40 protein-coding genes, 3 tRNA genes and 1 rRNA gene are annotated in these 45,810 nt (G+C 35.2%); 22 read left to right on the top strand and 22 right to left on the bottom strand.

Annotated elements, in window-relative coordinates; all coding sequences use genetic code 11:
- The 17 genes from PCY08_RS09115 to PCY08_RS09195 form a co-directional block, all read right to left on the bottom strand.
- Nucleotides 1-79 (bottom strand): 16S ribosomal RNA (locus PCY08_RS09115); the annotation flags it as partial.
- Nucleotides 80-321: 242 nt separating this feature from the next.
- A tRNA-Glu gene (locus PCY08_RS09120) sits at nt 322-393 on the bottom strand.
- A gap of 412 nt (nt 394-805) precedes the next feature.
- Nucleotides 806-2,764 carry an ATP-dependent zinc metalloprotease FtsH gene (ftsH, locus tag PCY08_RS09125; RefSeq protein ID WP_223339379.1) on the bottom strand — a complete coding sequence of 653 codons (1,959 nt, stop codon included), beginning with the start codon at nt 2,762-2,764 and terminating at the stop codon, nt 806-808.
- A 16-nt stretch (nt 2,765-2,780) separates the two neighbouring features.
- Nucleotides 2,781-3,323 carry a hypoxanthine phosphoribosyltransferase gene (gene hpt, locus PCY08_RS09130; protein ID WP_049530402.1) on the bottom strand — a complete coding sequence of 181 codons (543 nt, stop codon included), beginning with the start codon at nt 3,321-3,323 and terminating at the stop codon, nt 2,781-2,783.
- Between the two features lie 4 nt (nt 3,324-3,327).
- Entirely contained in the window at nt 3,328-4,605 is a 1,278-nt protein-coding gene (gene tilS / locus PCY08_RS09135) for a tRNA lysidine(34) synthetase TilS (RefSeq protein ID WP_301560141.1), read from the bottom strand.
- Nucleotides 4,602-5,870 carry a serine hydrolase gene (locus tag PCY08_RS09140; RefSeq protein ID WP_301560142.1) on the bottom strand — a complete coding sequence of 423 codons (1,269 nt, stop codon included), beginning with the start codon at nt 5,868-5,870 and terminating at the stop codon, nt 4,602-4,604. Before PCY08_RS09140 ends, tilS begins: the two co-directional genes overlap by 4 nt.
- Entirely contained in the window at nt 5,863-5,985 is a 123-nt protein-coding gene (locus tag PCY08_RS09145; RefSeq protein ID WP_045762396.1) for an SP_0009 family protein, read from the bottom strand. The genes PCY08_RS09140 and PCY08_RS09145 overlap by 8 nt, the downstream gene beginning before the upstream one ends.
- 6 nt (nt 5,986-5,991) lie before the next feature.
- Nucleotides 5,992-6,360: a septum formation initiator family protein gene (locus PCY08_RS09150; protein ID WP_000277028.1), complete on the bottom strand. Its 369-nt coding sequence runs from the start codon at nt 6,358-6,360 to the stop codon at nt 5,992-5,994.
- Nucleotides 6,353-6,619 carry an RNA-binding S4 domain-containing protein gene (locus tag PCY08_RS09155; RefSeq protein ID WP_001234970.1) on the bottom strand — a complete coding sequence of 89 codons (267 nt, stop codon included), beginning with the start codon at nt 6,617-6,619 and terminating at the stop codon, nt 6,353-6,355. The genes PCY08_RS09150 and PCY08_RS09155 overlap by 8 nt, the downstream gene beginning before the upstream one ends.
- 64 nt (nt 6,620-6,683) lie before the next feature.
- Nucleotides 6,684-10,187: a transcription-repair coupling factor gene (gene mfd, locus PCY08_RS09160; RefSeq protein ID WP_198921484.1), complete on the bottom strand. Its 3,504-nt coding sequence runs from the start codon at nt 10,185-10,187 to the stop codon at nt 6,684-6,686.
- Nucleotides 10,180-10,749: an aminoacyl-tRNA hydrolase gene (pth, locus tag PCY08_RS09165; protein ID WP_045762397.1), complete on the bottom strand. Its 570-nt coding sequence runs from the start codon at nt 10,747-10,749 to the stop codon at nt 10,180-10,182. The genes mfd and pth overlap by 8 nt, the downstream gene beginning before the upstream one ends.
- Nucleotides 10,750-10,821: 72 nt before the next feature.
- Nucleotides 10,822-11,937, bottom strand: a complete 1,116-nt coding sequence (gene ychF / locus PCY08_RS09170; protein ID WP_045762398.1) for a redox-regulated ATPase YchF — start codon at nt 11,935-11,937, stop codon at nt 10,822-10,824.
- An 85-nt stretch (nt 11,938-12,022) separates the two neighbouring features.
- Entirely contained in the window at nt 12,023-12,217 is a 195-nt protein-coding gene (locus PCY08_RS09175; protein WP_000285188.1) for a DUF951 domain-containing protein, read from the bottom strand.
- Between the two features lie 66 nt (nt 12,218-12,283).
- Nucleotides 12,284-13,420 carry a DNA polymerase III subunit beta gene (dnaN, locus tag PCY08_RS09180; RefSeq protein WP_000581166.1) on the bottom strand — a complete coding sequence of 379 codons (1,137 nt, stop codon included), beginning with the start codon at nt 13,418-13,420 and terminating at the stop codon, nt 12,284-12,286.
- Between the two features lie 157 nt (nt 13,421-13,577).
- Nucleotides 13,578-14,933, bottom strand: a complete 1,356-nt coding sequence (dnaA, locus tag PCY08_RS09185) for a chromosomal replication initiator protein DnaA (protein ID WP_301560143.1) — start codon at nt 14,931-14,933, stop codon at nt 13,578-13,580.
- 221 nt (nt 14,934-15,154) lie between these two features.
- Entirely contained in the window at nt 15,155-15,913 is a 759-nt protein-coding gene (locus tag PCY08_RS09190; RefSeq protein WP_301560144.1) for a ParB/RepB/Spo0J family partition protein, read from the bottom strand.
- 56 nt (nt 15,914-15,969) lie between these two features.
- A complete protein-coding gene (locus PCY08_RS09195; RefSeq protein ID WP_301560145.1) occupies nt 15,970-17,154 on the bottom strand; it encodes a trypsin-like peptidase domain-containing protein in 1,185 nt (394 codons plus the stop codon).
- Between the two features lie 183 nt (nt 17,155-17,337).
- Between PCY08_RS09195 and rlmH the strand changes: the two genes are divergently transcribed.
- The 6 genes from rlmH to PCY08_RS09225 all read left to right on the top strand — a co-directional run bounded on the left by rlmH (nt 17,338) and on the right by PCY08_RS09225 (nt 20,519).
- A complete protein-coding gene (gene rlmH / locus PCY08_RS09200) occupies nt 17,338-17,817 on the top strand; it encodes a 23S rRNA (pseudouridine(1915)-N(3))-methyltransferase RlmH (RefSeq protein WP_000695942.1) in 480 nt (159 codons plus the stop codon).
- A 43-nt stretch (nt 17,818-17,860) separates the two neighbouring features.
- Nucleotides 17,861-17,934 (top strand) — tRNA-Arg (locus PCY08_RS09205).
- Nucleotides 17,935-18,099: 165 nt separating this feature from the next.
- Nucleotides 18,100-18,234 carry a competence-stimulating peptide ComC gene (gene comC / locus PCY08_RS09210; protein WP_301560146.1) on the top strand — a complete coding sequence of 45 codons (135 nt, stop codon included), beginning with the start codon at nt 18,100-18,102 and terminating at the stop codon, nt 18,232-18,234.
- 22 nt (nt 18,235-18,256) lie between these two features.
- Nucleotides 18,257-19,576, top strand: coding sequence for a competence system sensor histidine kinase ComD (comD, locus tag PCY08_RS09215; protein ID WP_045762404.1), 1,320 nt, complete (start codon nt 18,257-18,259; stop codon nt 19,574-19,576).
- Entirely contained in the window at nt 19,573-20,325 is a 753-nt protein-coding gene (comE, locus tag PCY08_RS09220; protein WP_049530388.1) for a competence system response regulator transcription factor ComE, read from the top strand. The genes comD and comE overlap by 4 nt, the downstream gene beginning before the upstream one ends.
- 120 nt (nt 20,326-20,445) lie before the next feature.
- Nucleotides 20,446-20,519 (top strand) — tRNA-Asn (locus PCY08_RS09225).
- A 208-nt stretch (nt 20,520-20,727) separates the two neighbouring features.
- Here the strand turns inward: PCY08_RS09225 and PCY08_RS09230 are convergent.
- Nucleotides 20,728-21,270, bottom strand: coding sequence for a TetR/AcrR family transcriptional regulator C-terminal domain-containing protein (locus PCY08_RS09230; protein ID WP_301560147.1), 543 nt, complete (start codon nt 21,268-21,270; stop codon nt 20,728-20,730).
- Nucleotides 21,271-21,398: 128 nt separating this feature from the next.
- On the opposite strand from PCY08_RS09230, the gene PCY08_RS09235 reads away from it, so the two are divergent.
- Complete coding sequence (locus PCY08_RS09235; RefSeq protein WP_301560148.1) at nt 21,399-24,062, top strand: YhgE/Pip domain-containing protein; 2,664 nt, start codon at nt 21,399-21,401, stop codon at nt 24,060-24,062.
- A gap of 32 nt (nt 24,063-24,094) precedes the next feature.
- On the opposite strand, the gene PCY08_RS09240 is transcribed toward PCY08_RS09235, so the two are convergent.
- Together PCY08_RS09240 and PCY08_RS09245 are read right to left on the bottom strand one after the other, a co-directional pair.
- Nucleotides 24,095-26,644, bottom strand: coding sequence for a YfhO family protein (locus PCY08_RS09240; RefSeq protein WP_301560149.1), 2,550 nt, complete (start codon nt 26,642-26,644; stop codon nt 24,095-24,097).
- A gap of 61 nt (nt 26,645-26,705) precedes the next feature.
- The gene (locus PCY08_RS09245) at nt 26,706-28,328 is read right to left on the bottom strand and encodes an ATP-binding cassette domain-containing protein (protein ID WP_000958799.1); all 1,623 of its coding nucleotides are present in this window, start codon (nt 28,326-28,328) and stop codon (nt 26,706-26,708) included.
- A 206-nt stretch (nt 28,329-28,534) separates the two neighbouring features.
- Between PCY08_RS09245 and trpS the strand changes: the two genes are divergently transcribed.
- Nucleotides 28,535-29,560 carry a tryptophan--tRNA ligase gene (gene trpS, locus PCY08_RS09250; RefSeq protein WP_001039667.1) on the top strand — a complete coding sequence of 342 codons (1,026 nt, stop codon included), beginning with the start codon at nt 28,535-28,537 and terminating at the stop codon, nt 29,558-29,560.
- 161 nt (nt 29,561-29,721) lie between these two features.
- Nucleotides 29,722-31,200, top strand: coding sequence for an IMP dehydrogenase (gene guaB, locus PCY08_RS09255; protein ID WP_301560150.1), 1,479 nt, complete (start codon nt 29,722-29,724; stop codon nt 31,198-31,200).
- Nucleotides 31,201-31,254: 54 nt separating this feature from the next.
- Here the strand turns inward: guaB and recF are convergent, their stop codons facing one another.
- Nucleotides 31,255-32,346 (bottom strand): DNA replication/repair protein RecF, encoded by a 1,092-nt coding sequence (gene recF, locus PCY08_RS09260; RefSeq protein WP_301560151.1) that lies wholly within the window; start codon nt 32,344-32,346, stop codon nt 31,255-31,257.
- Between the two features lie 2 nt (nt 32,347-32,348).
- A complete protein-coding gene (gene yaaA, locus PCY08_RS09265) occupies nt 32,349-32,717 on the bottom strand; it encodes a S4 domain-containing protein YaaA (protein ID WP_301560152.1) in 369 nt (122 codons plus the stop codon).
- 161 nt (nt 32,718-32,878) lie between these two features.
- Between yaaA and PCY08_RS09270 the strand changes: the two genes are divergently transcribed.
- The 13 genes from PCY08_RS09270 to tsf all read left to right on the top strand — a co-directional run bounded on the left by PCY08_RS09270 (nt 32,879) and on the right by tsf (nt 45,658).
- Nucleotides 32,879-34,129 carry a pitrilysin family protein gene (locus PCY08_RS09270; protein WP_301560153.1) on the top strand — a complete coding sequence of 417 codons (1,251 nt, stop codon included), beginning with the start codon at nt 32,879-32,881 and terminating at the stop codon, nt 34,127-34,129.
- Entirely contained in the window at nt 34,126-35,409 is a 1,284-nt protein-coding gene (locus PCY08_RS09275; protein WP_301560154.1) for a pitrilysin family protein, read from the top strand. The genes PCY08_RS09270 and PCY08_RS09275 overlap by 4 nt, the downstream gene beginning before the upstream one ends.
- Before the next feature lie 37 nt (nt 35,410-35,446).
- Nucleotides 35,447-36,271, top strand: a complete 825-nt coding sequence (rodZ, locus tag PCY08_RS09280) for a cytoskeleton protein RodZ (protein WP_080936287.1) — start codon at nt 35,447-35,449, stop codon at nt 36,269-36,271.
- A gap of 12 nt (nt 36,272-36,283) precedes the next feature.
- Entirely contained in the window at nt 36,284-36,823 is a 540-nt protein-coding gene (gene pgsA / locus PCY08_RS09285) for a CDP-diacylglycerol--glycerol-3-phosphate 3-phosphatidyltransferase (RefSeq protein WP_049530373.1), read from the top strand.
- Nucleotides 36,824-36,825: 2 nt separating this feature from the next.
- Complete coding sequence (locus tag PCY08_RS09290) at nt 36,826-37,653, top strand: energy-coupling factor ABC transporter ATP-binding protein (protein WP_301560155.1); 828 nt, start codon at nt 36,826-36,828, stop codon at nt 37,651-37,653.
- A complete protein-coding gene (locus tag PCY08_RS09295) occupies nt 37,638-38,477 on the top strand; it encodes an energy-coupling factor transporter ATPase (protein WP_301560156.1) in 840 nt (279 codons plus the stop codon). The genes PCY08_RS09290 and PCY08_RS09295 overlap by 16 nt, the downstream gene beginning before the upstream one ends.
- Entirely contained in the window at nt 38,470-39,264 is a 795-nt protein-coding gene (locus tag PCY08_RS09300) for an energy-coupling factor transporter transmembrane protein EcfT (RefSeq protein ID WP_000369587.1), read from the top strand. The genes PCY08_RS09295 and PCY08_RS09300 overlap by 8 nt, the downstream gene beginning before the upstream one ends.
- A gap of 21 nt (nt 39,265-39,285) precedes the next feature.
- Nucleotides 39,286-40,107, top strand: a complete 822-nt coding sequence (gene mreC, locus PCY08_RS09305) for a rod shape-determining protein MreC (protein ID WP_049509967.1) — start codon at nt 39,286-39,288, stop codon at nt 40,105-40,107.
- The gene (gene mreD / locus PCY08_RS09310; RefSeq protein ID WP_223140375.1) at nt 40,104-40,598 is read left to right on the top strand and encodes a rod shape-determining protein MreD; all 495 of its coding nucleotides are present in this window, start codon (nt 40,104-40,106) and stop codon (nt 40,596-40,598) included. Before mreC ends, mreD begins: the two co-directional genes overlap by 4 nt.
- A gap of 91 nt (nt 40,599-40,689) precedes the next feature.
- Entirely contained in the window at nt 40,690-41,907 is a 1,218-nt protein-coding gene (gene pcsB / locus PCY08_RS09315) for a peptidoglycan hydrolase PcsB (protein WP_301560157.1), read from the top strand.
- Between the two features lie 198 nt (nt 41,908-42,105).
- Nucleotides 42,106-43,320, top strand: a complete 1,215-nt coding sequence (locus PCY08_RS09320; protein WP_223140377.1) for an aminoacyltransferase — start codon at nt 42,106-42,108, stop codon at nt 43,318-43,320.
- A 436-nt stretch (nt 43,321-43,756) separates the two neighbouring features.
- The gene (rpsB, locus tag PCY08_RS09325; RefSeq protein WP_000268462.1) at nt 43,757-44,539 is read left to right on the top strand and encodes a 30S ribosomal protein S2; all 783 of its coding nucleotides are present in this window, start codon (nt 43,757-43,759) and stop codon (nt 44,537-44,539) included.
- A 78-nt stretch (nt 44,540-44,617) separates the two neighbouring features.
- Nucleotides 44,618-45,658 carry a translation elongation factor Ts gene (gene tsf, locus PCY08_RS09330; RefSeq protein ID WP_000808094.1) on the top strand — a complete coding sequence of 347 codons (1,041 nt, stop codon included), beginning with the start codon at nt 44,618-44,620 and terminating at the stop codon, nt 45,656-45,658.
- Nucleotides 45,659-45,810: the final 152 nt, after the last annotated feature.

The following is a 45,810-nucleotide window of genomic DNA, read 5'->3' on the forward strand; positions in this document are numbered from 1 at the left end:
TCCTCCTTCAGCGTTCTACTTGCATGTATTAGGCACGCCGCCAGCGTTCGTCCTGAGCCAGGATCAAACTCTCATTAAAAGTTTGAGTTCTCACTCATTTCTGTCACTGACAGATTTATTGTTTTTTTCATTGTTCAGTACTACAACCTTAGTTGTAGTGCCCTGCACATTGGTTCGTCTTGTTCAGTTTTCAAAGGTCTTTGTCACTCACTTCTCTCAAGTGACAACTATATTAGTATATCACAGCCGCTTTCGCTTGTCAACACTTTTTTGAAACTTTTTTTAATTTTTTTCATCTAGTGTTTCATCTGTAACATACTATAGTCCGTACGGGATTCGAACCCGTGTTACCGCCGTGAAAAGGCAGTGTCTTAACCCCTTGACCAACGGACCGGAGTTGTTATTTTCAACTCTTACTATTATACCGACTTTTCTTACTTTGTCAACACCTTTTTTTAATTTTTTTTTAGAAGTCTTGTAATGTTCCCTTCAGCTCTCTGAGAAGGGCTTTGCGGCCTTTAAATCGTTCGTCTGCCCAGAGTTTCGGTTAATTTTTTTCTTACAATAATTATTTTTTATGAGACACATATCATTTTTTGAAAACATTTCTTCATATTATTCAAGTAACTGTTGCATTCTTATTTTCAGAAAATTTGAATCATTTCCTCTAAGAGAGCATTGACATAGGTGAACTTGTATTTTGTTTTCTATATATCGAAATCTTTGATTTAAATTCGAGTTTTCTCTGTTTTTTTAAAAAAACAGAGAAAACTTGCGCTTCCTCTGTTTACAGTATTTAAGATAATTAATTTTCTTCACTCATTTTTGATTTTACTTCATCATAAGATAGTGCATGTGATTCCTCTTCTATTGTTTCAGGCATCTTTCCTGTTTCGTATAAAGATTTAATTTGTGTACTATCCAATGTTTCGTATTTCAATAATGCTTCTGCAATCAGCTTGTGAGTTTCACGATTTGACTGGATAATTTCAGCAGCTTTGTTTCGTGCTTCATTCAATAATGAACGAACTTCTTCATCAATTTCATAAGCTGTTTGTTCTGAAATTGATTTTTGAGGGGTTTGTGCACCAAACATGGCATGACTTCCTTCATATTGTACTGGACCAAGTTTTTCACTCATACCATACTCTGTAACCATTGCACGCGCCATCTGAGTAGCTTGTTCGAAGTCATTAGATGCTCCAGTTGTTTGGACGTTAAAGATAATCTCTTCAGCTACACGTCCACCCATTAAGCCAGCTAATTGTTCTTTCATATCTTCTTTAGATAGAAGCATTTGGTCTTCCTTAGGAAGTGCAATCATATATCCGCCTGCACGTCCACGTGGTACTATGGTAACTTTATGAACAACACGGGCATTTGACAATACTAGACCGACAATGGTATGTCCTGCCTCATGGTAGGCAACCAATTCACGTTCTTTTTGTGAAACTGTCTTGTCTTTCTTAGATGGTCCAGCGATAACACGATCTTCAGCTTCATCAATATCAGAAGCATCAATCACTGATTTATTACGACGAGCTGCAACTAAGGCTGCTTCATTCAATACATTTTCCAAATCGGCGCCAACAAAACCTGGAGTTTGTTGTGCTACCAATTTCAAATCTACATCTTCAGCTAAAGGTTTATTTCTAGCATGGACTTTCAAAATTGCTTCGCGTCCCTTAACATCTGGACGACCAACTAATACTTTTCTATCAAAACGGCCTGGACGAAGTAGAGCCGGATCAAGAACATCTGAACGGTTTGTTGCCGCAATAACAATAATTCCTTCATTTCCTTCAAAACCATCCATTTCAATCAAGAGTTGGTTTAAGGTTTGTTCTCGTTCATCATTACCTCCACCTAAACCGACACCACGTTGGCGACCAACGGCATCAATTTCATCAATGAAGATAATAGCTGGTGCTGCTTTTTTTGCATCCTCAAAGAGAGAACGTACACGGCTCGCACCGACACCGACGAACATTTCTACAAAGTCAGAACCTGAAATACTAAAGAATGGTACACCAGCTTCTCCTGCGACTGCTTTGGCAAGTAATGTTTTACCAGTTCCCGGAGGCCCCTCTAAGAGAACACCAGCTGGAATCCGGGCACCCAATTTTGTAAATCGTTTTGGATCTTTTAAGAATTCAACAACTTCAACAAGTTCTTGTTTCTCTTCTTCTGCGCCTGCGACATCTGAAAAGCGAACTTTAATATCCTCTTTGTTAGCAGCCTTAGCTTTACTACGTCCAAAGCTCATTGGATTACGTCCGCTATTTCCGCCCATATTTCCCATCATAGAGAAGAGGAAGAAGAATAAGATAGCAAATGGTACTACTGAAACCAGGATGTTAATCCACATACCACTTGAGCTTTCGTGTTTCACTTCAATTTCTGTTTGATGTTCACTTGCTAACTTTTGCAAATCCGCTACAGTTGTATCTGATGGGAGGACAATACTTGTAAATTTCTCTACTTTTGTAGCAGATGGTGTAAAAAATTGAATTCCCGTTTCCTGTTTCTCTGTCTTAGCAGTTTTGTAGACACCATACACTTCAATAACACTACCACTTGGTTGGTAGGTCATTTCTTTTACATTGTCGTTAGTGATTTCCTGAACCAATTCTGAGTACTTAATTTGTTGACTATGACCAGCAGATCTGCCAGCAAAAAAGTACTGGAATCCTGTCACTAGCAAGAAAATCATCAACAAATAAAGAAATGGATTTTTTATGAAACCATTATTTTGTTTTTGCATTCAAACACTTACCCTTCTATTTTGAGTAAACTTCCTCTTTCAATACACCTACATAAGGAAGGTTACGATAGTTTTCATTATAGTCTAAACCGTAGCCTACAACAAATTCATTTGGAATTGTAAAACATGTATAATCTGCTTCGATTTCTACTGTACGACCTTCTGGTTTATCAAGCATTGTGACAATCTTAACAGAAGCTGCTTCTCTTGCAGTAAACATATCTCTCAAACTCTTCAAGGTTTGACCAGTATCAATGATATCTTCTACAAAGACAACATGTCGACCTTTAATATCTTGAGTTACGTCTTGTTTAATATTAATGACACCACTACTTACAGTCCCACCATGATAACTAGAGACCATCATAAAGTCCATTTCAAGATGTGTATCAATATATTTCACCAATTCTGCCATAAAAGGAATAGAACCTTTTAGAATTCCAACTAAAATCGGATTTTTTCCCTCATAATCTTTTGTCAACTGAGCACCCAATTTTTTAGCTGCTGCTGTAATTTCATCTTGTGAAATCAAAATTTTCTTGATATCTTTTTCTAACATGATTTTACCTATCTATTTTTTCTATATAAAGTACAGTGTTCATTATATCATTTTTCATTTTTTTACTCAAATCACTGATTTCAATTCCTAAAACTGAACAAATTTTTCCAAATTGCTCAATGATAATAGCTTTTTCTCGTTTTTCTTTAGGAATTTTTAAATCAATAAAAAGTCGTCTTAGTTTTTTACGATGACCATCTATTATCAAATAATCACCTGGCTGTCGATGCCGTAAAATCAACGATGTTTCACGAGAAACATTTATCTTTTGAACATTTTCCCCTTTTAGAGGGATTCCAAATGAAAATAGAAAACCTTCATAATAAACTTGATTTTGATAGTTTAACACACACTCACTACTTTTTTCATCAGACTTTGGTCTGATTTTACCAATTCGAAAGTGCTGGTATTCTTTTACAAGTTCATAACCATTTTTTATACAATGGCGATATTGACTCTTAGTTTTTAAAATATGATGAATTTCTTGAAATTGTTCTCTTGTTACATTTAAATCAGCAAAACAACTAAGGTATTGTTGTAGTAAAACTCGCTGTGTTGCTTCACTAAAAGATAAAAACTGAGTTAAATCTTCCACATTGACTGTTTGAGATAATTCAGTCAGAGCAATTTGATAGTCAGATACTTCTTTTCCAAACTCTAAAAACGCTCTCTTTAGCTGAATATTTTCTTTTTCCAGTTGTGGTAAGTAAATATTACGAACTCGATTGCGAAAATAATGATTTTCTTTATTCGTCCTATCTTCAAAATGCTCAACATCAGGAAAATCCCTCTTATAAAAAGACAGCAAAGGACGAATTAATTCTCCCTTATCAAACTCTTGTCTTTCTTTAATAGCTGATAAATGTTGTAATCTAACACCCCTAATCATTCGCATAAAAATCGTCTCAGCCTGATCATCTGCATGATGAGCTGTTACAAGGGCTGTAGAGGAAGTTTTCCCCATCACTTCTCTAAAAAAATCATAGCGAAATTGACGAGCATTTGCTTCTGAAAAATCTCCAGTAAAATGAGCTACGTAAATTGGAACCCCAACTTGTTCAGCTAGTTTTCTTAATTCATATTCTTCATTATTCGATTCTAATCGTTGTTTATGGTTTACATGAGCTAAAAATAATTCAATTCCGAGTTCTTTTTGATAGTTTGAAAGAAGGTGAAAGAGAAACATCGAATCCAATCCACCAGATAAGGCTAGTACAACTCGTGAATGATCTTTAAAATAACCTTTTTCTAGAAAATGATTTAAAAAATCTTGGTCTCTCATTTTAGGACCTCATAGACATCCTTAGCAATTTTAGAAATGGTATCATAATCAGAATTTTTGGTAAAGATTGAAATGATGAAAGGAGAATCTGTATAGACTATTCCTACATCGTGTTTAAATTCATCTGCATCCCCAATTTTATGGGCTACCTTAGCAGAAATATTCTTAGCAATCCGCTGATTATCAAAAGCTGTTTGCGATAGCGATTCTAAAACAAAACCATTTTGATTGTAAATAGATTCCATAACTTGACCAGCCATTCTAGCTGAAGCCAACTTATCTGTCACATCCCACTCTTCACCTGCGATAGTAGCCATTTCTTTTTTAAAGGTTTCATCTGATTTATTCGTAATATAATAAGCAAGAATATTATGAGCTACATTGTCAGATTCTTTCGCTGTCTTTGTAATTAAATCTTTGAGAGTGTACTCTTTATTGTCCGCGGTTTTAGGGAGACTTCCACTTCCTTCCGGTTTATAAGAACCAGAGAAATCATTTACTTCAGAAACGTACTTCAATTTCGTGTCAAGTTGGTAATCACCTTGATTGATTTTTTCTTGAACATAATAAAGATAAGGCAATTTCATAACACTAGCAGCGTACATTTTTTGATCTTCATTAATTCCAGCTTCATTACCCGTGCTCAATTGTTTAACATAAATAGAAAACTGTTCATTTTGATAATTCGCAGATAACAACTCTTGTACTTTCTGGATACGATTGTCATCGTTGGAAATGTAATCCGTCGAAACCCAACCAATTTGTTTGATATGTAAAAATTCATGACCACCAGCAAAAATAGACATATCTACTTCAACCTCTTGATAAGCTGCTAAAGTAGACTTTAATTCTTGTTGATCATAAGGACTATTATAAACGACAAATCCTGGTTTTAACCATACTCGTTTAGAAAAATCGTTTACGATGGAACTATCGTATAAAAGTCGTTTATCAGCCATCACAAATTGATTATTTGACAATTTAAAGACAGGCTGTCCTTGTTTATTTAATCTCCATTCTAAAACAGATAATTTTGTATCTGCATTGACTTTTCCTGATTCTTTAATCAAATCTTCTGTAGAATAAACAGACGTTTCACCATAAAATTTTGGAGATTCTATAACATCTTGATAGTAAAAATGATACGAAGCGTGGGTTAAGGAATAAACTTCTTGGTTTGGAATGATAACTGGATTCTCAGTGCTTACTACTTGGACACTTTTTAAAAAAATAGGAAGTAGTAATATCACTAAAAATTTACGCATTCTTTTTTTCCTCTTCTTCTTGTAGCCGTAACAGATGATTTTTTTGAGCTAACTCTTCTAATTTTTCATCTGATTGACTTAAAAACTTTTCTACAATATCTAATAAATTTTCCATTTTACATTACCTAGGAAGTAAGTCCGGAATAGTATAAACTTCCTCCCATGATTTTGAATAGTAATATTTTGCACGCAAATACTTGGCTGCGTATGTTTCGTCCTTTAATTTGGTTGCAAGATTTGATTCTTTATCTTTTTCATCGCTCAATTCTTGATACTGTTTTTTCAGATCGGCTAACTGTTGGCGACGTTCGAGTAGTTGCTGATAACTTTGAGTCAAATTATAGGTTGGTAGGATGAACAACAACATAATCAAAATCAAAACCCAGCCCATAAAACGATTTCGTCTTTGTCGTTCTTCCATCAAGTATTTACGACGTTGGTGTTCATTTTGAATAAAAGAATTATTCATTTGTACAATTTTTTTATACATCGTTTTCTACCCTTGTTTCGCTGATAATTTCATACATACCTGCAGCATCTTCTTTTTTAGTGCTATCTTTCATTTCTAACACTTTTACGAGCAACAATTTATTTCCAAAACGAATTTCAACTTGGTCATTGATTTTTAAATCTGTAGAACTCTTAGCAAGAATACCATTTACCTTGATACGTCCCTTATCTGCAACTTCTTTAGCTACTGTACGACGCTTAATAATTCTTGATACTTTTAAATATTTATCTAATCTCATTTTTATTACCTCAAATTATTATTGTACCATTTTTCTACCTTTTATAGAAGAAAAAAGATAACTCCTAATGTGACTCTTTTGATTCTTTTATATTTGCTAATGATTCTCCAAAAGTTAAAAGACCTTCTAAAATCTCATAATCCTTTTTATTACGAATATCAAAAACAACTTCAATTAAACCTTGATTTTCTGAAATATTAGCCTTCAAACTTGTCTGAGAAAGAGCCTGGAAATAATCTTGTGTTAAAAATAATTGTTGCGATATTTTTTCAAACTGAATGACCAGCTTATTAACCTTTCTTTCTACACGATTGACAAATACTTTATCAAGATATGCTTTAGCTAATCCAATTTCTAAAAGATAAGCAACCACATCTGGATATTCTCCAAAACGATCGATCAACTCATCTTGTAATTCTTCATAATTGACACGATTGTCAATCTGACGAATTCTCTTGTAAATCTCAATTTTGTGTCTTTCATCCGATATATAATCATCTGGGAGATAGGCATCGATTTGTAGAAGTAACTCAGCATTTCCTTTTTCACGTTTTTTGTCAGTTCCATTTTTCTTAGCTATTGCTTCTTCTAACAACTGAGAGTACAACTCAAAACCAACAGAATCGATAAATCCAGACTGAGAGCTTCCTAAAAGATTCCCAGCTCCACGAATGGATAAATCACGCATAGCAATTTTGAAACCAGAACCCAGTTCAGTAAAACCTTTGATAGCTTCTAATCTCTTCTCAGAAACTTCTGTCAAAGTTTTATCTGGACGATACATGAGATAGGCATAAGCAATTCGATTACTACGACCAACACGACCTCTTAATTGATACAAGGTTGACAAGCCCATATGATCTGCATTTTCTATAAACAAGGTATTAGCATTTGGAATGTCTACACCTGTTTCAATGATTGTTGTAGTCACTAAAATATCATATTGTCCTTCAATGAAATCAAGAAGTGTATTTTCTAAGCGAATTTCACTCATTTGACCATGGACAAATCCAATAGAAGCTTCTGGAATTAGTTCTTGTAACTCTGAAACCTTCTTTTCAATAGTGTCAACTTTGTTGTAAAGATAGTAAACTTGACCACCACGATCCATTTCTCTCAATACAGCATCACGAATGACACGATCATTCTGTTCAAGGACATAGGTTTGTACAGGATATCGATTGGTTGGAGGAGTTTCGATGACTGATAAATCTCGGATACCTAGCATAGACATATGAAGAGTTCGAGGAATTGGTGTAGCTGTCAAGGTTAAGACATCCACCTTCTTTTTTAATTCCTTAAGTGCTTCCTTATGCTTAACACCAAAACGTTGTTCCTCATCAATAATCATCAACCCCAAATCAGCAAACTCAACATCTTTAGACAAGACTCTATGAGTCCCTATCAAGATGTCTACTTGACCTTTTTTTAACTTCTCAAGTGTTTCAGTCTGTTCTTTTTTACTTCTGAAACGACTCAAAACATCTACGTTGACAGCAAATTGTTCAAATCTTTCCTTAAAATTACTGTAATGTTGCTGAGCAAGAACGGTTGTTGGCACTAAAACGACAACCTGTTTATGATCATTGACAGCCTTAAATGCAGCTCGCATGGCAACTTCTGTCTTACCAAAACCAACATCTCCAACTAATAGTCGGTCCATCGGTTGAGGAGCCTGCATATCTTTTTTTATTTCTTCGATACTTCGAAGTTGGTCCTCAGTCTCTACATATGGGAAAGCTTCGTCAAAAGCGTTTTGGTCTTCATCATCTTTTGAAAATGCAAAACCTTTAAGTTGACTTCTCTCTGCATATAACTTAATTAAGTCATCTGCAATATCTTCAACTTGACTCTTTACTTTTTGCTTCGCTTTTTTAAAACGTCCATCATTTAGTTTATTTAACTTTGGAGCTTTTCCATCACTTGAAACATATTTAGATAAGGTTTGAATTTGTTCTACAGGAATAGAAATACGATCACCATTTTGATATAGGACACTTACGTAGTCTCGATGAATTCCTTTGATTTCAATCGTTTCAATCCCTAAATATTGACCAATACCATGGATTTGATGAACAACATAGTCTCCTTTTTGGAGTTCATTATAATCCTTTAATCGTTCAGCGTTACTGATATTTTGTCTTCGATACTTGCGTTTAATCTTCTTTTTAAAAATTTCATATTCAGTGATAAATACAAGATTTTCATCTACAAAATGAAAGCCATGTCGTAGATTTCCTTCAACAAGATTGACAGTTCCTTTACAGATTTTACTTTCATTACTATTATCAACTTTAATATCGTATTCATCAAGAATCGTTGACAGTTTCTTTAGTTCAGTTTTGCTACTTGATTGAAGAACAATCGTATACTTTAATTTTTTGTAACGTTCAATTTCTTCTTTCAGAAAAGAAAACTGATTAAAGAACTCTTGCATAGAATATTGATTGAACTGGTACAGATTATTAAATTTCAAATTTCCAAGCCCTTTTTGAAAATTTGAAAAGAAACTCGCTGGTACATATTTTTTAAACTGACTTTCTACATCAGCAAAATATTGTAAACTTGATGCTGCTTTACTATTATGTAAATCTTCTGTAAAGTAGCTAGCTGTTTCCTTATCAAAAGCATCGTACTGGTTCATGATTTTTTGAAAATCATCAAATATAACAGGAACTTGATTCAAATAGTCTATCAAGGTCCACTGTTTTTTATAAAATACGAACAAAAACTTGCGAATATCTGCATGAAGAACTTGCTCTTTCGTACAACTAAAAACTTCTTCTAGATAAGACTTTAAAGTTGGAGAAAGTGCCTTATCAATCTCATGTTCTAAAAATTTCTGACCACGATGATAATCTTCATTCGTTAACAAAATATCACTAGCTGGATAGATTAGTACTTGAGTTTGACTATCTTTTGATAATTGAGTTTCAGTATCAAATTCTCTAATGCCATCAATCTCATCACCGAAAAATTCAATCCGATAAGGACATATTTGAGAGGTTTCAAATATGTCTAGAATATCTCCACGAAGGCTAAATTCTCCCTGACTTTGAACTTGTGTAACTTTCTTATAACCAAGAGAAATCAAGTGATTTTTTAATTCTCTTTGTTCGCATTCTTGCCCCACTTGAAGTTCTAAGATACTATCATCAAAAACTTGAGGATTCGGCAAGAATACTCGACTAGCTGCGACGTTACAAACTAAAATTCCTCTTTGAAACTCATCTCTTAGAAAACGCAAAGCTTCAACCCGAGAAAAAATCTTTTCCTGAGATGATACCAAAAATTCAACCATTGGTGAATCATCTACTAGAAATGGATAAACCAGATCCGAACCTAATATGGAGATTAGATCATTAATCAGACGCTCAGCCTCTCCATATGTAGAGGTCATCACTAAAACCTTATCCTGACTCTTCAGACTACTAGCAATCGCTAACGATTTTGCTGATCCAGAAAGTTCTAGCAATAATTGTCTTTGTTTCTGTGGTAAGTTCTCATGCCAAGATAGAATTTGTTTATTCTCTAAAAAGAAATCGATTAATGCCATTTCCTTACCCATTATATTTCTGCATCGTCTTTTCAAAGTTTTTTCCTTGTAAATAATAATTTACAGCATCGTCAACCTTGTCAATTGACTGTAAAATACCGATATAATCTTCTTGATCAAACTTACTCAAAACATGGTTAACAACTGACATTCCTTTTTTAGGTCTCCCAATACCAATCTTTACACGATTGAAAACTTGTGTCCCAATATGTTGGATAATCGACTTGATTCCATTATGACCACCAGCTGATCCTTTAGCTCGAAGACGAATTTTTCCGACTTCCATGTCAAGATCATCGTAAATAATCAGTAAATCTTCAATATCTAAACCATAGTAGGTTAACAATGCATGAACAGCTTTTCCACTTTCATTCATAAAAGTCGTCGGTTTCACCAGATAAATTTTTTCACCGTTAAGAAAAAATGAGGCTAACTCAGCTTGGAATATCTTATCGTGTGTAAAGGTAACATTCTGTTTTTTGGCTAGTTGGTCAATCAGCATAAAGCCAACATTATGTTTAGTTTCAAAATATTTATCTCCTGGATTTCCCAATCCTACAAGTAATTTTGTCATTTATATTTCCTTTCAAAAGTCAAAAGGGTTGGAATTTTTTTCCAACCTAATTGACATTATTTTAAATATTGATTAAACGTTAAAGCGGAATTCCATAATATCGCCATCTTGCACGACATATTCTTTTCCTTCTTCACGCAAACGTCCAGCTTCTTTTACAGCCTTTTCAGAGCCGTATTTTACCAAATCGTCATAAGACATGGTCACTGCACGAATAAATCCTTTTTCAAAGTCTGAGTGGATGATACCAGCAGCTTGAGGAGCTTTCATGCCACGTTTAAAGGTCCAAGCACGAACCTCTTTTTCACCAGCTGTGAAGTAAGTTCCAAGTCCTAGTAGGTGATAAGCAGCTCGAGTCAACTTATCCACACCTGATTCTGTCAAACCAATAGCTTCAAGAAACTCTTTTTTATCTTCATCGTCTAACTCAGAAATTTCTTCTTCAGCACGCGCAGAGATAACCACTACCTCTGCATTTTCTGTTGCTGCGAATTCACGAATTTGTTTCACATAATCGATAGATTCTGGGTCTCCAACCACATCCTCATCAACGTTAGCTACATAAAGAACTGGTTTCGTGGTCAAGAGAAAGAGTCCTTTGACAACTTTTTGCTCTTCATCTGTAAATTCAATGGTACGAGCTGATTTTCCATCTTCAAGAACTGGTTTAATTTTTTGGAGAACGTTAAATTCTGCAACTGATTCCTTATCTTTTTGCGTACGCGCCATTTTTTCTACACGCGCATAGCGTTTATTGACTGATTCTAAATCAGCAAGAATCAACTCTAGGTTAATGGTATCAATATCTGCTAGCGGATCCACAAAGGCATCTTCACGACCTTGCTCACGCATGACATTTTCATCATCAAAGGCACGAACCACATGAACAATCGCATCAACTTCACGGATGTTGGCCAAGAATTTATTCCCAAGACCTTCTCCTCTTGATGCTCCTTTTACAATCCCTGCAATATCTGTAAATTCAAAGGTTGTTGGAACTGTCTTTTTAGGAGTAATCATTTCCGTTAGTTTTTGTAGGCGTTCATCTGGAACTTCTACCATTCCAACGTTTGGATCAATGGTCGCAAAAGGATAGTTTGCAGCCTCTGCTCCTGCTTTTGTAATTGCATTAAATAGGGTTGATTTACCAACGTTTGGTAAACCTACAATACCTGCTGTTAAAGCCATAGTTTCTCATTCTCCGTTCACATTTCAATCTTCAATATTATAACACAAAAAGGGAAAACTTGCTAACCCTCTTACTATTGGGTTCCTAGTCGATGATTTTGTTCATTTTTCTTTCAAAATCATAGCGACTCATCATGACCACATGATCACAATTGCTACATTTTATCTTTATGTCTGCTCCAACACGGGTAATTTCCCAGCGATTTGCCTTTTTGCCTGTTGACTTAATCGTACAAGCATGAGGTTTTTTCATTTCAACAAAATTTCCAACTTGATACATAGTTAGTCTCCTTTTTCTTTTTCGATTATATCATAAAAGAGGCGAGCTAGGCTCAACCTCTTTCCATTAATTTGTACGAACTGGTGTGATGAGCTGCATGAAATCTTCATCTGTATCAGCTGGAACTAGAGTAAATGGACGAACTGCTGAAATAAAACTGATTGTAACTTTTTCGCTATTCAAAGCTTTTAGTGCTTCAATCAAATAAGTTGGGTTGAAACTAATTGTCAAATCAGCACCACTTACATTTTCAGTATCAATTTCTTCGTTTACTTTCCCTACTTCTGGAGAATGAACATGGGCACTTACAACTCCTTCTTTGATTTCTAATTTAACAGTACCATTTTGTGTCGCACTTGATAAGAGGCGAGCACGTTCCATAGACTGGCGTAGTTTAGCAACATCAAAAGTCACTGTTGTATTGAAATCTGTTGGAATCAATCGATCAGTATCTGGATAATTTCCTTCTAAGAGACGTGTGTAGAAGCTAATATTTTCACTTCTAAAGAGAATTTGATTATTGGCGAAGAAAATCTCTACTGTTTCGATATCATCCGTAAAAACAGCTGAAAATTCGCGTAGCGAACGACTTGGGATGACAACATCAAAATCATCGCTATTTTTTTCAAGTGTCAATTTCTTCTGACTGAGACGGTGAGAGTCTGTCGCAACTGTTTTTAATTCTTTGTGGTTGCTTAAAACAAAGTGGACACCTGTCAAAATAGGACGGCTTTCTTGGGTACTAGCTGCAAAAGCTGTTTCATTGATAATCTTTTTAAGAAGTTTTGTTTCAAGAACTAAAGGATTGCTTGCAGAAATTTCCTGAATACGTGGATATTGCTCACTATCTTTTCCTTTAAGAGTAATCTCTGATTTTCCACTAGTTAAGACAATTTGCTTTTGTTCAATCTCTTTAAAATCAAGTGTTACATCTGGAAGACTTGAAATAACATTGATAAAGAAAGAAGCTTCCAGTAGAACTGAACCTAAAGAGTTAATCAAGAGACCTGCATTTTCATTTTTTTGCGAGATAAAATTTTCGATTGAGATTTGACCATTTGATCCAATCAGGGTAATTCCTTCATTGGTAACATCAATTTTTACAGTCGATAAAATAGGAATTGCATTCTTTGAGCTAATAGCTCTCTTTGTTGTATTTAAAGCTTGTAAAAATAAGTTTTTATTAATTGAAAAATGAATCATGGATTCTCCTTTATTCTTTTTATTATTAGAAGGATAATAGTAATAATAGAGCGTGTGAAATCTGTGGAAAAACACTTGTAATCAAGAAAACTTAAGGACAGAGCCTTGTTTAAAAGATGTGGATAAATAAGAGATTTTTTAAAAAGTTATCCACAAGTTATTTAATTTTCTTTTTGATGTTTTCGATTTCTATACGTAAATTATCATCTGTTTCAAGCATGGATTTGATTTTTCCATGAGCGTGAATGACTGTTGTGTGGTCTTTACCACCAAACTCTTTTCCAATCTTAGGAAGGCTATTATCAGTCATTTCTCTGGCTAGATACATGGCAACTTGACGGGCTAAAACGATATTTTGAACACGTCTAGTTCCTTTCATTTCCTTGACACTAACACCATAGAAGTTTCCAACTTCTGTCTGGATTTTACCAATTGGAATCACGATCATTTTGCTAACGTCTTGTTTACGAGCACGAATAGCTTCAGCTGCAATGTCAACTGTAATATCGTTAATCTTTTTGACTTTGGCCATTAGGCTGATATCGTTGAGTGCTCCCTCGAGTTCTCGCACGTTAGAGTCAAATTGTCCAGCCAAATATTCGAGTGTATCATTCTGAAAGTGATAGTTGAGATGTTCAGTCTTACTCTGTAAAATAGCAATACGTGTTTCAAAATCAGGTGGTGTGATATCTGTCGTTAATCCCCACGAGAAGCGCGTGACCAGACGTTCAGGCAGACTCTCTAAATGTTCAGGTCTACGGTCACTCGTCAAAACAATCTGTTTATTATTATTGTGAAGGGCGTTAAATGTATTGAAAAACTCTTCCTGAGTTTGTACCTTCTTTCCACTAAGTGATTGAATATCATCAATGAGTAGGAGGTCTAAACTACGGTAAGTTTTCTTGAATTTTTCCATATCATTGAGTCTCAAATGCTCTAGAAATTCATTAATGAAACTTTCAGCAGGTATGTATTTAACACGTGCATTTGGACTCTTTTTCAGAATTTCATTCCCAAGGGCATTTAACAGGTGAGTTTTTCCAAGTCCAGGACCTCCATAGATAAATAGAGGATTGTAAGTTAATCCTGGATCTTCAGAAACAGCCAAAGCAGCAGACTTAGCCCAAACATTACCATCCCCTTGAACAAAATTATCGAAAGTATACTTTTCCTTGAGTCCAGTTTCAGAATATGGAATAGTGGATGGAATTGGTTGATAATCGTTGCCAGGTTCAGACTCGAAAGCTACTTGTGAGCTAGCTTCTTCAACTTTCGTGAAGATATAATGGGCTTTTATTTCAGTATCATAGATTTCAAAACCTGCTGCTAAAAGCATCCCATTGATATTTCGTTCCCAGAATATCTGCATTTCATCGCGGGGTAAGAAAATCGTTGCAGTATTTTCTTCAACTTTAACCAGTTTTGCGTCTAAAATATAGAAATCATAAACTGACTGAGTTAATTTATCATGTGCAAGTTCTAAAAGACGATTCCAAAATTGTTTTTCCTTCAATGATTTCCTCCTCCTTTACTATAGAATTTAAAAGGTTTATTGATAGAATCATTTTACCATAGATAAGATTATTTTTCCACAAGTTGTGGAAAACAATTAACAATGTTTTTAAATGTTATCCACAAAATGTGGATAACTAAGAAAAATTCTTAAATACTGGTCTTTTAAAAACTAAAATGCAGTGGATAACTATGTTTGTTAAGAATACTAAAATAACAGCCTTATTTCAGGCTGTTAATAAATTGTTGGTATTCATCTTGGTTATGGAAGGAAATTGAAATTTTACCACTATCTTTTTTTTGTAGCTTAATCTGAACATCTAATCCGAGTATTTTTTTCAATTTTTGCTCTTCGTCTTTGACAAAGTGGTCTTTTTCTTTTTTGCTGCTCTTCTTCGTTTTTTGTAGTATTTGTTCAACTTGTCGAACAGAGAGATTTTCAGTTTGAATACGATTCAAGAGTTTGTCTTGTTTATCACTTGATAATTGAATGAGGAGTCTAGCATGAGCTTGAGAAAGTCTACCACTTTCAACTTCTGTCAGGATATGTTTAGGTAATCCTAACAATCGAACTAGGTTTGTAATATAAGGTCGAGATTTCCCCATTTTTTCAGCAATTTCTGTGTGGGTAAAACCTTTATCAATTAAGGACTGATATGCTTTAGCTTCCTCGATAGGATTTAAATTTTCTCGTTGGAGATTCTCAATGATAGAATGAAGCATCATATCTTGATCAGAAAGTTGCTTAACAATGACTGGAACTTCTGAAAGTCCAGCAGCAATTGAAGCACGATACCGCCTTTCTCCAGCTAAAATTTCGTATCCAAGTACTGGAGATTTTCTAACGATAATAGGCTGAATCAAGCCGTTTTTCTTAATAGATTGTGCCAGTTCTTGTATTTTTTCTTCTGAAAATTCCTTACGAGGTTGATAGGGATTTTTTTGAATATCTTTTATTTGAACAATTTTAAATTCTTCCATAATTCTACATTAACACAACTTAGATATTCTGTAAAGCAACTTTACATATCTGTAAACTACTTATCTAAATCACTAGTACTTTTATCTAATTTAATAGTTGTTGTTTCTTCCTTACCATCACGGTAGTAAGTAACAGTCATACTGTCTCCAATAGAATGACTATATAAAGCACTTTGCAATTCAGTAGTGGAAGAAATAGCTTTATCATCTATTTTTGTAATGACGTCATATTGTTGCAGATGTCCATTGGCAGGCATATTTTTTTGAACAGAACGAACAGCTACACCAGAAGTAACATTTCCAGGAAGTTTTAGTTTTTGAAGATCAGTTGTACTAAGATTTGATAAGTTAACCATGTGGATTCCAAGAGCAGGTCGAGTTACTTTTCCATCTTTTTCCAACTGCTTAATAATATTGATTACATCGTTTGCAGGAATGGCAAAACCGAGACCTTCGACAGATGTTCCACCATTAGAGGCAATTTTACTTGATGTAATACCGATGACTTGGCCTTGGATATTAATCAAAGGACCACCTGAGTTCCCAGGGTTAATAGCTGTATCTGTTTGGATAGCATTGGTTGAGATAGCTTGTCCGTCTTCAGATTTTAGAGATACATTTCTATTTAAACTTGATACAATCCCTTGTGTCACAGTATTGGCATATTCAGAACCTAGAGGACTTCCGATTGCAATAGCTGTTTCTCCAACTGTTAGTTGACTAGAATCACCAAATTCGGCTACTGTTGTGACCTTATCTGCAGCAATTTTTACAACGGCAATATCTGAATAAGTATCAGAACCCACAATTTCACCAGGGACTTTTGTGCCATCTGCTAAACGAATATCAACTTTTTTAGCACCATTAATAACGTGAGTATTGGTTACAAGGTAAGCAGTATCCCCTTCCTTTTTATAAATGACACCAGAACCTTCGCTGTATACTTGTTCAGAATTGGTATCTGTATCAGTTTCATCAGATCCGAGTAAACTATTTTGAGAGTTTGATGAGTAAGTAATGACAGATACAACAGCATCTTTAACTTTATCAACTGCTTGAGTAGTTGAGTTTTCATTTTTAACAGCTGTTTTGCTGACAGTCGTTGTAGTTGTCGTACCACTATTTTGTTTTTGACTGAGCTGCAATGTGGTAAAAGTACCTAAAATACCACTAAAAAAGCTAATGAGAATGACTACTAAAAGTTGTCCCCATTTTTTGGAACTAGTTTTTAAGTTTTTCATAGAAGCCTCCATGTTTTTTTATCAATGAAAGTATAAAATAGCTAGCTTAATCCAAGCTTAAAAACAAAAAGTTTTTCACAACTTGTGGATAACTTTCAAAAACCTGTGAATTTATTGAAGTTTATCAAAATCTTATCTGTGAATAAGATGTGAAATTAAGTGTGAATATGTTAGAATAGAAGAATGAAAATTAAAGTGGTAACAGTTGGAAAACTGAAAGAAAAATATCTCAAAGATGGCATAGCAGAATACTCAAAGAGAATTTCACGATTTGCTAATCTAGAAATGATTGAGTTGGCTGATGAAAAAACACCAGATCGGGCCAGCGAATCTGAAAATCAAAAGATTTTGGAGTTGGAAGGGAACCGCATTCTTGCTAAAGTAGGGGAACGTGATTTTGTAGTTGTTTTAGCTATTGAAGGAACAACTTTTTCTTCTGAAGAGTTCAGTAAGCAGCTTGAAAGAGCTTCTATCAATGGATTTTCGACAATCACTTTTATCATTGGTGGGAGTTTAGGACTATCTCCAGAGGTGAAAAAGAGAGCCAATCTCTCTGTTAGTTTTGGGAGATTGACGCTTCCTCATCAACTAATGAGATTAGTCTTAGTAGAACAAATTTATAGAGCGTTTTCGATTCAACAGGGCTCTCCCTATCATAAATAGATGATTGACTAAGCTAGCTTTTTTTGATAAGATAGATTAGTAAGGTCTCATAGCTCAGCTGGATAGAGCATTCGCCTTCTAAGCGAACGGTCGCAGGTTCGAATCCTGCTGGGATCAGTGTTAAATCGTAAGCTGGGAAAAAATCCCAGCTTTTTTTGTAAAAATTTGACATTTCAGAATAAAATTTGAGCATTTGAGAAATAATTCTCTATAGGTATCGTAGATTTTATATAATATTTTTGTAAGTTAATTTACAAGAAAGACATTATAGGAGTTTATATTATGAAAAAGAATACAGATTTTGCTCAAATAAAAGATTTCCAAGAATTGAACGAAAAAGAACTGCAGGAAATCAGAGGTGGGGAATGGAGACCTCCATATACAATAAATAATTTTCTTTTTCCAAAAAGAAAGTAAGTAAAAATAAAGGTGGGAAATAATGAATTTATTCGGATTAGTAATTGCTATTGTTTATGTTTTTATTATTAGTAAAATTCATGAATGGGTTTGTAAAGCAACTAGAAAAGACCAATATTTTTTTAGTCTTTATATATTTCTAATACCATTAGTATTGGAAATAATTCTCTATTTCTTGAAATTAGATAGTTTTAGTTTGTCTAAATTTTTATTTCCTTTCCTCCTATTTGGTTACTTTGTTGGATTTAAGAAGTATGAGAAATCTAAGGGAATTTTTATCAGTCTATTATTTTCTCTTTTATATAATAGTACTAATAACTTTTTATCAGTAACCTTATCATCTATTACAGGAGATGAGTTTGCATTGAAGTATAACAATTATTTTTCTCTATTTATCCTGATCTTAACTTATTTGGTTATTAAAGTTGTTGTGTCTTATTTCCATCTCGAATTTAAATATTTTGATAAAGACTATCTATATCCTTTTCTGAAGAAAGTGCTCTTTGCATTTATTTTTCTACACGTTGTCTCTTTCACTTCAGATATTGTGAGTACGATTCGTCACTTAAATGGTTTTGGAAGTATTTTATCATCCATTGTTTTTGTTGGCCTACTTTTGACTTTTTTCTCCATGAATTCTCATAAAGTTCAGATAGAAAAAGAGATTGAATTGGAACAAAAGAAGTTTGAGCAAAAACATTTACAAACTTACACGGATGAGATTGTTACTTTATATAATGAAATTCGTGGTTTTCGCCATGATTATACAGGCATGCTTGTCAGCTTAAGAATGGCGATCGAAAGTAAAGATTTACAAGAAATTGACAGAGTTTACAGTGAAGTACTTGTAAAGGCGAATCAAAAATTACGTTCAGACAAGTATACCTATTTCGATTTGAACAATATTGAGGATTCAGCACTTCGTAGTTTAATTGCCCAATCTATTGTCAATGCGAAAACTAATGATGTAGAGTACACATTAGAGGTAAAAGATATTATTACACCTTTATCTATGGAATTGTTAGATTTAGTGCGCGTGATGAGCGTTCTGCTCAATAATGCTGTTGAAGGGGCAGTTGAAAGCTATCAAAAACAACTAGAGGTAGCTATTATCAAGTTGGATCTTGAAACCCTAGTTGTCATCCAAAACTCTTGTAAAAAAAGAAAGGTAAAATCCGAAGATTTATTTGAATTAGGATTTTCAACTAAAGGAAGACATAGAGGACTTGGACTTAATAATGTTAAAGAAATTTTAGGAAAATATGACAATGTTATTTTAGAAACAGAAATTGATAATGATGTATTTAAACAAGTGATTAGATTTAAGAGGGAACTGATATGAAAGTATTGATTTTAGAAGATATTATAGAACACCAAGTAAGGTTGGAAACAACTCTGAATAAAATTTCTAAGGAAACAAATATTCCTATCTCCTATAAAACAACAGGAAAAGTGAGAGAGTTTATGGAATATGTAGAGCATGATGAAGTTAATCAGCTTTATTTTCTAGATATTGATATCAATGGGATTGAGAGAAAAGGATTTGAGGTTGCTCAATTTATTCGTCATCGCAATCCTTATGCGATTATTGTTTTTATTACAAGTCGATCTGAATTTGCTACTTTGACTTATAAATACAAAGTTTCAGCATTGGATTTCATTGATAAAGAAACCAGTGATCAAGTTTTTAAAAATAGAGTTGCCGACTGTGTGCTTTACACTAAGACTACTTTACTTGAAAACCAATCAGTCGTTGATTATTTTGATTATAGTTATAAAGGAAATGATCTTTGTATTCCTTATCATGATATTCTCTACATTGAAACAACGGGAACTTCTCATAAATTACGAATTGTAGGTAAGAATTTTGCAAAAGAATTCTATGGAACAATGACAGATATTCAAGAAAAGGATAAGGAAACCCAACGTTTTTACCTAGCTCACAAGTCATTTTTAGTCAATATTGGTAATGTGAGAGAAATTGATCGTAAAAAAATGGAAGTTGTATTTTATGAAGATCATCGTTGTCCTATCTCTCGCCTAAAAACTAAAAAATTGAGAGAACTAATGGCTAAAAACCAAAAAAAGTAATTGACAATTTTTGATAAATTGATATAATGGTTATATCTGCTACAGGTAGAGGGTCCGTTGGTTAAGAAATCGTCTTTTCATAGCGGTAACACGGGTTCGAATTCCGTACGGACTATTTAATCCGCCATAGCTCAGTTGGTAGTAGCGCATGACTGTTAATCATGATGTCGTAGGTTCGAGTCCTACTGGCGGAGTCAAATGAAAGGAACACTATTTGGTGTTCCTTTTTTTGATTCTTTTTCCGATGTAATGAGGGGAGGCATATCTAAAATATTGAAAGAGAATGATTTGTGTCCGAAAATAAAACTAAGGAAAATTAGTATTAGTCTAATAAGAACAACAAAATAGGCTCCATAATATCCATAGGGGGTTGATTCCCTATAACTATTATAGAGCTTTTTATTAATTTGTATCCCCTAACATTTTCATCAAAAAGTCCGTGATTTCTTGTGGACTTTCTTTTTTTCCGTGGGCAATCCAGGTTTGACAGACTCCAAAGAGAGCATTTGTTAGGTAGACGCTACTGTATTCTAATTCTATTTCATTTAGTTTGAGTTGCATAAAACGTTTTTGAAGGTCTGTGCTCAGTAGGATGTGAAGCTTATTTCGCAGGAAATTTTGAATTTCCTTGGTTCCATTTTCAGATAAAAGAGCTGCTAGAAGCGGTTCTGATTCTAAGTATTCAAATACTTCTAGAATAGCATCTCGTTTGTGATTAGCATGTTTTTGAAAGATATATTCGAAGGTGTGAAATAGTCTACTTTGGTAATGTTCAATCATATCGTATTTATCTTTGTAATGAGTATAGAAACTGGAGCGGCTAATTCCAGCTTTTTGTGCTAATTTAACAGTTGTAATCTGATCGAATGGTTGTTCCATCAATAATTCTACCATGGCATTTTCGATAATGCGCTTTGTTTTTAATCGTTTATTACTTTCTTGCATGTTCCCTCCAGATGAACATTTTTAGACAATGTGTTTAAAAATAGATTTTTTATCTTGTCTTTTTAATTTTTTTATGTATAATCTATTATATCAAAAATTTAGACAAGTAGTTTAAAAAAGGAGACAATATGTTTAAAGAATGGAAAGCAATCTTTAAAAAACCGACATTTATTATTGTCATGATAGGAATTTCCTTAATTCCAGCTCTTTACAATATCATTTTCTTATCATCAATGTGGGATCCATACGGTAAACTTTCGGAGTTACCTGTAGCAATTGTTAATAAGGACCAAGCTGCTACTTATAATGATGAAAAACTCACTATTGGTGAAGACATGGTGTCTAATTTAAAAGATAGTGATAGTCTGGATTTTCATTTTGTAGATGAAGGTGAGGGAGAAAGAGGACTGCGGGATGGAGATTATTACATGGTTGTAACGTTGCCAAGTAATCTTTCTGAGAAAGCTTCTTCTATCCTTACAAATCATCCTGAACAGATGACGATTGACTATCAGACATCAAGTGGTCATAGTTTTATTGCAAGCAAGATGAGTGATTCTGCCATGACACAAATCAAACAGACTGTGGCTACTAATGTTACTCAATCTTATACCAAAGCTTTATTTAAGAAGATGGGTGATTTAAAAATTGGTTTATCTCAAGCGGCAAATGCAAGTTTACAGTTGGCTGATGGTTCGAATCAACTTTCGGATGGGAGTCAAACCTTATCAACCAATCTTCAAACCTTAGCTCAATCGAGTCTCACATTTTCTAATGGTGCTGATCAATTATCTACAGGATTAGGAACCTATACAGCTGGTGTAAATCAGTTAAATCTTGGTCTTGGTAATTTTAATACTGGTTTAAATCAATATACCAGCGCTATTTCACAAATAGACAATGGATTAAACCAACTGAATTCACAGACACCGGCACTGGTATCAGGATTGACTCAACTTGATGCAGGCACACAAGCCTATACAGGTGGTGTTTCTCAACTTAATTCAGGATTAAATCAATTTTCACTTGGTATTGATACTTATACAAATGGAGTTCAAAGTCTATCATCAGGTGCAAATCAGATTTCTACTAAATCAGAGACTCTACGTACAGGACTAACACAACTTAATCAAGGTATTCAAGAACTTTCTACTCAATTAGATGGTGCAAACCAACAAAAAGATCAGATTAAACAATTAGCAACTAGTTTAGAGAAATTTAATCAAGCTATTCAAAATATTCAAACAGCAGATAGTGGAGAGATAACACAAGTAACAAACCAGCTTTCTAGTAGTCTATCAACGATTGCAAATTCAGCACAAAGCATCATTACTTCAAATCAATCTGAAAAAGAAACTACTTTATCAGCTATTCAATCTACGAGTGCTTATCAAAGCTTAACTCCTGACCAACAGGCAGAGATAACTTCTGTGGTTTCTAATCAATCATCTTCTGCTAGTGAGTCAGCACGAACAATTTTAACTACAGTTCAAACGTTACAATCTTCTTTAGAAAATGTAACCACTCAAACAGATAGTCTAACTCAATTAAAGAATCACTCAAGTCAATTATTACCAACTGCTTCTTCAACATTGACAAGTTTGTCAAGCGGATTAACACAGGTTCAAACAGCAATTGACGGTCAGTTATTGCCAGCTAGTCAAACTCTTGCATCTGGTATTGACAGCTATACAAAATCTGTAGACCAAGTAGCTTTAGGAGCAAGTCAGTTGAGTTCGAAAAATTCGAACTTGACAGGAAGTTTCAATAAGTTGCTACAAGGCTCTAATCAGTTAACAGAAAAATCTTCTACATTGACAGGTGCTACTGCTAAGTTAGCAGCGAATGGGCCAGAATTAGCAACAGGAATTGATAAACTTGCATCAGGTGTCAACCAAGTAAACAATAAAACATCAGATTTAACTGCTGGAATTAATCAATTACAAGCGGGTTCTCAACAATTAGCTGATAAATCAGACCAGCTAGTTTCAGGAGCAAATCAACTGGCTAATGGTTCTGAAAAAATAGCTAGTGGAGCAGATCAACTTGCTCAAGGATCAGAAATTTTACAATCAGGACTTGGAAAATTAAGTGATGGTTCAAGTCAACTAAATCAAGGTTTGACAGAGGCTGATAAACAATTGAATAAGGCTTCAACTGAACCAAAAAATGCAGACTTACTGGCTGATCCTCTAAGTCTTTCAAAAACTGATACGGATCAAGTTGCTGTTAATGGGATTGCCATGGCTCCGTATATGATATCAGTTGCTCTTTTTGTTGCTGCTATTTCAACTAATATGATTTTTGCTAAATTGCCTTCTGGGCGTCATCCAGAAAGTCGCTGGGCTTGGTTTAAGTCTCGCTTTGAAATTAACGGTATCATTGCTGGTTTGGCAGGAGTATTAGTTTATGGTGGAGTACATTTAATCGGACTGACTGCAGTTCACGAATTCAAAACTTTTGCTTTGATTATTTTAACCAGTCTTGCTTTCATGGCGATGGTAACAGCATTGACAACCTGGAATTCTCGCCTAGGCGCCTTCTTCTCTTTAATTTTATTACTCCTTCAATTAGCATCAAGTGCAGGAACTTATCCTTTAGCTTTGACGAATCAATTCTTTAAAACTATTAATCCATGGTTACCTATGAGTTATTCAGTTTCAGGTCTACGACAAACCATTTCTATGACAGGTAATATTCATAGTCAGATTATTTTCCTTATCTTTACAGTAATGATTTTTGTTGCTTTAGGAATGCTAGCCTATCAACCTAAAAAAGCTGAAGAAGACTAAAAACAATCGACCAATTCGGTCGATTGTTTTTTTTATCTAGAATATTTTTTTCTTTGAATATCATAAAAAATAAAGACAATAATGGCTATAAGAGAACAACTTGCACCAGCAACAAATCCTTTTGGAATAAAGGAAAGGGTAATAGTTCCTTCACCTTCAGGAACATCAATTTTCATAAATCCAGTTTGTGCCTGTTGAATTTGTATTTTTTTACCATTTTGGTAAGCAGACCATCCTCGGTCGTAAGGAATTGTGAAAAAGATCGATGTCTCATTCTTTACCTTATAATTTACAGTGACTTTATTTTTATAAGAGCTCACTTCTACTGGATTTTCTTTTATTTTGCGTATAGCCTCCGTATATTTCTTAGTATCTAAGCGATAGAAAGTTGGAGACTCAAACGATACTTGAGCATTTCCTGGGAACTTAACCTGGATATCAAAAGTTTGTTTATGTTCTGCATATCCAAGATTAAAAAATGTAAAAGCATTATCTGTGGTAAAGGATTTTTTTTCACCATTGACAATGATGTCAACTTGCTTTTTCTTATCATTTGAAAAATTTAGCTTGGTCATGGAAAGGTAAACCTGACTATTATCAGGTACTTCAATACTGTAGCTGATAGTTGCATCTTCAGTATCAGTTCCGTTTAGATTGACCACGTTGTCACCAGAGTCTGTATGATGATTTATCGGATAAAAGTACTCTTCATTTAAGCCAGCAATTTGATTTAAAAATTGAGTTTGGTTATCAAGAGTATGGTCATTAAAAGTGACATCTTTGTAAAGAGACTGTGTAGCAAAAGCAATTGGGAGAGCGAATTGATTTTTATAAAGGGTTAGATTATCTTTTTGATAGCTTGGATAAAAACCATATTTATCTGGATAGGTTTCAGAAATATTGTAGCTGATTCCAAATAAACTATCTGCAATGATAGTATTATTTGCATAACGAAGATTAAGGTTGGTACCTGAAGATTTAAAACCCAACTTATCTAACGTTGTACTTGCAGAACGATTACGAACAGATGAAAATTGTGAGATGCCATTGTAGTTAAATTTCATGCTATCGTTTCCAGTTTGAGTTTGTAACTTTTCAGTTCGTGTAAATGTATCTGGTTGCTGTTTGGTATACTCCAAAATAGCTTCCATACTTGGAATATCTTTATCATAGGTACTACGAGAAGCAAATCCCCATTCTTTCGTAATTCCATTTAGTTGAGATGAAGCATTAAAACTAATTTCACTTACTGTAAAGATCAAAATAAGAATTGAAAAGATTTTTAGAGAAATCAGTTTTTTAATAAGTGCTAATAATAACAGTAAGTATACCACTAAGAATTCAAGCGTTAAGAGTATATTTAGTTTAGTTAAAAAGGAATAATGATTTTTAAAATAAATGGTTGCCAGATAGCCAGATAAAAGTAAAGTTATTGAGAATAAAATATTCCATAACTTAATATCCTTAAATCTATTTAAAACTTCCGCAGATATATAAATCAAAAGAGTAGAGAAAATCCACGCATAGCGATGAAGAAACATATTTGGCGCGTGCATTCCTTGCCAAAATAAATCTAAGGCTTCTAGATAAAAACTAGCAATGATGATAATGAGTAGAGTTGCATAGCATAGTTTCACGTGAAACTTAATTGATTTTAATGTAAAGAATACAATTGTTAATATAAAAGGAAGGAGGCCAACAAAAATCATTGGGATGGAACCATATTTAGTTGTATCGAAAGCACCAATGAATTGTTTAGCAAACAGATCTAGATACCAACTGGCATCTGTTTTTATTTTTGTAATAGCGGTTAGTTTTTCACCATGAGTTCTTAAATCAAACAAGGTTGGGAGTGTCATGATGAAACTTGTTAAACCAGCGAGTAAGGATGTTAGGAAAAAATCAAGGAAAGAATACTTGCGACTTTTAAAATCCCAGGAAAGTTGGCAAAAATACCAAACTACCAAAAACAGGGCAGTCATATAACCAAAATAGTAATCTTGGATAAATAATATTGACAAACTTGTAAAGTATAGAATACGTTTTTTTTCCGTTATGAGTAGATGTAAACCAGTTAAAATTAAGGGGATTAAAATAAAAACATCTAACCAGGTTTTAATCTCAAGTTGACTAACTGTAAAGCTCATTAATGCATATGAGGTAGATAAAGATAATCTGAGTGGGGCTGGTAGATTTTTGAATATTATACTCAAGCTAAAAAAGGTTGACAGACCTATCAAGCCAAATTTCAACAAGGTTGAAAGATAAACTGCATCTGGCATGCTTGATACATCAAAAAAATAAACAAGAGGAGATAGAAAACTACCAAGGTAATAACTGGACAAGGCATAAAAATTGAGACCTAGACCACTGGTAAAAGTATAAAATAGACTATCACTCCCATGTAAAATATTACGAAGATTTAGATCAAAAATAACATATTGATGAAATCCATCCCCCAATAAAGGTGAAGTATCACTATTCCAGTAGATACCTTGAGAAAGATAGACTCCGAATATAATTACTAGGGGAATAATGAAAGAAATAAGATAGGTCCAATAGTTTCTGAAAAATGTTTTCATGTTACCTCATAGAATGTTAGAAAACTCAGTTGGTTAATCCAACTGAGCTTTAAAGTATTATTTAGTCTTTCCAAAGTTCTTTGACTTTTGCTTGTACTTCAGCATTTTCTAAGAATTCATCATAGGTTTCATCGATACGGTCGATTACACCGTTTTTAGATAGGACAATAATGTGGTTAGCCAATGTTTGAATGAATTCATGGTCATGACTGGCGAAGATGATTGATTCTTTGAAGTTTTTCAATCCATCGTTCAAACTTGAAATAGATTCCAAATCTAAGTGATTAGTAGGATCGTCAAGTACTAGAACATTTGATTTCAAAAGCATGAGTTTCGATAGCATCACGCGCACCTTTTCTCCTCCTGACAAGACGTTTACAGGTTTGTTAACCTCATCTCCAGAGAAGAGCATACGACCAAGGAAACCACGCAAGAAGGTATTGTCATCTTCTTCTTTACTTGCAAATTGACGGAGCCAGTCAAGGATGGATTCACTCCCAGCAAAATCAGCTGAATTGTCTTTTGGTAAGTAAGAGCGACTAGTTGTAACCCCCCACTTGACAGTTCCTTCATAGTCGATATCACCCATGATCGCACGAATCAATGCAGTTGTTTGAATGTCGTTTTGACCGATAAGAGCTGTCTTGTCACCTGGACGCAAGATAAAGCTGATGTTGTCAAGAATAGTTTCACCATCAATCTTGACAGATAGATTTTCTACTGTCAAGAGATCGTTTCCGATTTCACGTTCAGCTTTAAAGTTGATAAAAGGATATTTACGACTGGATGGCACAATTTCTTCAAGTTCAATCTTATCAAGCATTTTCTTACGTGATGTTGCTTGTCTTGATTTAGAAGCATTAGCAGAGAAACGAGCAACGAATTCTTGGAGTTGCTTAATTTTTTCTTCTGCTTTAGCATTACGGTCTGCTAGCAATTTAGCAGCAAGCTCAGAAGATTCTTTCCAGAAGTCGTAGTTTCCGACATAGAGTTTGATTTTTCCAAAGTCAAGGTCGGCCATGTGAGTACATACTTTGTTCAAGAAGTGACGGTCATGGGATACGACAATAACAGTGTTATCAAAGTCAATCAAGAAATCTTCTAACCAAGTAATAGATTGGATATCCAAACCGTTGGTCGGCTCATCCAAAAGAAGGACATCTGGTTTACCAAATAGAGCTTTAGCAAGGAGTACTTTCACTTTGTCTCCATTTGCGAGTTCGCTCATATTTTGATAATGAAGATCTTCAGGGATATTCAAGTTTTGCAAGAGTTGTGAAGCTTCACTCTCAGCTTCCCAACCACCTAGTTCAGCAAATTCACCTTCAAGCTCAGCTGCACGAACTCCATCTTCATCAGTAAAGTCTGCTTTCATATAGATAGCATCTTTTTCTTTCATGATGTTGTATAGTTTTTCATTACCCATGATAACAACATCAATAACACGTTCATCCTCATAGTCAAAGTGATTTTGACGAAGCACAGAAAGACGTTCATCAGGTCCAAGAGAAACATGACCAGTTGTAGGTTCAATATCCCCAGCTAAGATTTTTAAAAATGTTGATTTACCTGCACCGTTAGCACCAATTAAACCATAGGTGTTTCCTTCTGTAAATTTGATGTTGACCTCATCAAAAAGTTTGCGATCACTAAAACGTAGTGAAACATCAGATACTGTTAGCAATTTTTTTCTCCTATTATATGTAATACTCTAATTCTACTAGAAAATCAGCAAATATTCAAATTTTTATCTGTCAATTATTTGTAAAGGATATTTACAGATAGTTTACAGTTGAGGAGTTAAAATCGTAATTATTTGATAAAAAAAATTACCTGTCTTTTTATCAAAAAAATGCTATAATTGAAAGGACTATATCAAAGGAGAATAAGATGAATAAACCCATTATTTTAACAGGAGATCGTCCAACGGGGAAATTACATATTGGGCACTACGTTGGTAGCTTAAAAAATCGTGTCTTATTACAGCAAGAAGATAAATATGACATGTTTGTTTTTTTGGCTGACCAGCAAGCTTTAACTGACCATGCAAAAGATCCACAAACTATTGTAGAGTCTATTGGGAATGTTGCTTTGGACTATCTTGCAGTGGGATTAGATCCTAATAAATCAACGATTTTCATTCAAAGTCAAATTCCAGAATTGGCAGAGTTGTCTATGTATTATATGAATCTAGTGTCTTTGGCTCGTCTGGAGCGTAATCCTACTGTAAAGACAGAAATTGCTCAGAAAGGATTTGGAGAAAGTATTCCAACTGGATTTTTAGTTTATCCAATTGCTCAAGCAGCAGATATCACAGCTTTTAAGGCTAACTATGTTCCTGTAGGTACAGACCAAAAACCGATGATTGAACAAACGCGTGAGATTGTGCGTTCATTCAATCATGCCTATAATTGTGATGTTTTAGTAGAACCGGAAGGAATTTATCCTGAAAATGAAGGAGCAGGTCGCTTACCTGGTCTTGATGGAAATGCCAAAATGTCTAAATCGCTTAATAATGGTATCTACTTGTCAGATGATGCAGATACTTTGCGTAAGAAAGTAATGAGTATGTATACAGATCCAGATCACATTCGTGTTGAGGATCCAGGTAAGATTGAAGGAAATATGGTTTTCCATTACTTAGACGTATTCGGACGTCCTGAAGATGCTCAAGAAATTGCTGACATGAAAGAGCATTATCAACGTGGAGGTCTAGGTGATGTTAAGACAAAACGGTATCTACTTGAAATCCTAGAACGTGAACTTGGTCCAATCCGTGAACGTCGCCTAGAATATGCTAAAGATATGGGTGAAGTGTATAATATGTTACAAAAAGGTAGTGAAAAAGCTCGGGAAGTTGCTGGCCAAACGCTATCAGAAGTAAAATCAGCAATGGGTCTAAATTACTTTCATTAATAGATAAAATACGAACTCTAAAACTATCTCTTCTTTAAAATTAAAGGGATAGTTTTTTACATTATCTATTATCAATATAATTGACAAATTTTCATAGAATGGTATGATAGATACAATACAAAAAGCGTCAAGCTCAAAAAGAAAGAAAAGAGGAAACTTCAATGTCTAATTGGGACACTAAATTTTTGAAAAAAGGTTTTACCTTTGATGATGTATTGCTTATTCCAGCAGAGAGTCATGTATTGCCTAATGATGCGGATTTAACAACAAAATTGGCAGATAATTTGACTTTAAATATCCCAATTATTACAGCAGCCATGGATACTGTAACAGAAAGCCAAATGGCTATTGCTATTGCGCGTGCAGGTGGTCTTGGTGTTATCCATAAAAATATGTCTATTGAACAGCAGGCAGATGAAGTTCGTAAGGTAAAACGTTCTGAAAATGGTGTTATCATTGATCCATTCTTCTTGACTCCAGAGCATACAATTGCAGAAGCAGATGAACTCATGGGACGTTACCGTATCAGTGGTGTTCCAGTGGTTGAAACTCTTGAAAATCGTAAATTGGTTGGTATTTTAACAAACCGAGACCTTCGTTTTATTTCAGATTACAATCAACCAATCTCAAATCATATGACCAGCGAGAATCTTGTTACTGCTCCTGTTGGAACAGATCTTGAAACAGCTGAGAGCATTCTTCAAGAACACCGTATTGAAAAACTTCCTTTGGTTGATGAAGAAGGTCGTCTTTCTGGCTTGATAACGATTAAAGATATTGAAAAAGTGATAGAGTTTCCAAATGCAGCTAAAGATGAGTTTGGTCGTCTTCTAGTTGCTGGTGCGGTAGGTGTCACTTCTGATACATTTGAACGTGCTGAAGCCCTCTTTGAAGCAGGAGCAGATGCCATTGTTATCGATACTGCCCATGGTCACTCAGCAGGTGTTCTTCGTAAAATTGCTGAAATCCGTGCCCACTTCCCAGACCGTACACTAATTGCCGGAAATATTGCCACTGCTGAAGGTGCACGTGCTCTTTATGAAGCAGGAGTTGATGTTGTTAAAGTTGGTATTGGGCCAGGTTCAATCTGTACAACTCGTGTTATCGCAGGTGTAGGAGTTCCACAAGTTACAGCTATCTATGATGCAGCAGCAGTTGCACGTGAATATGGCAAAACAATCATTGCTGATGGTGGAATCAAGTATTCTGGAGATATTGTTAAAGCCCTTGCTGCTGGTGGAAATGCAGTAATGCTTGGATCAATGTTTGCAGGAACAGATGAAGCTCCAGGAGAAACTGAAATCTTCCAAGGACGTAAGTTCAAGACATACCGTGGTATGGGTTCAATCGCTGCTATGAAGAAGGGTTCAAGTGACCGTTACTTCCAAGGCTCAGTCAATGAAGCAAACAAACTTGTTCCAGAAGGAATTGAAGGTCGTGTTGCATATAAAGGAGCAGCAGCTGATATCGTATTCCAAATGATTGGTGGTATCCGATCTGGTATGGGTTACTGTGGTGCAGCTAACCTTAAAGAATTGCATGACAATGCTCAATTTATCGAAATGTCTGGTGCAGGTCTAAAAGAAAGCCATCCACACGATGTGCAAATCACAAATGAAGCACCAAACTACTCAATGTAATAAAAAATCTCCTGTAAAACAGGAGATTTTTTATTGTTTACATTAATGTAAATATCAGTTTACAGATAATTGACCGCTATTTACATTAAATATACTGAGATTATCAGGTAAGTTTTGAAGATGCTCTAAACTAGTTGTTGTAATAAAGGTTTGAATATTTTGAGATATAGTTTCTAATAATTTAAGTTGACGAGTATTGTCAAGTTCACTCATAACATCGTCAAGTAAAAGTATAGGCGATTCTTTTGTAATGCTCTCCATTAATTCAATTTCAGCTAGTTTAATAGAAAGAACAAGGCTACGATGTTGTCCTTGACTTCCAAAGCTTGCGTCCATTCCATTGATTAAGAAAATCATATCGTCCCGATGAGGACCAACTCCAGTATTCTTCTTAAATAAATCTCTTGCTCTACTTTTTTGAAGTGCTGCATAAAAAGATTCTGCTAGTTTTTCCTTGTCAGTGAAGTTTACAGATGGTTGATAACGAATTGACAACTCTTCTAATTTGTCCGAAATATCAAAGTGTTTTTTACGACCAAAAGATTCCATTTTTTTGATAAATTCTTCTCTGTGGACCATCACCCGATAACCGTAGTCTACTAGCTGGTCATCTAGAACAGATAAAAATGTTTCGTCAATCTGATTCGCTGACTTTAAGTAGGTATTTCTTTGTTTGAGCACATGATTGTAGCTTGACAAATCTGACAAGTATATGGGTTTGATTTGTCCTAGTTCCATATCTATAAACTTACGTCGGATAGCAGGTGCTCCTTTGACAAGTTGTAAATCTTCGGGTGCAAATAGAACAACATTCATGTGTCCAATATAGTCAGATAGCCGAGCTTGCTTTAAGTGATTGACTTTCGTAATCCGACCTTTTGGGGTTAAGTCAATCTCAAGTGGTACAGTAGCCGTTCGTTTTTGAAGAATTCCAGAAACTTGAAGTTGTTCTTCTTCAAATCGAATTAAATTCTTATCTGTCTTTGTCCGATGACTTCTAGTTAAAGCTAAAAAGTAAATACTTTCCAGAAGATTAGTTTTTCCTTGAGCATTTCGACCCACAAATACATTTAATTTAGGATTAAATTCAATTTCGGTATCCTGATAGTTTCTAAATTGCTTGATGGATAAGTTTTTTAGCCACATACTTATCTACCTGGGAAACGTGGTGCACTTTTTGTTTTAGCTTTCGGGGTCTTTTTTGTTGGCTTTTTTTTGACCGTCTTATTCATTTCTTTGACAAGTTTAGTCACACGTTCTTTCTCAAGTTTTTCTTGGAGATATTCTTCCTGTTCTTCTAAGCTCGGTTGCGTCAGAATGATTTGTATTTTCATATCAGGAATGTCGATGGAGTCCCCGATTCTTACTTTTTTCCCACGACGATTTTCCAATTCGCCATTAAAGTAGACAAGATGGTTAGCTAAAAAGGATTTAATGGCTCCGCCACTGTGTATAATACCAAGTTCTTTCAAGAGAGCTTGGAGAGTGATAAATTCTTCAAATAATTTGTATTCCATAGTTCACCTCAATCTTTGGTATTATACCATATTTTACCTTGAAATGGCAGAGGTAAATTCGTTAGAAATGAAAGCGTTTTTAATTTTAAAAGGGGTAAAGAGAACAAGAAAATTTTCTCTTTTCATGGTATAATAGAACTCTATGTAGAAGGAGGTAAGAGATGGAGTTAGTACCTGGAATTGCAGTGCATTTTATACAATCAAAAAAATTTAAAACCAATAAAATTACTGTGCGTTTCACAGCTCCATTGTCTTTGGATTCAATTTCAAGTCGCATGTTAAGTGCCAGTATGCTTGAAACTGCCAACCAAAGTTATCCAACTGCTCAACTGTTTAGAAAACGTTTATCAACCTTGTATGGAACTGATTTGTCAGCGCACGCCTATCGAAGGGGACAAAGTCATCTTGTGGATTTGAATATTACCTATGTGCGTGATGAATTTTTAAGTAAGAAAAACGTATTAACTTCTCAAATTTTAGAATTACTGCACCAGGTTCTGTTTACACCATTGTCGGATGAGGATGGATTTGAGAAAAATGCTTTTGACATCGAGAAAAAACAGATCTTATCAAGGCTAGAATCAGAATTGGAAGACCCATTCTTCTTTGCACATAAAGAGTTAGATCAATTGTTTTTCCAAGAAGAATCAATGCAGCTAGTTCCTAAAGATTTGATTTCTAGAATTTCAGAGGAGACTTCAAAAACATGTTTTTCAAGCTATCAAAAAATGCTAAAAGAAAACCAAATAGATATTTTCTTCCTAGGTGATTTTAATGAAATTGAAGTTTTAGAGTTTTTACATAAATTTCCTTTAACAGGTCGTAAATCAGCTGTAAACATTCAATATCAGCAACCCTATTCTAATATTCTTAGAGAAGGTATTGTTAGAAAGAGATTAGGACAGTCTGTTTTAGAGATGGGCTACCATAGTTCAGTGGCATATGGTGATGAAGAACAGATGGCAGTGCTTCTTGTCAATGGTCTTTTAGGAGCCTTTCCTCATTCGAAACTATTTACCCAAGTGCGAGAAAAAGAAGGACTGGCCTATACGGTATCAAGTCATTTGGATCTCTTTAGTGGATTTTTACGATTGTTTGCTGGAATTGATCGGCAAAATCGAAATAAAGTAAGAAAATTGATGAATCATCAGTTACTTGACATAAAAAATGGCAAGTTTACAGATAAGGAAATTGATCAGACCAAACAAATGATTCGTCGCTCTTTACTACTAGCTCAGGATAATCAAGATTCTATCGTCGATAAATATTATCTGTCAACTTTTTTTGGAAAAGCGAATCTTGACACAAAAACTTTAATCGATAAGCTTGAACAAGTTGATAGAGAAGCAATTTGTGAAGCAGCAAACAGTTTTAAGTTGCAGGCTATTTATTTTATGGAAGGAGCAGAATGACCAGACCTACTTTTCAAAAGAAATATTATCCTGCTGTAAAAGAAACTTTGTATCAAACTAGCTTAGAAAATGGTTTGACAGTTACTTTACTACCTAAAAAGGACTTTAACGAGGTTTATGGTGTTGTAAGTGTCCAAGTTGGTTCTGTTGACACAAGGTTTACAGTGGGTGATAAGGACTTACAACAATATCCACAAGGAATCGCTCATTTCTTAGAACATAAGCTTTTTGAAAGAGAAGATTCTGGAGATGTTATGGCAGCTTTTACAGAGTTGGGTGCTGAAAGTAATGCCTTTACGAGCTTTACGAACACTAGCTATCTTTTCTCGACTTCTGAAAATGTTCTAGAGTGTTTAGATTTGCTAGAAGAACTTGTCACTACTTTCAATATGACTGAAGAATCTGTGGAGCGCGAAAAGGATATCATTCAGCAGGAAAGAGAGATGTATCAGGATGATCCGGATTCTTGTCTATTTTTCAAGACTTTGGCAAATCTCTATCCAGAAAGTCCTTTAGCTTCAGATATTGTTGGTAGTGAAAACTCTATTGATGCTATTTGTTTGGGGGATTTAAAAGAGAACTTTAAAGAGTTTTACAGACCTGTCAATAGTAATATCTTTTTAGTGGGGAATTTTGATTTTGAACTGCTTGAAGATTATTTTGCTAAGAAATCTCATCCTCAAGAAAAAAAACATGAGTTTAAGAGAGAACAAATACCTTTACATCCTGTAAAGACTACTGAAAGTTTACGGATGGAGGTGGCTTCTCCAAAATTAGCAATCGGTATTAGAGGAAATGAAGATATCGGAAATCGAGATCAGTATCGTTATCATCTTTTATTGAAATTGTTGTTTACAATGATGTTTGGTTGGACTTCACAAAGATTTCAAAAATTATATGAGACAGGTAAACTGGATGCTTCCCTGTCTCTAGAAATAGAAGTTGATCCTCGTTTCCATTTTGTGATATTAACAATGGATACAAAGGAACCTGTGGCACTTTCTCATCAATTTCGCAAAGCTATTCGCAATTTTATGAAAGATGAGGATGTAACTGAGGATCACTTGGATATTGTAAAAACTGAGATGTATGGAGAATTTCTTCATAGTATGGATTCCCTTGAATACATTGCTACTCAGTATCATCCAACCGATACAGGTTCTACCCTGTTTGACCTTCCTAAACTTTTGCAGGAAATTACTTTAGACGATGTTCTAGAGGCTGGACATGATTTGATAGATAATAGCGATATGGTTGATTATACAATTTTCCCGATATAATCGCTAGAAAATACACTAGAAAGAAGGAATGTTAAGTATGAGAAAAAAAACAATTGGTGAGGTCTTACGTCTTGCAAGAATTAACCAAGGACTGAGCTTAGAGGAATTGCACAGAAAGACAGATATTCAGCTGGATTTGTTGGAGGCAATGGAGTCAGATGATTTTGACAAACTACCGAGTACTTTTTATGCTCGTTCATTTTTGAGAAAGTATGCTTGGGCTGTTGAATTAGATGAAAATATCGTTCTAGATGCCTATGATTCGGGAAGTATGATTACTTATGAAGAAGTTGATGTAGATGAGATTGAACTTTCAGGACGTAGACGGTCTAATCGAAAGAAAAATTCATTTCTCCCGCTATTTTACTTTGTTCTTTTTTCTTTATCAATTTTAATTTTTGTAACCTACTATGTGTGGAATTATATTCAAACCCAACCAACTGCATCTTCTGCAGCAACTTATAGTGTTGTGAGTTCAACAAGTAGCTCTAGTAGTGTAGCATCAAGTAGTAGTCAAGCTACTAGTTCATCAAGTTCGAGTGAGGCAACTACTTTGACTGTTTCAGGTCAGGGAGATACTTTGTCAGTGGAATATAAGACATCTAAAGATTCTGCGGATCTTCACTTATCTGTAACAGATACAACAAGCTGGATTAGTGTTTCGGATACTGATTTAGCAGGAGGAGTGACTCTTGAACCTAATAATAAAACAGCCAAAACAACCATCTCTAAAGGATCTCCAGTAACCATAACATTGGGTGTTGTTAAAGGAGTATCGGTGAAAATTGATAATAAGGAAATTGACACTTCAAAATTAACTGGTCAAACTGGTTGGATTACTCTAACATTAAGTTCAAACTAAAGGAAGGATAACATGAAAAAAGAGAATATTCCTAATATGCTTACGCTTGGTAGAATTTTATTTATTCCGATTTTTATTCTCCTTCTATCAGTTGGGCCATCTCCTGTGTTACATAAAATAGCAGCAGTTATTTTTGCTATTGCCAGTATCACTGATTATCTAGATGGTTATTTAGCTAGAAAATGGCAAGTGGTTAGTAATTTTGGTAAATTTGCAGATCCAATGGCTGATAAATTATTGGTCATGTCAGCCTTTATCATGTTGGTCGGTCTAAAGATGGCACCAGCTTGGGTGGTAGCAGTTATTATCTGCCGTGAACTTGCAGTCACTGGTTTGCGCTTGCTCTTAGTTGAAACAGGAGGTACTGTTCTAGCTGCTGCTATGCCTGGAAAAATCAAGACATTTAGTCAGATGTTTGCGATTATATTCTTGCTACTTCACTGGAATGTGCTTGGTCAGATAACTCTTTATATTGCCTTATTCTTCACAGTTTATTCTGGTTATGATTATTTCAAGGGAAGCGCATATTTGTTTAAAGGAACCTTTCGTTAGATATGGAATCGATTATTGAGATAAAAGATCTGTCTTTTCGATATCAGGCAGATCAAGAACATTATGATGTTCATAACCTTTCGTTTCACGTGAAACGTGGAGAATGGTTGTCTATCGTTGGTCATAATGGTAGTGGAAAATCAACGACAGTTCGCTTGATTGATGGTTTGCTCGAGGCTGAATCTGGAGAAATTTGGATAGACGGTGATTGCCTAACTCCAGAAAATGTCTGGGAAAAAAGACGTAAGATTGGTATGGTCTTTCAAAATCCTGATAACCAATTCGTAGGAGCAACTGTTGAAGACGACGTTGCTTTTGGACTGGAAAATCAAGGAATCCCACTTGAAGAGATGAAGAAACGCGTTTCTGAGGCTTTATCATTGGTTGGGATGGCTGAATTTGCTAAAAAGGAACCAGCTCGCTTGTCAGGAGGTCAGAAGCAGAGAGTAGCTATTGCAGGTGTTGTTGCTCTGCGACCAGATATTTTAATCTTGGATGAGGCTACAAGTATGTTGGACCCTGAGGGACGATTAGAGTTGATTAAGATAGTCCAGAAGATTCGCAAAGACCATCAGATGACAGTCATCTCCATTACGCATGATCTGGATGAGGTGGCCATGAGTGACAGAGTTTTGGTGATGAAAAAAGGAGAAGTCGAGTCAACTAGCACTCCTAGAGAGTTATTTTCTAGATCAGATTTAGATCAAATTGGCTTAGATCAACCCTTTGTCAACCAATTAAGAGAATCGCTACGTACCAGTGGTTTGGACTTGCCAGAGTTCTATCTAACGGAGGAGGAACTTGAGGAGGCTTTATGGGAATTATTCTAGACAATGTTAGTTATACGTATCAGGAAGGAACACCCTTTGCTTCAGCTGCTTTGTCAGATGTCAGTTTGTCAATAGAGGATGGCTCTTATACTGCGATTATTGGGCATACAGGAAGCGGAAAGTCTACAATCCTTCAACTTTTGAATGGTTTGTTGGTTCCTACAGAGGGAAGTGTTCGTGTCTTTGATACATTAATTACATCAACATCTGTCAATAAGCAAATTCGTCAAATTCGCAAGCAAGTTGGTTTGGTATTTCAGTTTGCAGAGAACCAAATTTTTGAGGAAACTGTCCTAAAAGATGTGGCTTTTGGACCTCAAAATTTTGGAGTTTCTGTAGAAGAGGCAGAAGCTATCGCGCGTGAAAAACTAGCTTTAGTAGGAATCGATGAATCACTCTTTGAACGAAGTCCATTTGAACTCTCAGGTGGACAAATGAGACGGGTTGCTATTGCTGGAATTTTGGCGATGGAGCCTAGCATTTTGGTCTTAGACGAACCAACAGCTGGTTTGGATCCAATTGGTCGGAAAGAGTTGATGGCCTTGTTTAAAAAGCTTCATCAAGATGGCATAACAATTGTTTTAGTAACTCACCTTATGGATGATGTGGCTGAATTTGCTGACCAAGTTTATGTGATGGAAAAAGGGAAACTAGTTAAGGGTGGGAAGCCAAGTCTTGTCTTTCAAAATGTCGAATTTATGGAAAAAATCCAATTGGGTGTTCCTAAAATCACACGATTTGCTCAAAGGCTAGCTGACAGAGGAATTTCTTTCGAACAATTGCCGATAACGATAGAGGAGTTTAAGGAGTTTATCAATGGATAATATGATTTTAGGTCGATACATACCAGGAAATTCGATTATTCATCGTTTGGATCCTCGTAGTAAGTTAGTAGCAATGATTTTATTGATCATCATCGCTTTTTGGGCCAATAATCCAATTACAAATCTCATACTCTTCATTGCAACAGGCATATTTGTCGTTTTATCAGAAGTTCCCTTATCTTTTTTTATAAAAGGTTTGCGGTCTATGTTTTTTCTGATTGCTTTTACAACCCTTTTTCAACTGTTCTTTATCTCTGGTGGTCACGTCTTGTTCGAGATGGGATTTATAAAAATTACAAGCTATGGTATTGAGCAGGCAGGAATTATTTTTTGTCGTTTTGTGTTGATTATTTTTTTCTCAACCTTGCTAACCTTGACAACCATGCCATTGAGCTTGGCAACAGCGGTTGAATCCTTGCTTGGACCTTTAAAAAGATTTAAGGTTCCAGTTCATGAGATTGGGCTCATGTTGTCTATGAGTTTGCGCTTTGTACCAACCTTGATGGATGATACGATTCGCATTATGAATGCTCAAAAGGCGCGTGGTGTAGATTTTGGAGAAGGAAATGTAATTCAAAAGGTTAAGGCTATGATTCCTATTTTGATTCCTTTGTTCGCTACCAGTTTGAAACGAGCGGATTCTCTTGCTACAGCCATGGAAGCTAGAGGCTATCAAGGTGGAAATGGCCGCAGTCAGTATCGACAGTTAAATTGGATGAACAGAGACAGTATAGCGCTATTATTTGTTTGTGTATTGGGTGCAATTCTATTTTTGCTAAAATCTTAGAATGTAATATAAGGTAGAGGTATGAACCGTTTTAAAAAATCAAAATATATCATTGTTCTATTTGTCGTTGTATTAGTAGTATCCGTTTTTTTAGTAACAACACAATCAAGTGCAGTTGTAACAAAAGCTGGAGATGGCATTTCATTAGTCGATAGAATAGTGCAAAAGCCTTTTCAATGGCTTTCTTCCGTAAAATCTGATTTAGGTCGTTTGACCAGAACCTATAACGAGAATGAAACTCTCAAAAAAGAACTCTATCAGATGAAGAAGGAAACGAATGAAGCAGACAGTTTGAAGGAAGAAAATGAGCAACTACGTCAGTTATTGGATATGAAGTCAAAATTGAATGCAACCAAGTTAATTGCTTCTGACGTCATCATGAGAACTCCTGCAACCTGGAAACAAGAGTTGACAATTGATGCAGGTTCTCAACAAGGCGTGACAAGCAATATGCTTGTGATTGCTGGTGGAGGACTGATTGGAAGCGTGGGAAAGGTTGAAGATAACTCTACTGTGGTCAACTTATTGACCAATGCGGAAAATACGGAGAAAATATCCGTTAAAATCCAACACGGTTCTACTAGTATATATGGCATTATCATTGGGTACGACAAAGAAAAAGACTTGCTTAAAATAAGCCAGTTAAATAGTAGTAGTGATATCAGCCAAGGAGACAAGGTAGTTACAGGAGGTCTGGGCAACTTTAAAACTACAGATATTCCCGTAGGGGAGGTTGTATCAGTTACCCATAGTAGTGACTATCTCACAAGAGAAGTTATGGTTAAACTCCATGCCGATCCAATGAACCTAAAAGTCGTAGAGTTAGTGGGGAATCCATCATGAGACTGTTGAAGCAGATAGGGATGTTTTTACTCTTGCCTATAGTTGTCTTAATAGACAGTCATTTAGGGCAATTTGTAAATAGTTTTTTTCCACATTTTCAAATTGTGAGCCACTTTATCTTCATCTTCTTGTTGTTTGAAACAATAGAAGTATCTGAGTATCTGTTTTTAGCTTATTGCCTAGTTCTAGGGCTTATATATGATATTTATTTCTTCCATTTGATTGGAATCGCTAGTCTTCTATTTGTGATTATTGGAGCAATAGTGTATAAAAGCAACTCAGTTATTTTGTCAAATAGATGGACTCGACTATTAGCTATTTTAATGATGACTTTCTCTTTTGAGTTTGGCAGTTTTCTTCTAGCGCAAATGATTGGTTTAACTGCTGAAAGTATAACAGTTTTTATCGTTTATGGTCTAGTTCCGTCAATGATATTAAACTGTCTCTGGATGTTAGTTTTCCAGTTTATTTTTGAAAAAATATATCTATAAGAAAGAAACAAAACTGTAATAAAGGCGTAATATTTATTAGGCCTTTTTTTGATATACTAGTATTGTCGTAAAAGAAGGAGTATTCACACTTATGAAGAAAAAAATCCTAGCATCACTTTTGTTAAGTACAGTATTGGTCTCACAAGGAGCTGTTCTTTCAAGTGTTAAAGCAAATACAACAGATGAAAAGATTGCTGCTCAAGATAGTAAAATTAGTAACTTGACAGCTCAACAGAAAGAAGCTCAAAAACAAGTAGACGAAATTCAAACTAAAGTTTCAGCTATTCAATCAGAGCAAGAAAAATTACAATCTGAAAACGAAAAACTTCAAGAAGAATCTAAAAAACTTGAAGGTGAAATCGCAGAGCTTTCAAAAAATATCGTAGCACGTAATGAATCACTTGAAAACCAAGCTCGTAGTGCACAAACGAACGGAACTGCTACAAGTTATATCAATACGATTATTAACTCTGACTCAATTACAGAAGCTATTTCTCGTGTAGCAGCTATGAGTGAAATCGTATCAGCAAACAATAAAATGTTGCAGCAACAAAAAGAAGATAAGAAAGCTATTTCTGAAAAACAAGTTGCAAACAACGAAGCAATCAATACAGTCATTGCTAACCAACAAACGCTTGCTGACGATGCTCAAGCTTTGACAACAAAACAAGCAGAATTGAAAGTAGCTGAGTTAAATCTTGCAGCTGAAAAAGCTACAGCAGAAAACGAAAAAGCTAGCTTGCTAGAGAAAAAAGCAGCAGCAGAGGCAGAAGCCAAAGCAGCAGCAGAGGCAGAGGCAGCTTATAAAGCTAAACAAGCAAGTCAACAACAATCACTTGCAGCTTCAGCTAACACAACTTTTGCAGCACAAGTACAAGCAACTTCAAGTTCTTCATCATCTTCATCATCAGATGATGAATCAAGCTACACACCTGCAGCAACTACTGTAAGTCAACGACCAACTTATAGTTCAAACGCTTCAAGTTACCCTGTAGGTCAATGTACATGGGGTGCTAAGACCTTGGCTCCATGGGCTGGTGATTATTGGGGTAATGGTGGTCAGTGGGCTACTAGTGCAGCAGCAGCAGGTTTCCGTACAGGTTCTACACCACAAGTTGGAGCAATTGCTTCATGGGATGATGGAGGATACGGACATGTAGCAGTTGTTACAGCAGTTGAATCATCAACTCGTATTCAAGTTTCTGAATGTAACTATGATGGTAGTGGAACTCAACCAATCGGAAATTATCGTGGATGGTTTAATCCTACAGCATCACGTGGTACAGTAAGATACATTTATCCAAACTAACATATTAATTATTATTAAATTTAGGGTGAGGTTTTATGAATCTCACCCTTTGTATAGTATTAATAAAAAATTTTCATCAGAATGTTTTTGTCATTATGGAATGAAAGATGGGATGAAAATTATCAGATATGTAGCTAGAATAAATATGTTTATCTAACGAAATAATAACAAGATTTTAAGAGAGTTGGTACTGGAATTATGTTTACTTATAAAATGAATGTTGATGTTCAAGAGTGGGATTTATTTTTGAAAAATCATCCTCAAGGGAATTTATTGCAGAGTAGTGATTGGGCCAAGATAAAGGATACTTGGGGGAATGAGAGAGTTGGATTTTATAAAGAGAATCAACTAGTTGGAGTAGCGAACATCTTAATTCAGCCTCTTCCATTAGGATTTTCCATGTTCTATATTCCAAGAGGCCCAGTTATTAATTATGAAGATAAAGAACTTCTGAAATTTGTGCTTTTAACATTGAAAAAACTTGCTAAAAAAAGCCATGCAATAATGATTAAATTTGATCCAAGTTTGTTTATCAGTCGAAGTCTTATCGACCAAGAAACTATTCAAAATTCTAAAACTTTTGAAATTGTTGAGGAATTGCAAAAAAACAAAGTTCATTGGACAGGTTTGACAAAGGATATGGCAGAAAACATACAACCTCGTTTTCAAGCTAATATTCATAAAGAAAACTTCTCGCTAGATCAACTATCCAAGTCTACTAGACAGGCAATCCGAACTGCAAGAAATAAAGGATTGGAAGTGAAATTCGGTGGACTCGACTTATTAGATGAATTTTCATTTTTAATGAAGAAAACAGAGTCTCGTAAGAATATCAGTTTACGAGGCAAAGATTATTATCAGAAGTTACTGACTACTTATCCTGATCACTCTTTTATCACACTGAGCTACTTAGATTTACCTAATAGACTGAAAGAAGTTGAGCAGCAACTCGAAAAGAATCTTAAAATAGCGCAGAAATTTACTGATAAAACGAAAGAAGGCAAAATAAAAGAGAATCAGCAAGAGAGAAAACGATTAGAGGAAGAAATTTCTTTTCTTAAGAGCCATATTGATAGAGGGGACAGTGTCGTTCCATTGTCTGGAACTTTAACCATCGAATTTGGGAAAACTTCTGAAAACTTATATGCTGGAATGAATGAGGAATTTAGACATTATCAACCTGCTATTCCTACATGGTTTGAGACTGTTCAGCATTCATTTGAACGTGGAGCAGAGACTCATAATATGGGTGGAATTGAAAATAATTTAGAGGGTGGGTTATTTAATTTTAAATCTAAGTTTAATCCCACTATCGAGGAATTTGCTGGTGAGTTTAATTTCCCAACTAGCTCATTGTATTTCTTGTTTAATATAGCCTATAAAATCCGGAAGAAACTTCGAAGTAGCAAGTAGAAAGTCAAAGACTTATTGGCAAGTTTAATCTTTAGTAATTGTTTTTTTGATAACATAGAGTATGAAGATATGACACTTGCTATCAAAAAATATAAAGTAGATTCTTTCATATCAAAATATTTAAGTTATCAACTCGAAATATTTTGTATTTATCTGAATCTCAACATAAGCGGTTATTGCACATTTAGCAGTAACAATTTATGTTGGGATGTTTTTTTATTTAAAGTTAATAAATTTTTTTAAAATTTCTGTTGGGAAGTTAGGTTATGAAGGAAAAACTAGCAAAATTACTTGAAAAAAAGGCTCAACTATGATACAATGTAACTTGTCGTGTAAACGATAATACTCATTCTTGATGAATTGTGAAGCTGTTGCCTTCGGGTCGTTTTGCAAGCTGAAATCAAGAAGAGGAAAAAAACAAAAAGGAGAAATACTCATGGCAGTAATTTCAATGAAACAACTTCTTGAGGCTGGTGTACACTTTGGTCACCAAACTCGTCGCTGGAACCCTAAGATGGCTAAGTACATCTTCACTGAACGTAACGGAATCCACGTTATCGACTTGCAACAAACTGTAAAATACGCTGACCAAGCATACGACTTCATGCGTGATGCTGCAGCTAATGATGCAGTTGTATTGTTTGTTGGTACTAAGAAACAAGCAGCTGACGCAGTTGCTGAAGAAGCAGTACGTTCAGGTCAATACTTCATCAACCACCGTTGGTTGGGTGGAACTCTTACAAACTGGGGAACAATCCAAAAACGTATCGCTCGTTTGAAAGAAATCAAACGTATGGAAGAAGATGGAACTTTTGAAGTTCTTCCTAAGAAAGAAGTTGCACTTCTTAACAAACAACGTGCACGTCTTGAAAAATTCTTGGGTGGTATCGAAGATATGCCTCGTATTCCAGATGTAATGTACGTAGTTGACCCACATAAAGAGCAAATCGCTGTTAAAGAAGCTAAAAAATTGGGAATCCCAGTTGTAGCGATGGTTGACACAAACACAGATCCAGACGATATCGATGTAATCATCCCAGCTAACGATGACGCTATCCGCGCAGTTAAGTTGATTACAGCTAAATTGGCAGACGCTATCATCGAAGGTCGCCAAGGTGAAGATGCTGTTGCGGCAGTTGAAGCAGAATTTGCAGCTTCAGAAGCTCAAGCAGACTCAATCGAAGAAATCGTTGAAGTTGTAGAAGGCGACAACGCTTAATTCATATAAATAGTAATTACCTAGGAGGGCGGGGCTTAGCCCGGCTCTCCTATTTTTAAAAAATATAGGAGAATCAAAATGGCAGAAATTACAGCTAAACTTGTTAAAGAGTTGCGTGAAAAATCTGGTGCTGGTGTTATGGACGCTAAAAAAGCATTGGTTGAAGTTGAAGGCGATATCGAAAAAGCGATCGAATTGCTTCGCGAAAAAGGTATGGCAAAAGCAGCTAAGAAAGCTGACCGTGTTGCTGCAGAAGGTTTGACTGGTGTTTATGTTGATGGTAACGTTGCAGCAGTTGTTGAAGTAAATGCTGAAACTGACTTCGTTGCGAAAAATGCTCAATTTGTTGAGTTGGTAAACGCAACAGCTAAAGCGATCGCAGAAGGAAAACCAGCTAACAACGAAGAAGCTCTTGCTTTGACAATGCCTTCAGGTGAAACTCTTGAAGCGGCTTATGTGTCTGCAACAGCAACTATCGGAGAAAAAATCTCATTCCGTCGCTTTGCTTTGATTGAAAAAACAGATGCACAACACTTCGGAGCATACCAACACAACGGTGGACGTATCGGTGTTATCTCTGTAATCGAAGGTGGAGACGAAGCACTTGCTAAACAAATTTCAATGCACATCGCTGCTATGAAACCAACAGTTCTTTCATACAAAGAATTGGATGAGCAATTTGTTAAAGATGAGTTGGCACAATTGAACCACGTTATCGACCAAGATAATGAAAGCCGTGCTATGGTTGGTAAACCAGCTCTTCCACACTTGAAATATGGATCAAAAGCTCAATTGACTGATGAAGTGATTGCTCAAGCTGAAGCTGATATTAAAGCTGAGTTGGCTGCAGAAGGCAAACCAGAAAAAATCTGGGATAAAATCATCCCAGGTAAAATGGATCGTTTCTTGCTTGACAACACTAAAGTTGACCAAGCATACACACTTCTTGCACAAGTTTACATCATGGATGACAGCAAGACAGTTGAAGCTTACCTTGAATCAGTTAACGCTTCAGTAGTTGAGTTCGCTCGCTTTGAAGTTGGTGAAGGTATCGAAAAAGCTGCAAACGACTTTGAAGCAGAAGTTGCAGCTACAATGGCAGCAGCCTTGAATAACTAATAAAAAGTAAGGAAGCAAATCTGCTCAATGTCATTAAGTTAGTAATCTAACTATTTGAATAGGAGATAGGATTGAGATCATCAAAGTGATTCTCTATCCTATCTTCTATTTTTTTTGCATAACAAATAAAGGTTTTTTCACCCTATTTTTTG

It is taken from the genome of Streptococcus sp. SO4 (assembly GCF_030440055.1).
Lineage (GTDB): Bacteria > Bacillota > Bacilli > Lactobacillales > Streptococcaceae > Streptococcus > Streptococcus nidrosiense.

Excerpts from the sequence above, each read along its gene's own strand:
- ftsH (WP_223339379.1), bottom strand. The coding sequence starts at position 2,764 with ATGCAAAAACAAAATAATGGTTTCATAAAAAATCCATTTCTTTATTTG.
- hpt (WP_049530402.1), bottom strand. The coding sequence starts at position 3,323 with ATGTTAGAAAAAGATATCAAGAAAATTTTGATTTCACAAGATGAAATT.
- tilS (WP_301560141.1), bottom strand. The coding sequence starts at position 4,605 with ATGAGAGACCAAGATTTTTTAAATCATTTTCTAGAAAAAGGTTATTTT.
- PCY08_RS09140 (WP_301560142.1), bottom strand. The coding sequence starts at position 5,870 with ATGCGTAAATTTTTAGTGATATTACTACTTCCTATTTTTTTAAAAAGT.
- PCY08_RS09145 (WP_045762396.1), bottom strand. The coding sequence starts at position 5,985 with ATGGAAAATTTATTAGATATTGTAGAAAAGTTTTTAAGTCAATCAGAT.
- PCY08_RS09150 (WP_000277028.1), bottom strand. The coding sequence starts at position 6,360 with ATGTATAAAAAAATTGTACAAATGAATAATTCTTTTATTCAAAATGAA.
- PCY08_RS09155 (WP_001234970.1), bottom strand. The coding sequence starts at position 6,619 with ATGAGATTAGATAAATATTTAAAAGTATCAAGAATTATTAAGCGTCGT.
- mfd (WP_198921484.1), bottom strand. The coding sequence starts at position 10,187 with ATGGGTAAGGAAATGGCATTAATCGATTTCTTTTTAGAGAATAAACAA.
- pth (WP_045762397.1), bottom strand. The coding sequence starts at position 10,749 with ATGACAAAATTACTTGTAGGATTGGGAAATCCAGGAGATAAATATTTT.
- ychF (WP_045762398.1), bottom strand. The coding sequence starts at position 11,937 with ATGGCTTTAACAGCAGGTATTGTAGGTTTACCAAACGTTGGTAAATCA.
- PCY08_RS09175 (WP_000285188.1), bottom strand. The coding sequence starts at position 12,217 with ATGTATCAAGTTGGAAATTTTGTTGAAATGAAAAAACCTCATGCTTGT.
- dnaN (WP_000581166.1), bottom strand. The coding sequence starts at position 13,420 with ATGATTCATTTTTCAATTAATAAAAACTTATTTTTACAAGCTTTAAAT.
- PCY08_RS09190 (WP_301560144.1), bottom strand. The coding sequence starts at position 15,913 with ATGGAAGAATTTAAAATTGTTCAAATAAAAGATATTCAAAAAAATCCC.
- PCY08_RS09195 (WP_301560145.1), bottom strand. The coding sequence starts at position 17,154 with ATGAAAAACTTAAAAACTAGTTCCAAAAAATGGGGACAACTTTTAGTA.
- rlmH (WP_000695942.1), top strand. The coding sequence starts at position 17,338 with ATGAAAATTAAAGTGGTAACAGTTGGAAAACTGAAAGAAAAATATCTC.
- comC (WP_301560146.1), top strand. The coding sequence starts at position 18,100 with ATGAAAAAGAATACAGATTTTGCTCAAATAAAAGATTTCCAAGAATTG.
- comD (WP_045762404.1), top strand. The coding sequence starts at position 18,257 with ATGAATTTATTCGGATTAGTAATTGCTATTGTTTATGTTTTTATTATT.
- comE (WP_049530388.1), top strand. The coding sequence starts at position 19,573 with ATGAAAGTATTGATTTTAGAAGATATTATAGAACACCAAGTAAGGTTG.
- PCY08_RS09230 (WP_301560147.1), bottom strand. The coding sequence starts at position 21,270 with ATGCAAGAAAGTAATAAACGATTAAAAACAAAGCGCATTATCGAAAAT.
- PCY08_RS09235 (WP_301560148.1), top strand. The coding sequence starts at position 21,399 with ATGTTTAAAGAATGGAAAGCAATCTTTAAAAAACCGACATTTATTATT.
- PCY08_RS09240 (WP_301560149.1), bottom strand. The coding sequence starts at position 26,644 with ATGAAAACATTTTTCAGAAACTATTGGACCTATCTTATTTCTTTCATT.
- trpS (WP_001039667.1), top strand. The coding sequence starts at position 28,535 with ATGAATAAACCCATTATTTTAACAGGAGATCGTCCAACGGGGAAATTA.
- guaB (WP_301560150.1), top strand. The coding sequence starts at position 29,722 with ATGTCTAATTGGGACACTAAATTTTTGAAAAAAGGTTTTACCTTTGAT.
- recF (WP_301560151.1), bottom strand. The coding sequence starts at position 32,346 with ATGTGGCTAAAAAACTTATCCATCAAGCAATTTAGAAACTATCAGGAT.
- yaaA (WP_301560152.1), bottom strand. The coding sequence starts at position 32,717 with ATGGAATACAAATTATTTGAAGAATTTATCACTCTCCAAGCTCTCTTG.
- PCY08_RS09270 (WP_301560153.1), top strand. The coding sequence starts at position 32,879 with ATGGAGTTAGTACCTGGAATTGCAGTGCATTTTATACAATCAAAAAAA.
- PCY08_RS09275 (WP_301560154.1), top strand. The coding sequence starts at position 34,126 with ATGACCAGACCTACTTTTCAAAAGAAATATTATCCTGCTGTAAAAGAA.
- rodZ (WP_080936287.1), top strand. The coding sequence starts at position 35,447 with ATGAGAAAAAAAACAATTGGTGAGGTCTTACGTCTTGCAAGAATTAAC.
- pgsA (WP_049530373.1), top strand. The coding sequence starts at position 36,284 with ATGAAAAAAGAGAATATTCCTAATATGCTTACGCTTGGTAGAATTTTA.
- PCY08_RS09290 (WP_301560155.1), top strand. The coding sequence starts at position 36,826 with ATGGAATCGATTATTGAGATAAAAGATCTGTCTTTTCGATATCAGGCA.
- PCY08_RS09295 (WP_301560156.1), top strand. The coding sequence starts at position 37,638 with ATGGGAATTATTCTAGACAATGTTAGTTATACGTATCAGGAAGGAACA.
- PCY08_RS09300 (WP_000369587.1), top strand. The coding sequence starts at position 38,470 with ATGGATAATATGATTTTAGGTCGATACATACCAGGAAATTCGATTATT.
- mreC (WP_049509967.1), top strand. The coding sequence starts at position 39,286 with ATGAACCGTTTTAAAAAATCAAAATATATCATTGTTCTATTTGTCGTT.
- mreD (WP_223140375.1), top strand. The coding sequence starts at position 40,104 with ATGAGACTGTTGAAGCAGATAGGGATGTTTTTACTCTTGCCTATAGTT.
- pcsB (WP_301560157.1), top strand. The coding sequence starts at position 40,690 with ATGAAGAAAAAAATCCTAGCATCACTTTTGTTAAGTACAGTATTGGTC.
- PCY08_RS09320 (WP_223140377.1), top strand. The coding sequence starts at position 42,106 with ATGTTTACTTATAAAATGAATGTTGATGTTCAAGAGTGGGATTTATTT.
- rpsB (WP_000268462.1), top strand. The coding sequence starts at position 43,757 with ATGGCAGTAATTTCAATGAAACAACTTCTTGAGGCTGGTGTACACTTT.
- tsf (WP_000808094.1), top strand. The coding sequence starts at position 44,618 with ATGGCAGAAATTACAGCTAAACTTGTTAAAGAGTTGCGTGAAAAATCT.